The 57,671-nt window shown below is 61.1% G+C and carries 50 protein-coding genes (1 of these 50 running past the window's edge); 35 read left to right on the top strand and 15 right to left on the bottom strand.

Annotated elements, in window-relative coordinates:
- From nuoG to dnaE, 18 genes are all read left to right on the top strand, one after another.
- Positions 1 to 554, top strand: partial view of an NADH-quinone oxidoreductase subunit NuoG gene (gene nuoG / locus HK439_RS21715; protein WP_190293586.1) — the 3' portion only. The gene continues 1,543 nt to the left of window position 1, outside the view; only the last 554 of its 2,097 coding nucleotides appear in the window; its start codon lies beyond the left edge, outside the window; it ends in the stop codon at positions 552 to 554.
- 16 nt (positions 555 to 570) lie between these two features.
- Positions 571 to 1,620: an NADH-quinone oxidoreductase subunit NuoH gene (gene nuoH / locus HK439_RS21710; protein ID WP_190293585.1), complete on the top strand. Its 1,050-nt coding sequence runs from the start codon at positions 571 to 573 to the stop codon at positions 1,618 to 1,620.
- Position 1,621: 1 nt separating this feature from the next.
- The gene (locus HK439_RS21705) at positions 1,622 to 1,858 is read left to right on the top strand and encodes a hypothetical protein (RefSeq protein ID WP_190293584.1); all 237 of its coding nucleotides are present in this window, start codon (positions 1,622 to 1,624) and stop codon (positions 1,856 to 1,858) included.
- A gap of 23 nt (positions 1,859 to 1,881) precedes the next feature.
- A complete protein-coding gene (nuoI, locus tag HK439_RS21700) occupies positions 1,882 to 2,370 on the top strand; it encodes an NADH-quinone oxidoreductase subunit NuoI (RefSeq protein ID WP_190293583.1) in 489 nt (162 codons plus the stop codon).
- 94 nt (positions 2,371 to 2,464) lie between these two features.
- Positions 2,465 to 3,079 carry an NADH-quinone oxidoreductase subunit J gene (locus HK439_RS21695; RefSeq protein ID WP_190293582.1) on the top strand — a complete coding sequence of 205 codons (615 nt, stop codon included), beginning with the start codon at positions 2,465 to 2,467 and terminating at the stop codon, positions 3,077 to 3,079.
- 100 nt (positions 3,080 to 3,179) lie between these two features.
- A complete protein-coding gene (nuoK, locus tag HK439_RS21690; RefSeq protein WP_190293581.1) occupies positions 3,180 to 3,488 on the top strand; it encodes an NADH-quinone oxidoreductase subunit NuoK in 309 nt (102 codons plus the stop codon).
- Positions 3,489 to 3,494: 6 nt separating this feature from the next.
- On the top strand, positions 3,495 to 5,483 hold the full coding sequence (nuoL, locus tag HK439_RS21685) for an NADH-quinone oxidoreductase subunit L (protein ID WP_190293580.1): 1,989 nt from the start codon (positions 3,495 to 3,497) through the stop codon (positions 5,481 to 5,483).
- Positions 5,483 to 7,003: an NADH-quinone oxidoreductase subunit M gene (locus tag HK439_RS21680; RefSeq protein ID WP_190293579.1), complete on the top strand. Its 1,521-nt coding sequence runs from the start codon at positions 5,483 to 5,485 to the stop codon at positions 7,001 to 7,003. The genes nuoL and HK439_RS21680 overlap by 1 nt, the downstream gene beginning before the upstream one ends.
- A gap of 24 nt (positions 7,004 to 7,027) precedes the next feature.
- On the top strand, positions 7,028 to 8,470 hold the full coding sequence (gene nuoN / locus HK439_RS21675) for an NADH-quinone oxidoreductase subunit NuoN (protein ID WP_190293578.1): 1,443 nt from the start codon (positions 7,028 to 7,030) through the stop codon (positions 8,468 to 8,470).
- Between the two features lie 17 nt (positions 8,471 to 8,487).
- Positions 8,488 to 9,258: a biotin--[acetyl-CoA-carboxylase] ligase gene (locus tag HK439_RS21670; protein WP_190293577.1), complete on the top strand. Its 771-nt coding sequence runs from the start codon at positions 8,488 to 8,490 to the stop codon at positions 9,256 to 9,258.
- A 63-nt stretch (positions 9,259 to 9,321) separates the two neighbouring features.
- Positions 9,322 to 10,989, top strand: a complete 1,668-nt coding sequence (locus HK439_RS21665) for a ribonuclease J (RefSeq protein ID WP_190293576.1) — start codon at positions 9,322 to 9,324, stop codon at positions 10,987 to 10,989.
- Positions 10,990 to 11,037: 48 nt separating this feature from the next.
- A complete protein-coding gene (mce, locus tag HK439_RS21660; protein WP_190293575.1) occupies positions 11,038 to 11,442 on the top strand; it encodes a methylmalonyl-CoA epimerase in 405 nt (134 codons plus the stop codon).
- 267 nt (positions 11,443 to 11,709) lie between these two features.
- Positions 11,710 to 12,114, top strand: a complete 405-nt coding sequence (locus HK439_RS21655) for a hypothetical protein (protein WP_190293574.1) — start codon at positions 11,710 to 11,712, stop codon at positions 12,112 to 12,114.
- Between the two features lie 180 nt (positions 12,115 to 12,294).
- Positions 12,295 to 12,546 carry a DUF1467 family protein gene (locus HK439_RS21650; protein WP_190293573.1) on the top strand — a complete coding sequence of 84 codons (252 nt, stop codon included), beginning with the start codon at positions 12,295 to 12,297 and terminating at the stop codon, positions 12,544 to 12,546.
- 534 nt (positions 12,547 to 13,080) lie between these two features.
- Positions 13,081 to 14,412, top strand: a complete 1,332-nt coding sequence (gene proS / locus HK439_RS21645; protein ID WP_190293572.1) for a proline--tRNA ligase — start codon at positions 13,081 to 13,083, stop codon at positions 14,410 to 14,412.
- Between the two features lie 73 nt (positions 14,413 to 14,485).
- A complete protein-coding gene (locus HK439_RS21640) occupies positions 14,486 to 15,790 on the top strand; it encodes a lipoprotein-releasing ABC transporter permease subunit (protein ID WP_235988055.1) in 1,305 nt (434 codons plus the stop codon).
- Complete coding sequence (locus tag HK439_RS21635; protein ID WP_190293571.1) at positions 15,790 to 16,506, top strand: ABC transporter ATP-binding protein; 717 nt, start codon at positions 15,790 to 15,792, stop codon at positions 16,504 to 16,506. Before HK439_RS21640 ends, HK439_RS21635 begins: the two co-directional genes overlap by 1 nt.
- A 473-nt stretch (positions 16,507 to 16,979) precedes the next feature.
- A complete protein-coding gene (gene dnaE, locus HK439_RS21630; protein WP_190293570.1) occupies positions 16,980 to 20,462 on the top strand; it encodes a DNA polymerase III subunit alpha in 3,483 nt (1,160 codons plus the stop codon).
- A 28-nt stretch (positions 20,463 to 20,490) separates the two neighbouring features.
- Here the strand turns inward: dnaE and HK439_RS21625 are convergent, their stop codons facing one another.
- A complete protein-coding gene (locus HK439_RS21625; protein ID WP_190293569.1) occupies positions 20,491 to 20,892 on the bottom strand; it encodes a VOC family protein in 402 nt (133 codons plus the stop codon).
- Between the two features lie 352 nt (positions 20,893 to 21,244).
- Here HK439_RS21625 and rpsB point away from each other — a divergent pair, with 352 nt between their 5' ends.
- The 14 genes from rpsB to lpxB all read left to right on the top strand — a co-directional run bounded on the left by rpsB (position 21,245) and on the right by lpxB (position 35,893).
- Complete coding sequence (rpsB, locus tag HK439_RS21620; RefSeq protein WP_190293568.1) at positions 21,245 to 22,084, top strand: 30S ribosomal protein S2; 840 nt, start codon at positions 21,245 to 21,247, stop codon at positions 22,082 to 22,084.
- Between the two features lie 148 nt (positions 22,085 to 22,232).
- Entirely contained in the window at positions 22,233 to 23,150 is a 918-nt protein-coding gene (gene tsf, locus HK439_RS21615; RefSeq protein WP_190293567.1) for a translation elongation factor Ts, read from the top strand.
- 68 nt (positions 23,151 to 23,218) lie between these two features.
- Positions 23,219 to 23,938, top strand: a complete 720-nt coding sequence (gene pyrH, locus HK439_RS21610) for a UMP kinase (RefSeq protein ID WP_190293566.1) — start codon at positions 23,219 to 23,221, stop codon at positions 23,936 to 23,938.
- A gap of 112 nt (positions 23,939 to 24,050) precedes the next feature.
- Positions 24,051 to 24,614, top strand: a complete 564-nt coding sequence (frr, locus tag HK439_RS21605; protein ID WP_190293565.1) for a ribosome recycling factor — start codon at positions 24,051 to 24,053, stop codon at positions 24,612 to 24,614.
- Between the two features lie 43 nt (positions 24,615 to 24,657).
- A complete protein-coding gene (locus HK439_RS21600; protein WP_190293564.1) occupies positions 24,658 to 25,425 on the top strand; it encodes an isoprenyl transferase in 768 nt (255 codons plus the stop codon).
- A gap of 1 nt (position 25,426) precedes the next feature.
- On the top strand, positions 25,427 to 26,284 hold the full coding sequence (locus HK439_RS21595; RefSeq protein WP_268956956.1) for a phosphatidate cytidylyltransferase: 858 nt from the start codon (positions 25,427 to 25,429) through the stop codon (positions 26,282 to 26,284).
- 48 nt (positions 26,285 to 26,332) lie between these two features.
- Complete coding sequence (locus HK439_RS21590) at positions 26,333 to 27,523, top strand: 1-deoxy-D-xylulose-5-phosphate reductoisomerase (protein WP_190293562.1); 1,191 nt, start codon at positions 26,333 to 26,335, stop codon at positions 27,521 to 27,523.
- A 128-nt stretch (positions 27,524 to 27,651) separates the two neighbouring features.
- A complete protein-coding gene (gene rseP, locus HK439_RS21585) occupies positions 27,652 to 28,788 on the top strand; it encodes an RIP metalloprotease RseP (protein WP_190293561.1) in 1,137 nt (378 codons plus the stop codon).
- Positions 28,789 to 28,958: 170 nt separating this feature from the next.
- Positions 28,959 to 31,337 (top strand): outer membrane protein assembly factor BamA, encoded by a 2,379-nt coding sequence (gene bamA, locus HK439_RS21580; protein WP_190293560.1) that lies wholly within the window; start codon positions 28,959 to 28,961, stop codon positions 31,335 to 31,337.
- An 86-nt stretch (positions 31,338 to 31,423) separates the two neighbouring features.
- Positions 31,424 to 32,461, top strand: a complete 1,038-nt coding sequence (gene lpxD / locus HK439_RS21575) for a UDP-3-O-(3-hydroxymyristoyl)glucosamine N-acyltransferase (protein WP_190293559.1) — start codon at positions 31,424 to 31,426, stop codon at positions 32,459 to 32,461.
- A gap of 58 nt (positions 32,462 to 32,519) precedes the next feature.
- A complete protein-coding gene (gene fabZ, locus HK439_RS21570; protein ID WP_190293558.1) occupies positions 32,520 to 32,984 on the top strand; it encodes a 3-hydroxyacyl-ACP dehydratase FabZ in 465 nt (154 codons plus the stop codon).
- Positions 32,985 to 32,990: 6 nt separating this feature from the next.
- A complete protein-coding gene (gene lpxA, locus HK439_RS21565) occupies positions 32,991 to 33,788 on the top strand; it encodes an acyl-ACP--UDP-N-acetylglucosamine O-acyltransferase (protein WP_190293557.1) in 798 nt (265 codons plus the stop codon).
- A gap of 7 nt (positions 33,789 to 33,795) precedes the next feature.
- Positions 33,796 to 34,674 carry an LpxI family protein gene (locus HK439_RS21560; protein WP_190293556.1) on the top strand — a complete coding sequence of 293 codons (879 nt, stop codon included), beginning with the start codon at positions 33,796 to 33,798 and terminating at the stop codon, positions 34,672 to 34,674.
- 13 nt (positions 34,675 to 34,687) lie between these two features.
- Positions 34,688 to 35,893 carry a lipid-A-disaccharide synthase gene (gene lpxB, locus HK439_RS21555; RefSeq protein WP_190293555.1) on the top strand — a complete coding sequence of 402 codons (1,206 nt, stop codon included), beginning with the start codon at positions 34,688 to 34,690 and terminating at the stop codon, positions 35,891 to 35,893.
- A gap of 87 nt (positions 35,894 to 35,980) precedes the next feature.
- Here lpxB and gltA read toward each other — a convergent pair whose 3' ends face one another.
- Both gltA and gltX read right to left on the bottom strand, forming a co-directional pair.
- Positions 35,981 to 37,270 carry a citrate synthase gene (gene gltA, locus HK439_RS21550; protein ID WP_190293554.1) on the bottom strand — a complete coding sequence of 430 codons (1,290 nt, stop codon included), beginning with the start codon at positions 37,268 to 37,270 and terminating at the stop codon, positions 35,981 to 35,983.
- 230 nt (positions 37,271 to 37,500) lie between these two features.
- On the bottom strand, positions 37,501 to 38,925 hold the full coding sequence (gene gltX / locus HK439_RS21545; RefSeq protein WP_190293553.1) for a glutamate--tRNA ligase: 1,425 nt from the start codon (positions 38,923 to 38,925) through the stop codon (positions 37,501 to 37,503).
- A gap of 153 nt (positions 38,926 to 39,078) precedes the next feature.
- On the opposite strand from gltX, the gene HK439_RS21540 reads away from it, so the two are divergent.
- Positions 39,079 to 41,445: a ComEC/Rec2 family competence protein gene (locus HK439_RS21540; protein ID WP_190293552.1), complete on the top strand. Its 2,367-nt coding sequence runs from the start codon at positions 39,079 to 39,081 to the stop codon at positions 41,443 to 41,445.
- Positions 41,446 to 41,458: 13 nt separating this feature from the next.
- On the opposite strand, the gene lexA is transcribed toward HK439_RS21540, so the two are convergent.
- Positions 41,459 to 42,184: a transcriptional repressor LexA gene (lexA, locus tag HK439_RS21535; protein ID WP_190293551.1), complete on the bottom strand. Its 726-nt coding sequence runs from the start codon at positions 42,182 to 42,184 to the stop codon at positions 41,459 to 41,461.
- Positions 42,185 to 42,516: 332 nt separating this feature from the next.
- Between lexA and HK439_RS21530 the strand changes: the two genes are divergently transcribed.
- Positions 42,517 to 43,647: a M20/M25/M40 family metallo-hydrolase gene (locus tag HK439_RS21530; protein WP_190293550.1), complete on the top strand. Its 1,131-nt coding sequence runs from the start codon at positions 42,517 to 42,519 to the stop codon at positions 43,645 to 43,647.
- 52 nt (positions 43,648 to 43,699) lie between these two features.
- Here HK439_RS21530 and HK439_RS21525 read toward each other — a convergent pair whose 3' ends face one another.
- From HK439_RS21525 to HK439_RS21490, 8 genes are all read right to left on the bottom strand, one after another.
- On the bottom strand, positions 43,700 to 44,734 hold the full coding sequence (locus HK439_RS21525; protein WP_190293549.1) for a histone deacetylase family protein: 1,035 nt from the start codon (positions 44,732 to 44,734) through the stop codon (positions 43,700 to 43,702).
- A 12-nt stretch (positions 44,735 to 44,746) separates the two neighbouring features.
- A complete protein-coding gene (locus HK439_RS21520; protein ID WP_190293548.1) occupies positions 44,747 to 45,727 on the bottom strand; it encodes an NAD(P)-dependent oxidoreductase in 981 nt (326 codons plus the stop codon).
- Positions 45,714 to 47,009 (bottom strand): ArgE/DapE family deacylase, encoded by a 1,296-nt coding sequence (locus tag HK439_RS21515; RefSeq protein ID WP_190293547.1) that lies wholly within the window; start codon positions 47,007 to 47,009, stop codon positions 45,714 to 45,716. The genes HK439_RS21520 and HK439_RS21515 overlap by 14 nt, the downstream gene beginning before the upstream one ends.
- A 24-nt stretch (positions 47,010 to 47,033) precedes the next feature.
- Positions 47,034 to 48,662, bottom strand: a complete 1,629-nt coding sequence (locus tag HK439_RS21510; RefSeq protein ID WP_190293546.1) for an ABC transporter ATP-binding protein — start codon at positions 48,660 to 48,662, stop codon at positions 47,034 to 47,036.
- A gap of 3 nt (positions 48,663 to 48,665) precedes the next feature.
- On the bottom strand, positions 48,666 to 49,505 hold the full coding sequence (locus HK439_RS21505) for an ABC transporter permease (protein WP_190293545.1): 840 nt from the start codon (positions 49,503 to 49,505) through the stop codon (positions 48,666 to 48,668).
- Complete coding sequence (locus HK439_RS21500; RefSeq protein WP_190293544.1) at positions 49,505 to 50,473, bottom strand: ABC transporter permease; 969 nt, start codon at positions 50,471 to 50,473, stop codon at positions 49,505 to 49,507. Before HK439_RS21500 ends, HK439_RS21505 begins: the two co-directional genes overlap by 1 nt.
- A 72-nt stretch (positions 50,474 to 50,545) precedes the next feature.
- Positions 50,546 to 52,096 carry an ABC transporter substrate-binding protein gene (locus tag HK439_RS21495; RefSeq protein ID WP_190293543.1) on the bottom strand — a complete coding sequence of 517 codons (1,551 nt, stop codon included), beginning with the start codon at positions 52,094 to 52,096 and terminating at the stop codon, positions 50,546 to 50,548.
- A 90-nt stretch (positions 52,097 to 52,186) separates the two neighbouring features.
- A complete protein-coding gene (locus tag HK439_RS21490) occupies positions 52,187 to 52,960 on the bottom strand; it encodes a class II aldolase/adducin family protein (RefSeq protein WP_190293542.1) in 774 nt (257 codons plus the stop codon).
- Between the two features lie 398 nt (positions 52,961 to 53,358).
- Between HK439_RS21490 and HK439_RS21485 the strand changes: the two genes are divergently transcribed.
- Positions 53,359 to 54,021, top strand: coding sequence for a GntR family transcriptional regulator (locus HK439_RS21485; RefSeq protein ID WP_235988054.1), 663 nt, complete (start codon positions 53,359 to 53,361; stop codon positions 54,019 to 54,021).
- Here HK439_RS21485 and HK439_RS21480 read toward each other — a convergent pair.
- From HK439_RS21480 to HK439_RS21470, 3 genes are read right to left on the bottom strand one after another with little or no spacing between them, the layout of a single operon-like run.
- Positions 53,964 to 54,968 carry an FAD:protein FMN transferase gene (locus HK439_RS21480; protein WP_190293540.1) on the bottom strand — a complete coding sequence of 335 codons (1,005 nt, stop codon included), beginning with the start codon at positions 54,966 to 54,968 and terminating at the stop codon, positions 53,964 to 53,966. The genes HK439_RS21485 and HK439_RS21480 overlap by 58 nt on opposite strands.
- Positions 54,949 to 57,156, bottom strand: a complete 2,208-nt coding sequence (locus tag HK439_RS21475; protein WP_190293539.1) for a PepSY domain-containing protein — start codon at positions 57,154 to 57,156, stop codon at positions 54,949 to 54,951. The genes HK439_RS21480 and HK439_RS21475 overlap by 20 nt, the downstream gene beginning before the upstream one ends.
- A gap of 10 nt (positions 57,157 to 57,166) precedes the next feature.
- A complete protein-coding gene (locus HK439_RS21470) occupies positions 57,167 to 57,637 on the bottom strand; it encodes a DUF2271 domain-containing protein (protein ID WP_190293538.1) in 471 nt (156 codons plus the stop codon).
- Positions 57,638 to 57,671 lie beyond the last annotated feature (34 nt).

Below are 57,671 nucleotides of genomic sequence, written 5' to 3'. Positions count from 1 at the left end.
CCATGCAGGATGCGGCATCGAAGGGCAACCTCGACGTTCTCTTCCTGCTGGGTGCGGACGAAATGGACATGTCCGCCTTCGGCGATGCGTTCGTGGTCTATATCGGCACGCACGGCGACCGCGGCGCGCACCGTGCCGACGTGATCCTGCCGGGGGCCGCCTACACGGAAAAATCGGGCCTTTACGTCAACACGGAAGGCCGGGTGCAACTGGGCGACCGGGCCGGCTTCCCTCCGGGCGAAGCCCGCGAGGACTGGGCGATCCTGCGTGCGCTGTCTGCCGTTCTCGGCAAGACGCTGCCGTTCGACACGCTCGGCGCGCTGCGCGGGCTTCTCGGCGAAGCCTATCCGCACATGCTTGAGATCGACAGCATCAAGGCGGGCGAGCCGCAAGAGATCGCGGCCCTTGCCAAGGGCGCCGGCAAGATGGAAGCCGCCGGCTTTGCCAATGCGGTGACCGAATTTTACCTGACAAACCCGATCGCTCGGGCCTCGGCGGTGATGGCGGAATGTTCCGCGCTCGCCAAGGCTCGGACGGCGGAAGCAGCGGAATAAGGGGCAGGGGACAGACATGTCGGATTTCATGACGACCTACGGCATTCCGTTTCTCTGGATGGTGTTCCAGAGCGTGCTGCTGCTTGTCGTGCTTTTGGTGATCGTCGCCTATGTCCTTTACGCGGACCGCAAGATCTGGGCGGCCGTCCAGATCCGCCGCGGCCCGAACGTGGTCGGGCCCTGGGGGCTTTTCCAGAGTTTCGCCGACCTTTTGAAGTTCGTCCTGAAGGAGCCGGTCATTCCGTCGGGCTCCAACAAGATCCTGTTCCTGCTGGCGCCGCTGATTTCCGTGATGCTGGCGCTGGCCGCCTGGGCGGTGATTCCCGTCGCGGACGGCTGGGTGATCGCCAACATCAACGTCGGCGTCCTGTTCGTCTTTGCGGTCTCCTCGCTCGAGGTCTACGGCATCATCATGGGCGGTTGGGCGTCCAACTCGAAATATCCGTTCCTGTCGGCCCTGCGCTCTGCCGCGCAGATGGTGTCCTACGAGGTCTCCATCGGCTTCGTGATCGTGACCGTTCTGCTGTGCGCGGGTTCCTTGAACCTGTCGGAGATCGTCCTGTCGCAGAAGACCGGTCTTGCCACCATGCTCGGCGTGCCGTGGCTGTCGTTCCTGAACTGGTACTGGCTGCCGCTATTCCCGATGTTCGTCGTGTTCTTCATCTCGGCCCTCGCCGAGACGAACCGCCCGCCGTTCGATCTGGCGGAAGCGGAATCGGAACTCGTTGCGGGCTTCATGGTCGAATACGGCTCGACTCCGTACATGATGTTCATGCTCGGCGAATATGTCGCCATCTGCCTGATGTGCGCGCTGATGACCATCTTCTTCATGGGTGGATGGCTGCCGCCGTTCGATTTCGCACCGTTTACATGGGTGCCGGGCGTCGTCTGGTTCATTTTGAAGTGCCTGCTGGGCTTCTTCATGTTCGCCATGGTGAAGGCCATGGTGCCGCGCTATCGCTACGACCAGCTCATGCGCCTCGGCTGGAAGGTGTTCCTGCCGCTGTCGCTGTTCATGGTGGTTCTGGTGGCGGGCGTGCTGCAGGTCATGGGATGGGCACCGTAAGGTGAGTGTTTCGGTCGCCGGACTGATCGGAGCCGCCATTGGTCTTTACCTCGGCTGGCTCGACTGGAAGATCCTGAAAGGGGTGATCCAGGCGGCTGAAATGAAAAACAGGCAAGGGGGCGGCGACGGCGGGTTCGCCGCGAAATACAAGACGCCCCTGAGCTGGATCGTATTTTTGGTTCCGGTGATCGGATTTCCGGTGATCGGGTACTGGGCCGGTGTCGGACTTACCGGCTGAGACACAAGGGAAGGCAACAGGCGATGGGACTTGATCAGGCCGCCAAATCGCTGTTCTTGAAGGAATTCGTATCGGCGTTCATTCTCGCCATGCGCTATTTCTTCAAGCCGAAGCCGACGGTGAACTACCCCTTCGAAAAGGGGCCGGTGAGCCCGCGCTTCCGCGGTGAACATGCTCTGCGCCGTTATCCGAACGGTGAGGAACGCTGTATTGCCTGCAAGCTGTGCGAGGCAATCTGCCCGGCGCAGGCAATCACGATCGAGGCCGGGCCGCGCCGCAACGACGGCACGCGCCGGACCACCCGCTACGACATCGACATGGTGAAATGCATCTATTGCGGCTTCTGCCAGGAAGCCTGCCCGGTGGATGCCATCGTCGAAGGGCCGAACTTCGAATTCGCCACGGAAACCCGCGAGGAGCTCTACTACTCGAAAGAGAAGCTGCTCGCGAACGGAGACCGTTGGGAACGGGAACTCGCCCGCAACATCGATATGGATGCTCCTTACCGGTAGGGGCAAAACGCAATCAGAGGCTCTTCCGGCAATCCGGCCGGTGGGGTCTTAAAGAAGGGGCCGGGTTCCGGCCAGAGGACAGGCAGGTCTAGAAATGATCCTGAACGCGCTCTTTTTCTATTTGTTCGCCGGGGTGACGGTGGCATCCGCCTTCATGGTGATTGCCTCGCGCAATCCGGTGAGTTCGGTGCTGTTCCTCATCCTTGCGTTCTGTAACTCCGCCGGGCTGTTCGTGATGCTGGGAGCGGAATATCTGGCCATGCTGCTGGTCGTCGTCTACGTCGGCGCGGTCGCGGTGCTGTTCCTGTTCGTGGTCATGATGCTCGACGTGGACTTCGTCGAATTGCGCCAGGGCTTCCTGCAGTACCTGCCGATCGGCGCTCTGGTCGGACTGGTTCTGTTGATCGAACTGGTGCTCGGCCTCGGCGCCTGGGTGATTTCTCCGGAAATCGCCGGCCACGGCGCGGAGCCGATGCCGGTGCTCAGCGATGTCTCGAACATCCAGGCCATCGGCGATGTGCTCTACACGAAATACGTCTTCTTCTTCCAAGTGGCCGGACTGGTGCTGCTGGTGGCCATGATCGGCGCCATCGTGCTGACGCTGCGCCACAAGGAAAACGTCAAACGCCAGGATATCTCGAAGCAGGTTGCCCGTAACAAGGAAATCGCTATCGAGATCCACAAGGTGGAGACTGGCAAGGGTATCTAACGCGCTTTTTAAGCGCTCATTCGATGATCCGGACGGCGGTGAAACACTCCGCGCCGCAGTCCGGTTGAGATTAAACGAGGGGGAGCACGGCGAGGCGCCCATGGAAATCGGTCTGTCGCATTATCTCACGGTCGCGGCGATCCTGTTCACGATCGGGATCTTCGGAATCTTCCTGAACCGGAAGAACGTGATTGTCATCTTGATGTCCATCGAGCTGCTGCTCCTGGCCGTCAACATCAACTTTGTCGCCTTCTCGACCTTTCTCGGCGACATGATGGGGCAGATCTTCACCATGCTGGTTCTCACGGTCGCCGCCGCGGAAGCCGCCATCGGGCTGGCCATCCTGGTGGTGTTCCACCGCAACCGCGGCTCGATTGCCGTGGAAGACATCAACGTGATGAAAGGCTAGGGGCGAATGTACTCTGCAATTGTCTTCCTGCCCCTGATCGGGTTCCTGATTGCCGGACTGTTCGGCCGGGCGATCGGCGCCAAGGCAAGCGAATACATCACCAGCGGTCTGGTGATCATCGCGGCCATCCTGTCCTGGGTTGCCTTCTTCTCCGTCGGTTACGGCGAAACCGCGCTTTACCAGATCCAGATCATGCGCTGGATCACCGCGGGCGCGCTGGACGTGTCGTGGTCGATCCGGGTCGATACGCTGACCGTGGTCATGCTGGTGGTGGTGAATTCGGTCTCCGCCCTGGTGCACGTCTATTCCATCGGCTACATGCACCATGATCCGCACCGCCCGCGGTTCTTCGCCTATCTGTCCCTGTTCACCTTCGCCATGCTGTCACTGGTGACCTCCGACAACCTGCTGCAGATGTTCTTCGGCTGGGAAGGCGTGGGTCTTGCCTCCTACCTGCTGATCGGTTTCTGGTACCAGAAGCCTTCGGCGAACGCGGCCGCGATCAAGGCGTTCGTTGTCAACCGCGTCGGCGACTTCGGCTTCGCGCTCGGCATCTTCGGCGTTTTCTTCCTGTTCGACAGCATCGACATGTCGACCATCTTCGCCAATGCGCCTGCCCTGGCGGGAGAACACGCCGAGGTGATGACCTTCCTCGGCCATCAGCTCGACCCGCACGGGGCGCTGACCGTGGTCTGCCTGCTGCTGTTCATGGGGGCGATGGGCAAGTCGGCCCAGTTCCTGCTGCATACCTGGCTGCCGGACGCCATGGAAGGCCCGACGCCGGTTTCCGCGCTCATTCACGCCGCGACCATGGTGACGGCTGGCGTGTTCATGGTGGCGCGCCTGTCGCCGCTGTTCGAGCTGTCGCACACGGCGCTCACCGTCGTGACCTTCTTCGGTGCCACCACCGCCTTCTTCGCGGCAACGGTCGGCCTCGTCCAGAACGACATCAAGCGGGTGATCGCCTATTCGACCTGTTCCCAGCTCGGCTACATGTTCGTCGCCCTCGGCGTCGGCGCCTACGGGGTGGGCATCTTCCACCTGTTCACCCATGCCTTCTTCAAGGCACTCCTGTTCCTGTGCGCCGGTTCGGTGATCCACGCCGTTTCCGACGAGCAGGACATGCGCAAGATGGGTGGCCTGAGGAAACACATTCCGTTCACCTACTGGACGATGATGATCGGCACGCTCGCCCTGACCGGGGTCGGCCTGCCGCTCACCTCCATCGGCTTTGCCGGGTTCATCTCCAAGGACGCGATCATCGAGGCGGCCTACGCCGGCCACAATTCCTTCGCGATCTACGGTTTCTGGCTGACGGTCATAGCCGCTGCGCTGACCTCGTTCTATTCCTGGCGTCTGACCTTCATGACCTTCCACGGCAAGCCGCGCGCGCCGGTCGATGTCATGAGCCATGTCCATGAATCGCCCTGGGTGATGCTGGTGCCGCTGTTGCTCTTGTCCGTCGGAGCCGCCCTGGCCGGCATGGTGTTCAAGGGCGTGTTCATCGGCGAGGCGTTCGAGGAATTCTGGAAAGGCGCCATTTTCCTCGGTCCGGACAACCACATCATGCATGCCATGCACGAGGTGCCGGGCTGGGTGAAGGTTTCGCCCTTCGTCATGATGCTCGGCGGGTTCCTGGTGGCCTACCAGTTCTACGTCCGCTCGCCGGAATCGCCGAAGCGGCTGGCGGAACGTCATTCCGGTCTTTACCAGTTCCTGCTCAACAAGTGGTACTTCGACGAGCTCTATGACTTCCTGTTCGTGAGGCCCGCCATGTGGGTCGGCCGGAAGCTGTGGAAGAAGGGCGACGGGACGATCATCGACGGCTTCGGTCCCGATGGCGTTGCCGCCCGCGTCCAGAACGTGACCACCTGGGTGGTCAAGCTGCAGACCGGATATCTCTACCACTATGCCTTTGCGATGCTGATCGGGGTGGCTGCGCTCATCACCTGGTCGATGTTCACCGGTGCGGGTACCGGTGGGGGAGCTCACTGATGAACGACTGGCCAATTCTTACGACCACGACTTTTCTGCCTCTGGCAGGTGTCCTGGCGATTCTCCTGGTGCCGGGAGACGACGAGGGCGGCAAGAAGAACATCCGGGGCGTGGCGCTTGTCACGACGCTGTTCACGTTTGCCCTGTCGCTGTTCATCTGGGGTAGCTTCGACTACCAGAACCCCGGTTTCCAGATGGTGGAAACCAGCGACTGGCTCGGCGGTACGATCACCTACAAGATGGGTGTCGACGGCATTTCGATGCTGTTCGTGATCCTGACCACGTTCCTGATGCCGTTCTGCATTCTCGCCTCCTGGGAGAGCATTCAGAAGCGGGTGAAGGAATACATGATCGCCTTCCTCATTCTGGAAACCCTGATGATCGGCGTGTTCTGCTCGCTGGATCTGGTGGTGTTCTACGTCTTCTTCGAAGCGGGCCTTATCCCGATGTTCCTGATCATCGGGGTCTGGGGCGGCGCGCGGCGCGTCTACGCATCCTACAAGTTCTTCCTCTATACGCTGCTCGGCTCGGTTCTGATGCTGATCGCCATCATGGCGATGTACTGGCAGGCAGGCACGACGGATATCGTCGCGCTGTTGAACCATCCGTTCCCGGTGGAGATGCAGGGTTGGCTGTGGTTCGCCTTCTTCGCAAGCTTCGCGGTGAAGATGCCGATGTGGCCGGTGCATACCTGGTTGCCGGATGCGCACGTGGAAGCGCCGACGGCCGGCTCGGTCATTCTGGCCGGTATTCTGCTGAAGCTCGGCGGCTACGGGTTCCTGCGGTTCTCGCTACCGATGTTCCCGGTCGCGTCCGATATGTTCGCGCCGTTCATCTTCACCCTGTCCGTGGTCGCGATCATCTACACCTCGCTGGTGGCGCTCGCCCAGGAAGACATCAAGAAGCTGATTGCCTATTCGTCCGTGGCCCACATGGGCTACGTCACCATGGGCATCTTCACCATGACGCCCCAGGGCGTGCAGGGCGGCATCTTCCAGATGCTGTCGCACGGCATTGTCTCCGGCGCGCTCTTCCTCTGTGTCGGCGTGATCTACGACCGGATGCACACCCGCGAGATTTCCGCCTACGGCGGACTGGTCAACAGGATGCCGAAATACGCGGTCGTGTTCCTGATCTTCACCATGGCCAATGTGGGCCTGCCGGGAACCTCCGGCTTCGTTGGTGAAATCCTGACGCTGATGGGTGCGTTCCAGGTGAACACCTGGGTGGCGTTCTTTGCGACCACAGGCGTGATCCTGTCGGCGGCCTATGCCCTCTATCTCTATCGCCGCGTCGTCTTCGGCGCGCTGGAGAAGGAGAGCCTGAAATCGATCCTCGATCTGTCCTTGCGGGAAAAGGCCATCCTGTTCCCGATGATCGCGCTGACGATCTTCTTCGGTTTCTATCCGATGGCGATCCTCGACGTGACCCAGGGCGCGGTCGACAACCTGATCAACTCCTATCACGCAGCGCTTGAGGCGGCTGGCCAAGTCCAGCAAGCCGTAGCGGTCGTGCACTAACGTTCCGAAGGCGAGAGACGAGACATGTCGGAAATGACCCATTTGCCAGATCTCCTGCCGGTTCTGCCGGAGATCTTCCTGGCTGTCGGCGTGATGGTCTTGTTGATGATCGGTGCCTTCGGCGGGCCGAGGATCAGTTTCCTGGTCAACGGCATGTCCATGGGGCTGATCGCGGCGACCGCGCTGTTCGTGCTGCCGTTCGGAGCGAAAATGGGCGAAACCTTCGGCGGCGCCTTCGTGCTCGACGATTTCGCCTATTTCATGAAGCTTCTGGTGCTGATCGGCTCGTTCTTCGCCATCGCCATGTCCTGGGCCTATGCGAAATCGCAGTCGTTCGACCGGTTCGAATATCCGATCCTGATTGTGCTGGCGACGCTCGGCATGCTGCTGATGCTGTCCGCCAACGACATGATCTCGCTCTATCTGGGTCTGGAACTGCAGAGCCTTTCGCTCTACGTGGTTGCGGCGATCAACCGGGATTCGGTGCGGTCCACGGAAGCGGGCCTGAAATACTTCGTTCTCGGCGCGCTGTCCTCCGGCATGCTGCTTTACGGCATGTCGCTGACCTACGGCTTCACAGGCCATACCGGCTTTGCTGAGATTTCCGAAGTGCTTGCCCACCAGGGCGCGTCGCTTGGCCTGATCTTCGGCCTGGTGTTCATCCTGGCCGGTCTTGCCTTCAAGATCTCCGCCGTGCCGTTCCACATGTGGACGCCGGATGTCTATGAAGGGGCGCCGACACCGGTGACCGCCTTCCTGGCGGCCGCGCCGAAGGTTGCCGCCATGGGCATGCTGGTGCGGATCGTCATCGACGCCTTCCAGCCGGTCACGACCGACTGGCAGCAGGTGATCGTGTTCGTGTCGATCGCCTCCATGGCGCTCGGCGCCTTTGCGGCCATCGGCCAGACCAACATCAAGCGCCTGATGGCCTATTCGTCCATCGGCCACATGGGCTATGCCCTGGTCGGGCTTGCGGCCGGTACGCAGACCGGCGTCGTCGGCGTGATCTTCTATATGACCGCTTATCTCGCCATGACCCTCGGCGTGTTCGCCTGCATCCTGTCCATGCGCCGCAAGGACGGCATGGTGGAGGACATCTATGAACTCGCCGGCCTGTCGCGCACCAATCTGCCGATGGCGATCCTGCTTGCGGTCCTGATGTGGTCGCTGGCCGGGATCCCGCCCTTCGTCGGGTTCTTCGGCAAGTGGTTCGTGTTCTCCGCAGCTGTGGAAGCAGGTCTTTATCCGCTGGCGGTCATCGGTGTCCTGATGTCGGTTGTCGGCGCCTACTATTACCTGCGTGTCATCAAGGTAATGTTCTTCGACGAACCGGCGGAAGCCTTTGAGGCCATGCCGATGGAATTGCGCTTCGTTCTCGGCCTGTCCGGGCTGTTCGTGATCTTCTTCGCGATCCTGCCCGGTCCGATCGTCCAGGCCGCGACGGTGGCTGCGGGATCGCTCTTCTGACCGGCGGTTCCTCTCGCATGAATACCGGCAACCCGGCGCGATCCGCGCCGGGTCTTCGCTTTGAGCATCACGACACGGTCGGTTCGACCAATACGCTCGCATTCGAGCGGGCCCGGTCCGGCGACCAAGGACACCTCTGGATAACGGCCGGGGAACAGTTACAGGGCAGGGGGCGGCTCGGTCGGGACTGGGCATCGCCGCGCGGCAATCTGTTCGCCAGTCACCTGCTGATCGATCCTGGGCCTGCGGAACGTCTGGGCGAACTGCCGCTCCTGGCGGCCGTTGCTCTGGCAGAAGCCGTGGACAAGGCGACCGGCGCGCACCATCTGGCAAAACTCAAATGGCCGAACGATCTCCTGATCGAGGGGGCGAAACTCTCCGGGATCCTGCTTGAAGCGGAAACCCTGTCGGACAAGCGCCTGGCGGTGGTGCTCGGTTTCGGGGTGAACTGCGTCTCGCATCCGGACCTCTCGCTCTATCCCAGTGTCGACCTGACCGCGCTCGGATACCGGGTCACGGCCGAGGGGCTTCTTGATCATCTGAGCGTCCGACTTGCGGAATGGCTTGAAAACTGGCAGAAGGCGGACGGTTTTTTACCGGTGCGCGAGGCGTGGCTTGCAAGGGCTGCCCATCTCGGTCAGAAGATAACCGTGCGCAACGCGTCCGATGAAATTTCGGGAACCTTCCTGGACCTCAATACCCGGGGTCATCTGGTCCTCAGACTTGATAGCGGTGAACTAAGGACCATCTTCGCCGGGGACGTCTTTTTGCCGGGCTTGAAGCCCTGATCTCACCTCCCTGAAATTCGGGGCTCGTCCGGCATTTCAACAAACCGCTGTTTGGAGTTTTGAGTGGCAGCAGCCAACGACATCGTCTTTTTGCCGCTCGGCGGCGTGGGCGAAATTGGAATGAACCTCGGCCTTTACGGCTATGGCCCGGAAGACAACCGATCCTGGCTTATCGTCGATTGCGGCGTGTCCTTTGCCGGACCGGAACTGCCGGGGATCGATCTCGTTCTTCCCGACATCAAGTTCCTCGAAGAGGAAGTCAACAACATCGTCGGCATGGTCATCACCCATGCGCACGAAGATCACTACGGCGGGATCATCCATCTGTGGCCGTTCCTGAAGGTGCCGGTCTATGCGACCGCCTTCACCGCCGGACTTCTGGAAGCCAAGTATGAAAGCGAGCCGGGATCGGAAAAGGTTCCGGTCACCGTCGTCAAGCAGGGCGAGCGCCACCAGATCGGTCCGTTCGATGTGGAATTCGTCGCCATGGCGCATTCCATCCCCGAACCGTGTGCCCTGGCAATCCGTACCCCCGCCGGGCTCGTCCTTCACACCGGCGACTGGAAGATCGATCTGACGCCGGGCGTCGGCCGTGCGATCGATCTGGACCGTCTGGGCGAATTGGGCCGGGAAGGCGTGATGGCGCTCGTCTGCGACAGCACCAATGCGATCCGCGACGGCGAAAGCCCCAGCGAGGCGGATGTCGCCGTCGAGCTGAAGAAAATCATCAAGTCGGCCAAGCACCGGGTGGCGGTGACGACCTTTGCCTCCAACGTGGCCCGGATCCGGGCGATCGCGGAGGCGGCGGCCGCCGCCGGCAGGGATGTGGTCGTCGTCGGCCGGTCCATGCTTCGGGTGATCGATGTCGCCGGCGAACTCGGCTATCTGGACGGTCTGCCGAGCTTTCATGACGAGGAAGCCTTCGGCTATCTGCCCCGCGACAAGACGGTTCTGCTTTGCACCGGTTCGCAAGGGGAGGCACGGGCCGCCCTTTCCAGGATAGCCGCCGGCGATCACCGCAACATCGCCCTGTCCAAGGGCGACATGGCGATCTTCTCCTCGCGGACGATTCCGGGCAACGAAAAGGCCGTCGGCGAGGTGATGAACAACTTCGCCAAGACCGGCGTTGAGATCGTGACCGACCGGGACGGCTTGGTGCATGTGTCCGGTCATCCGCGGCGCGGCGAACTGGAGCAGCTCTACAAATTGCTGAAGCCGAAAGTCGTGGTTCCCGTCCACGGGGAACCGTTGCATCTTGCCGCGCACGCAGAATTCGCGGCAGCGCAGAAGGTGCCGGAAGTCGTGCGTGGCAAGAATGGTGACATCATTCGGCTCGTGTCCGGTTCCGCCGGGATCATCGACGAGGCGCCGTCCGGCATCCTGGTCAAGGACGGCAACATTCTCGACGATCCGGAAGTGACCGGTGTCAAGGAACGGCGCAAGCTGTCCTATGCGGGCGCGCTCGTCGTCTCCCTGGTGGTCGACCGGGCGGGCGATCTTCTGGACGATCCGGAAATCGCGCCGATTGGGCTTCCGGACACGGACGATGAAGGCGAGCCGATGGAGGATATCATCTCCAAGGCGGTGGTCGGTGCCATCCGGAGCATTCCGAAGGCCCGGCGCAAGGACAAGGACCTGGTCGGAGAGGCCGCCCGTAGGGCAGCCCGGTCCGCCGTTCTTGAGGTTTGGGGCAAGAAGACGCTGTGCAAGGTGCTGGTCACCCGTATTTGACGTCTGTCCGGGCTTTGACGTCTGGCGAGCAGTTTGGGAGTGAGGTTCATGATCGGTCGGTTAAATCACGTGGCGATTGCGGTTTCCGATATCGAGGCGGCGGCGGCGGTCTACCGCGATACCCTTGGCGCGGATGTGTCTGAAAAGGTCGCGCAGCCGGACCACGGGGTCTCGACGGTTTTCATCAACCTGCCCAACACCAAGATCGAACTGCTGGAGCCGCTCGGTGAGAATTCGCCGATTGCCAAATTCCTGAAAAAGAATCCGTCCGGCGGCATTCATCACGTCTGTTACGAGGTCGATGACATCATCGCGGCACGCGACAAGCTGCTCGCCGATGGTGCGCGCGTCCTCGGCGACGGCGAGCCGAAGATCGGCGCCCATGGCAAACCGGTGCTGTTCCTGCATCCGAAGGACTTCCTGGGCACGTTGACCGAGCTGGAAGAAGCCTAAACGGTCTGCCGTTCGGAGTTGTCCCTGAAAGGGTCATACTGTTTTCAGGTTGTGGCCCCAATTCGGGCCACGGAACCGATTATGCAGTTGGGTCAGACCGTTATTACGCGAAACCCTTTGCATGATCGGACCCCATGCTGACCGCTCATCTTCCCGCCGGCTATTGCCTGACAAAACTGATGAAGGACCGGCCGCCTCTGCTGCTGCCGGTCGCCCTGTTTTTCTCTATCCTGCCGGACTTCGACCTGATCTGGTTTTTCTTGGTCGATGGCCGCCAAATTCACCATCACCGGTATTGGGTTCATATCCCGGCCTTCTGGGCCGTCGTCGGGAGCGAGCCTTGCCGCCTTCTGGGGCACGCGGCTTCGTCCTTACGTCATCATCGCCATTGCCGCGAGTTTTCTGCATCTGGTTCTGGACAGCCTGGTCGGCGGCATCCTGTGGCTTTCTCCATGGGACAACACGCTTTACCAGCTCGTGACGATTCGACCGACCCAACCGCACTGGCTGTTCAGTTTCGTCCTGCACTGGACCTTCCTGGCGGAACTGGTGATCTGGGGGCTGGCCCTTGCTCTGTACCGCAGAGAGGGCCGGGCCTCTGCATTTCCTGTAATGTCGGAGACGGTCGCCGCGCCGGCAGTCCAGACCGTGAAATCGCCGCCTTTCGAATAAATTCTGCGGCGACAGGCCTTCTGGGGTGCGACAAAGACCAGCAGCTGTTCATGTGGAAAGGAATTGGTCAAAAGGCGGCTGCGTATGTTAGGAGTGCGGCGTCGCTGGAAACGGCAGTCTCGGTATCGAGGCAATTTCCGGCAAACCGTTCCCGCAGCTGACGAGGCATAAGCGAGCACAATGAGCCTGACCTATGGCATCGCCGTCTATTTCATGATGTGGTGGATCCTGTTGTTTGCGTTTCTGCCCTTCGGATTTCACCGGACCCAGGAGGAAGCGGGGGAGGTCGTGCCGGGCTCGGATCCGGGCGCTCCGGAAAAGCCGAGGTTCCTGCGGGTGATCATTTTGACCACCATCGTGACGTCGACCCTGTTTGCCGGTTTCTATCTGCTGAAAACATCCGGCTTCAGCCTGTACGACCTACCGTTCTGATGAGAGCCGCCCGCTGAGCCGATCTGCCGGAAGCAGACTGAGGCGGAAGGTCGCGCTGCAATTTTAGGTGAAAACGCTTATACGGATTCTGGTGGTTCAACAGGCAGAAAAAAAGGCAGAGCCAAGCTCTGCCTTGAAAAAGTTCCGCGTCTAAATATCCCTCTTGCCTCACTGCATTCATTCGAATTTCAGTGGGTCGGCTGCGACCGAAACGGGCGCCGGAGGGATCTTCCTCCCAAGACTCAGACCGCGATGCCTATATAAGGGGGTAGGTACGATTGCCGACCGCCCTTTTTCTTATGCGGTCAGACACTATAGGATCGGATGACGGTTGTCACCTATTTGTGTCGTAAAGCATATTTTTTTTGCTTGCACAGGAGTTTAGCAGGCGTAGGACCTGTCATTTCTGCCGTTTTTAAGGGCATTTCGGAAGAGAAAGTCACGGGCTGTCCCGCTTTGCACTTGTCATTCGACTGCGCATGCGGTTTGACTGCGATCCGAATTCTGTAACCCCTCGACCCCAGAGTGAAACTCATGCGTCTGTCCCGCTTCTTTCTGCCCATTTTGAAGGAAACGCCCAAGGAGGCGGAAATCGTCTCTCACCGCCTGATGCTGCGCGCCGGCATGATCCGTCAGCAATCGGCCGGGATCTATTCCTGGTTGCCGCTGGGGCACCGGGTGTTGCGCAAGATCGAGCGGATCGTGGAGGAGGAGCAGGCGCGCGCCGGGGCGATCCAGCTTCTGATGCCGACCATCCAGTCCGCCGACCTGTGGCGGGAGAGCGGACGGTACGACGCCTATGGCAAGGAGATGCTGCGCATCACCGACAGGCACGAGCGCGATATGCTCTACGGGCCGACGAACGAGGAGATGATCACCGACATCTTCCGGGCCTATGTCCGCTCCTACAAGGACCTGCCGCTGAACCTCTATCACATCCAGTGGAAGTTCCGGGACGAGGTCCGGCCGCGATTCGGGATCATGCGCGGCCGCGAGTTCCTGATGAAGGATGCCTATTCCTTCGATCTCGATCAGGAGCGGGCGGTGGAGGCCTATAACCGTATGTTCGTCGCCTACCTGCGCACCTACAAGCGCATGGGCCTGACCGCCATCCCGATGCGGGCGGAAACGGGCCCGATCGGCGGCGACCTGAGCCACGAATTCATCGTTCTGGCCGACACGGGCGAGAGCGAGGTCTACTGCCATGCGGATTATCTGGACAAGGCCATTCCCGGCGACGACGTCGATTTCGACAGCGACCTGAGCCCGATCGTGGCGGACTGGACGTCCCATTATGCGGCGACGGAAGACGTTGTCGACAAGGGCGAATTCGAAGCCTCCGTGCCGGAGGACAAGCGGATCGTGGCCCGCGGCATCGAAGTCGGCCAGACCTTCTATTTCGGCACCAAGTATTCCGATCCGATGGGCGCCAAGGTCGCGACCGCAGACGGCACCGAAGTCCCGGTTCACATGGGCTCTTACGGCATCGGCGTGTCGCGTCTGCTCGGGGCTATCATCGAGGCCAGCCATGACGACGACGGCATCATCTGGCCGGCGTCCGTGGCGCCGTTCCATGTCGGCCTGGTCAATCTGAAGGCCGGAGACGAACTGACGGACACGGCCTGCGAGGATCTCTACGGCAAACTGGAACGGGCCGGCATCGAGGTGCTTTACGACGATACGGACGCCCGTGCCGGGTCGAAATTCGCCACCATGGACCTGATCGGCCTGCCGTATCAGGTGGTCGGCGGGCCGCGTGGCCTTAAAGATGGCGTGTTTGAGGTTAAAAACCGGGCCACCGGCGAAAAGGAAATGCTGTCCCCAGAAGCAACGCTGAACAAGCTCGTTGCGGCATTGACGGCGTAAGTCTGCTCGCCGATCCTCCAAAGGGGTGATTCCGGGAGTGGAATCTGGGGGCCTGACGGCAAGTGGACGTGTGATGACAGCACAAGGAACAGCAGAGGCCGCTGACAACAGGGAGGCGGTCTCCGGCACAAAGCCGTTTTCGGCTTTCGAATGGATGATCGCCGGACGCTACCTGCGTTCCAGGCGGCGCGAGACGTTCATTTCCGTGATTGCAGGGTTCTCCTTCGCCGGCATCATGCTCGGCGTGGCGACCCTCATCATCGTGATGGCGGTGATGAACGGCTTCCGCAGCGAATTGCTCGGCAAGATCCTGGGCATTAACGGCCACATGCTGCTCCAGCCGATCGACCAGCCGCTGACCGATTACGATGAGGTGGCGAAACGGATCGAGAATGTTCCCGATGTGATCAGCGCCATTCCCTTCGTGGAAGGCCAGGCGCTGATTTCCGGCCCGGCCGGCAATCTGGGCGGACTGGTCCGCGGCCTCCATGAAGCGGACATGCGCAAGGTGCCCCTGGTTGCGAGCAACATCCTCCACGGCACGCTCGACGATTTCGATTCCGGCAAGGGGGTCGCCATCGGATCGCGCATGGCCCAGCAGCTTGGCGTGACCGTCGGCGACAATGTCACGATCATTTCGCCCAGAGGCAACGTCACGCCGATGGGGGTGACGCCCAGGGTCAAGGCCTATCCGGTGACGGCGATTTTCGAGATCGGCATGAGCGAATATGATTCCACCTTCGTGTTCATGCCGATCACCGAGGCGCAGGGCTTCTTCCGCATGGACGGCAAGGCGACGGGCATCGAAATCTATGTGCTCGATCCGGACCGGGTCGGCGAAATGAAGCCCGCGATCGAGGACGCCGCCAACCGTCCGGCCTATACCTCCGACTGGCGCCAGCGCAACGTCACCTTCTTTTCCGCCCTGGAGGTGGAGCGGAACGTGATGTTCATCATCCTGACGCTGATCGTGCTGGTTGCGGCGCTCAATATCATCTCCGGACTGATCATGCTGGTGAAGGACAAGGGCAGGGACATTGCGATCCTGCGCACCATGGGCGCGACCCGTGGATCCGTCATGCGGATCTTTCTGATCACCGGCGCCAGCATCGGCTTTGTCGGCACCTTCGCCGGTTTTCTGCTTGGCCTGATCGTCTGCCTCAATATCGAGAGCATTCGCCAGTTCATCTCCTGGGTGACACGCACCCAGATCTTCGATCCGACGCTTTATTTCCTCTCGCGCCTGCCGGCCGATATCGACAGCGGCGAGACTGTCATGGTGCTGGTGATGGCACTGGTGCTGTCCCTGCTGGCGACGCTTTATCCGGCCTGGCGCGCAGCGCGTCTCGATCCCGTGGAAGCGCTGAGGTACGAGTGATGGATATGCGTACGGACCCGGGAAGACAGGCCCAAAGCAGACCGGCGGCCCTGGAACTGAAACAGATCGAACGGTGCTTTCAGGAAGGCGATAACGAGCTGCGGATCCTGAGCGGCGCTGAACTGCGGCTTGGCGTCGGCGAAATGGTCGCACTCGTCGCCCCGTCCGGCACGGGTAAATCGACCCTTCTGCACATTGCGGGCCTTCTGGAACATCCCGACAGCGGCGATGTCATTATCGGCGGGCGGAACTGCTCCGAACTCGACGACGATCAGCGCACGGCGATCCGCCGCAACGACGTCGGGTTCGTCTATCAGTTCCATCATCTCCTGCCCGAATTTACCGCTCTTGAAAATATCATGATGCCGCAGATGATCCGGGGCCTCAGGAAGGACGTCGCTGCCGAACGGGCCCAGGAGCTTCTGGAATACATGCGCATGGGGGACAGGGCGACGCACCGTCCGTCCGAACTCTCCGGAGGCGAACAGCAACGTGTCGCGGTGGCACGCGCGGTTGCCAATGCGCCGCGCATTCTGCTTCTGGACGAACCGACGGGCAATCTCGATCCGCACACGGCCCATTACGTCTTTGACGCGCTGCAGGCGCTCGTCCGTGCTTCCGGTGTCGCCACCCTGTTTGCGACCCACAACATGGAACTGGCAAGCCGGATGGACCGGGCGATCACCCTGCAGGACGGCAGGATCGTTCCCCTTTGATCCGCCGGCTCCGATAACGGGAACCAAGCCGGAACATCGATTTTGCAAAGCTTGATGACTGAGGTCAAAATACGAGAACAAAAAGGGCTTGCAATAAGAACAAATATGGAACATAGTCACCCCATCGAGTTGAGTTTCCTGCGTTGGAGGACGACATGATTTACGTGGCCCGCGATTTTGTAGCGCTCGGTTCTCTCGTCAGTTTCTGTGCGACCCTGTATGTCTGGGGTGATGTTCTCCTGAAGCTCCAATAAGGGGCTTTACTATTTTCGGGCGTGTCTGCGGATTTGAAGTCGCGTCATGAACACGTCCCGTGCCGGCGAGCCCACGCAGGCGAGATGGTGTCGCCCGTATTTGCGAATAATCGTGCCAATAGCTGCGAAGGCTGGTGATTATCCGCGTTGCCGTCTCGACAGCCGGTCATTGAACCGTTTCACTTAACCGCGATTCCAGAATGAGCCGTGGTGTGCGTGATGACGAGCCCTGATTCCCCTGAGCAGAAACCCTCTGAAGAGGCCGGCGGCGTCGGGTACGTGCATCTGCGGGTTCATTCGGCCCTGTCTCTTCTGGAAGGGGCGTTGCCGATCAAGAAGCTGCTCGATCTGGCAAAGGCGGATGAGCAGCCGGCGCTGGCCATCACCGATACGGGCAATCTTTTCGGCGCGCAGGAGTTTTCCGCCAAGGCCTGGGGTGCGGGCATCCAGCCGATCATCGGCTGCCAGCTTTCCATCGATTTCAAGGACGGGGCGGAAGCGGGAAGGCGCGGCGAGCCGCCGCTTTCCAATGTGATCCTGCTGGCCATGAACGAGACCGGCTACGGCAACCTGATGGAACTGAGTTCGCGCGCGTTCCTCGATACCGAGACCGGCCTTATTCCGCATGTGACGGGCGAGTACCTGGAGGAAAAGTCCGATGGGCTGATCCTGCTGACAGGCGGGAGCCTCGGGCCGATCGGCAAGATGCTGACCTCGGGCCAGAAGGATCTGGCCAGGGTCCGGCTTGTGCGTCTCGCGGAAGCCTTCAAGGGGCGCTGCTATGTGGAACTCCAGCGTCACGGCACGGAAGAGGAGAGGCGCACCGAACCTGCCTTTATCGACCTTGCCTACGAACTCGGTCTGCCGCTCGTGGCGACCAATGAGGCCTTCTTCCCGAAGCGCGAGGACTATGAAGCCCATGATGCGCTGATCTGTATCGCGGAAGGCCGGGTCATCATCGAGGAAGACCGGCGCCGGCTGACGCCGGAACATTATTTCAAGTCACGTGCGGAAATGACCGAGCTCTTTTCCGACCTGCCGGAGGCGCTCGCCTCGACCGTGGAGATCGCGCAACGCTGCAGCTACCGCCCGGTCCGCCGGGATCCGATCCTGCCGCGGTTTGCCGGTGCGGACGCCGATCCGGAGGAAGCGGAAAAGGCGGAGGCGGAAGAACTCAGGCGTCAGGCGAGGGAAGGCCTGACCGCGCGCCTGGAAGCCCACGGACTGGCGCCCGAACTGGAAGAAAAGGACTACTGGGAACGGCTGGACTATGAGCTCGGCATCATCGAGCGGATGAAGTTCCCGGGATACTTCCTGATCGTTGCGGACTTCATCAAATGGGCCAAGGCGCACGACATACCGGTCGGTCCGGGGCGTGGTTCGGGCGCGGGCTCGCTCGTTGCCTGGTCGCTGACCATCACCGACCTGGACCCGATGCGGTTTTCGCTGCTGTTCGAACGCTTCCTCAATCCGGAACGCGTGTCGATGCCGGACTTCGATATCGATTTCTGCCAGAGCCGGCGTGAAGAGGTGATCCGCTACGTTCAGGAGAAATACGGCCGCAAGCAGGTGGCCCAGATCATCACCTTCGGTTCGCTGCAGGCGCGCGCCGTCCTGCGCGATGTCGGCCGGGTGCTGCAAATGCCTTATGGCCAGGTGGACCGGTTGTGCAAGCTGGTGCCGGCCAATCCGGCCAACCCGGTGACACTGGCCCAGGCGATCGAAGACGAACCGCGCCTGCGCGAGGCTGCGCGGGAAGAGGAGATTGTCGACAAGCTTCTGATCATGGCCCAGAAGCTGGAAGGGCTTTACCGGCACGCGTCCACCCATGCCGCAGGCGTGGTGATCGGCGACCGGCCGCTGGAACAGCTCGTCCCGCTCTACCGCGATCCGCGCTCCGACATGCCCGTCGCCCAGTTCAACATGAAGATGGTCGAGGACGCCGGGCTGGTGAAGTTCGACTTCCTCGGACTGAAGACGCTGACGGTGATCGATACTGCGGTGAAGCTGATCGAGCGGCGCGGTGTCGAGGTCGATGTCGCCGCGCTGCCGATCGACGACGAGAAGACCTACCAGCTTCTGGCCAAGGGCGAGACCTTCGGCGTGTTCCAGCTGGAAAGTCAGGGCATGCGCCGGGCCATCGCCGGCATGAAGCCGGACCGCTTCGAGGACATCATCGCGCTCGTGGCGCTCTATCGCCCGGGGCCGATGGAAAACATTCCGGTCTATAACGCGGTGAAGCACGGCGAGCAGGAGCCCGACTGCCTGCATCCGCTGCTGGAACCGATCCTGATGGAGACGAACGGCATTATCGTCTACCAGGAGCAGGTGATGCAGATCGCCCAGGTGCTGTCCGGTTATTCGCTCGGCGAAGCAGACCTTCTGCGCCGCGCCATGGGCAAGAAGATTGCCGCGGAGATGGAAATCCAGCGGGCCCGCTTCGTCGACGGCGCCGTGGAACGGGGGATCAGCAAGGGACAGGCCGGAACGATCTTCGACCTGGTGGCGAAATTCGCCAATTACGGCTTCAACAAGTCCCACGCGGCCGCTTACGCGCTCGTCTCCTATCATACCGCCTGGTTGAAGGCGAACTATCCGGTCGAGTTCATGGCGGCGTCCATGACGCTCGATCTGGGAAACACCGACAAGCTCGGCGACTTCCGACAGGAAGCGCGGCGCATGGGGATCGAGATCGTGCCGCCGACGATCAACCGTTCCATGGTCCATTTCGACGTGGAGGACGGCAAGATCATCTACGCCATGGGCGCCATCAAGGGCGTGGGCGAACAGGCGGTGGAACACATCGTCGAGGTTCGCGGCGACGCGCCGTTTACGAGCCTGGGCGATTTCGCCCGGCGGATCTCGCCGAAATTCCTCAACAAGCGAACCCTTGAAAATCTGGTTGCCGCCGGTGCGTTCGACGAACTGGAGCCCAACCGGGCGCGGGTGCTGGAGGGGCTCGACCGGATCATGGGCCTCGCGCAGCGCACCGAGGAGAACAAGAGCCTGGGGCAGGATGAGCTTTTCGGCGGAAGCGACGGTGAGGAACCGCTGCAACTGCCCGACGCCGCTCCCTGGACCGGCGAGGAAAAACTCCAGCGCGAACATTCCGCCATCGGGTTCTACCTGTCGGCCCATCCGCTCGACGATTTCGGCCCGCTCATGGAAAAGATGCGGGTGCAGCCCTGGGCAAGATTCGCCGAAGCGGTGAAGAAGGGCGCTTCTGCGGGGCGTCTGGCTGGAACGGTTTTGTCGAAACAGGAACGTAAGACCCGCACAGGCAGCCGGATGGGAATCGTCCGCCTGTCGGACGCCACGGGCCAGTACGAAGGCCTGCTGTTCAAGGAAAAGCTGGAACAGTTCCGTGATCAGCTTGAGCCGGGACGGTCTGTCGTTCTGCTGGTCGGCGCGGACATGCGCGACGACGAGCCCTCCATCCGGATCGAGCAGGTGGACCCGATCGAGAAGGTGGTCACCAGGCTGCAGAAGAGCATGCGGGTCTTTCTTCGGGACGAGCGGCCGGTGGAAAGTCTGCGCCGACATCTGCAGGTGCGCGGCGAGGGGGAAGTCACCGTCGTTGTGCTTCTTGATAACGGCGCGCGCGAAGTCGAGGTAAAGCTGCCGGGGAGGTTCCGTCTGTCGCCGGAAATCGCCGGCGCGCTCAAAGCCGTCCCCGGGGTGACCGACGTGCAGATGGCGTGATGGACTGCGGATCTATCTGAAGGCGGTGCTATTGGCCGGCCGGCCAGATGATTTCCACCCGGTTTCCGCCGGGTTCGGCGAACATCATGTGCATGCGCGGTCCGCCGGCAAGCGGTTCCGGTTCGAATTCCATGACAATACCGGGCCAGGCGCGTACCTTGTCCGCCATCTCGAACAGATCTTCTTTCGTGGCGACCTCGAGGGCGACATGATGCAGGCCGATGTTGGTCCTGCGGTTGAAATCCGTCATGGGCCGGGACTGGTCGACCTGCCAGAGGGTGAAGCGGCAATGTCCGTCCGATACGGTTGTGCGCGGATAGCTGTCGTCCCGGCCCAGCAGCGTCCATCCAAGCAGGTCGGTGAAAAACGCCGTCGTCTGTTCAAGGTCCCGGACAGTCAGGCCGAGATGGTTTATGCCTTTGGTGGTCAAGTGCAGCTCCCTTGCAGGACGAGGTGGCGAGGTTCGGCTGCTGTGGTAGACCAGCGGTCAGGCGGGGGCAATGATGTCCGACCGGATCGTGCGGGAATGGAATATCGGCACGGGCTGTCCATCTGCGGCAGCTGGGGGCGCTTCTTGACAGCGAACGAAGCGCGAAAAACTGCTCCCTAGGCCTTGAATTCACGAAGCGGTCCAACTATAAGGCGCCCATTCCACACGCAAGGGGCGGAAACCGAGCTTATCGGCCTTCCATCCGGTGATCGTCTGGAGCTTCTCTTTGGAAGCACCTTCGGTCCAAATCCTCTTGCGGAGGTTAAACCGGAAAATCAGGAGTTTAAGGGCCATGGCATTGCCCGATATCAATATGCGTCAGCTCTTGGAAGCTGGCGTTCACTTCGGCCACCAGAAGCACCGCTGGAACCCGCGCATGGGCCAGTACATCTTCGGTGTCCGTAATGACGTTCACATCATCGATCTGGCTCAGACCGTTCCGCTTCTGCATCAGGCCCTGAAGGCCGTCAGCGATACGGTTGCCGGTGGTGGCCGCGTTCTGATCGTCGGCACCAAGCGCCAGGCACAGGACGCCGTTGCGACCGCTGCGCGCAACTCCGCGCAGTACTTCGTCAACGCCCGCTGGCTCGGCGGCATGCTGACCAACTGGAAGACCATCTCCCAGTCGATCCAGCGCCTGCGCAAGCTGGAAGAAACGCTCAATTCCGACGCCGCCAACGCGCTGACGAAGAAAGAGCGCCTGTTCATGGACCGCGAGCGCGAGAAGCTCGAGCGCAACCTCGGCGGTATCAAGGACATGGGCGGTATTCCGGACCTGATCTTCGTGATCGATACGAACCGTGAAGCGATCGCCATCCAGGAAGCCCGCCGTCTGGGCATTCCGGTTGCTGCTATCCTCGATTCGAATTCCAATCCGGAAGGCATCACCTATCCGGTGCCGGGCAACGACGACGCCGGCCGCGCCATCACGCTTTACTGCGATCTGATTGCACGCTCCGCCATCGACGGCATTTCCCGCGCCCAGGGCGCTTCCGGCATGGATGTCGGTGCTGCGGAAGAAGCTCCGGTCGAAGAAGCTCTGGCCGAAACCGAGGCCGAAGAAACTGCTGCCGCTGAAGAACCCGCCGCTGCCGAAGAGGCGCCGGCCGAAGAAGCAGCCGCTCAGGCTTAAGTCAGTTTTTCTGCCGCCCCTCAAAGGGTGGCAGAAATCTGTTGAATTCGCAGAGGGGGCTGCAATTCGTTGCAGTCCCGTCATAAAGGCGCGGGTGATCTACCGTTACACCGTGCCGTATCAATAACCCCCATCCCCGAGGCAATCGATGAGCATTACCGCTGCGATGGTAAAAGAGCTCCGCGAGAAATCCGGCGCTGGCATGATGGACTGCAAGACCGCCCTGACCGAGTCGGGTGGCGATATGGAAGCTGCCGTTGACTGGCTGCGCACCAAGGGCCTGGCAAAGGCTGCCAAGAAGGCAGGCCGTGTTGCCGCTGAAGGTCTGGTCGGCGTTGCTGCTGAAGGCACCAAGGCTGCCGTCATCGAACTGAACTCCGAAACGGACTTTGTTGCCCGTAACGAAGGGTTCCAGGACCTGGTCAAGAACGTGGCCGGTGTCGCCGTGAATACCGACGGCTCGTTGGACGCTGTCAATTCCGCTACGGTCGGCGGCAAGTCTGTCGCCGATGCGATCACCGATGCGATTGCGACCATCGGCGAGAACATGACCCTTCGTCGGACCGCCATGCTGTCCGTTTCCGAAGGTGTCGTCTCCACCTACGTTCACGGTGCCGTTTCCGACGGTCTCGGCAAGATCGGTGTTCTAGTCGCCCTGGAATCCTCCGGCGATAAGGACAAGCTGAACGGTCTCGGCCGTCAGATCGCGATGCACATTGCCGCAACCAGCCCGCTGGCCCTGAACACGGACGAACTCGACCCGGCAGTCGTCGAGCGCGAGCGTAGCGTGTTCTCCGAGCAGGCCCGCGAATCCGGCAAGCCGGAAAACATCATCGAAAAGATGGTGGAAGGCCGCCTGCGCAAGTTCTATGAAGAAGTCACGCTGGTTAAACAGGCCTTCGTGATCGATCCGGACAAGACGGTCGAGCAGGCTGTCGAGGCGCTGGCCAAGGATCTTGGAACGCCGGTCAAGCTCACCGGTTTCGTCCGCTTCGCCATCGGCGAGGGGATCGAGAAGGAAGAGCAAGACTTCGCCGCAGAGGTGGCAGCAGCCACCGGGCAGTAAGTTCGAAAGGCGCCGGCATTGACCGGCGCTTTTTTTTGAGAGGCCACAACAAGAAATAGGGTTCCACCATGACCAATCCGCTCCGCTGGAAACGCGTGCTTCTGAAGCTGTCAGGGGAGGCGCTAATGGGGAACCAGTCCTTCGGTATCGATCCTGCCATCGTGCAGCGGATTGCGAAGGAAATCGCCGATGCCGTGGAACTCGGTGCGCAGGTAGGGGTCGTCGTCGGCGGGGGCAACATCTTTCGCGGCGTGGCCGTGGCCGCAAAGGGCGGCAACCGGGTCACCGGCGACCACATGGGCATGCTGGCGACCATCATGAACAGCCTGACGCTCGCCGACGCCCTGCGCCGGCTGAAGGTTCAGGCCCGCGTCCTTTCCGCCGTGCCGGTTCCCTCCATCTGCGAGACGTTTACCCAGCGTGTCGCCGAACGCTACATGGAAGACGGTGACGTGATCGTCTTCGCCGGCGGTACCGGCAACCCGTTCTTCACCACCGATTCCGGCGCGGCCCTGCGGGCCGCCGAGATGAAATGCGATGCTTTTCTGAAAGGCACGCAGGTCGATGGCGTCTATTCCGAAGATCCAAAGGTCAATCCGGATGCTGTGCGTTACGACACCCTCGGCTACGAGGAAGTCATCCAGCGCGATCTGAAGGTCATGGACACCACGGCGATTGCCCTGGCACGTGACAATTCCATTCCTGTTATCGTCTTTTCCATTCACACACCGGGTGCCCTGGTCAGCGTTTTGCAGGAAACCGGCACTTACACGGTCGTCGGCGGCTGAGAGTTTTCCGTTTTAGCCGGGGCCTGCCCCTTGTGTTTCGTCGCGAGTGTGCCATCTTGGCGCCGGCTGAGAGTCTATTAAAACGAACAAATTAGAATGAAGTGAGGACAATATGCCCGTAGAAGGTATTGATCTGGACGACCTGAAGCGCCGCATGCAAGGCGCTTTGTCGGTCCTGAAAACCGAATTTGCAGGGCTGCGCACGGGCCGCGCCTCCTCAAGCATGCTGGAACCGATCACCGTTGAGGCCTATGGGCAGTCCATGCCGATCAACCAGGTTGCCACGGTCAGCGTGCCCGAACCGCGCATGGTTGCGGTTCAGGTCTGGGACAAGGGGATGGTTGCTGCGGTCGAGAAGGCGATCCGCGAATCGAACCTCGGTCTCAATCCTGTCGTCGACGGCCAGTTGCTGCGCCTGCCGATTCCGGAACTCAACCAGGAACGGCGCCAGGAACTGATCAAGGTCGCCCACAAATATGCGGAACAGGCCAAGGTCGCCATCAGGCACGTGCGCCGCGACGGCATGGATACGGCCAAGAAGCTGGAAAAGGACGGCGATATCAGCCAGGACGATAGCCGGGTCGCGTCTGACGAGGTCCAGAAGCTGACCGACAGCATGATCGGCGAAGTCGATGCCATGCTGGAGAAAAAAGAGCAGGAAATCTCCCAGGTCTGAATCTCCAAGGTCTGATGAGCTTCGGCTGAAAGCAGGGTCCCTCATGACGGTCAGTCCCGATCGAAAATCCGAGGATACGGCGCCCGATCCGGCAGCCGGTGCATTGCCTCGGCATGTCGCCCTGATCATGGACGGGAACGGCCGTTGGGCGACGGCCAGGGGGCTGCCGCGTACCGAGGGACACCGTCACGGACTGGAAGCGTTGCGCCGGACGATCCGGCACGCGGTCAAGACCGGTATCCGTTATTTGACGATCTATAGCTTCTCTTCTGAAAACTGGAGCCGTCCGCAGCCGGAAGTCAGTTTCCTGATGGGACTTCTGCGCCGTTTCGTTCAGCGTGACCTGACGGAGATTCACAATGCGAATGTCCGGATCAAGGTAATCGGCGACCGGCTGACCCTGGAACCGGGTATCCGCGCGCTGCTGGTCGAGGCGGAAGAGCTGACCAGGAACAACACGGGCATGACCCTTGTCGTAGCCTTCAATTACGGCTCCCGTGACGAAATCGCCCGTTCGGTCCGCCAACTCGCAGAAGAGGTCGCCGCAGGCCGCCTTGCTCCTGAAGACATCGACGAGGATGCGATCGCGAGCCGGCTCGATACAGCGGGTATTCCCGACCCGGATCTCATCATCCGGACCAGCGGCGAACTCCGGCTGTCGAATTTCCTGATGTGGCAGGCCGCCTATTCGGAGTTCCATTTTTCGCCTGTCCATTGGCCCGATTTCGACGAGGCGGCCTTCGATCTGGCCCTGTCCGATTTCATGGGCCGCGAACGCCGGTTCGGCGGCCTGACCGCAAAAGCGCTTTAGGATGTCCGGCCTTGAGGGGGGAACGGCGGACAAGGGCCCGAAAAACATGTCCGATCTGAGATTGCGGGTCCTATCAGCGGCCGTGATGGGGCCTATTGTTCTTGGCCTTGCCTGGTTGGGCGGTCCCGCTTTCGGCATACTGGCGCTCGTGGCTGCCCTCCTTTTTCTGCACGAATGGTTCGCGATGACCGGCACCGGTCTTTCTACGCCTCACGGGGTTGCCGGATATCTGGTGCTCGTCGGGCTCGCGATTGCCTATCACTTTGGTTATCCCGGAGTTTCCCTGGCGTGTCCGATCATTGGCGCCCTGGCCGTTTACGGTCTGAGCGGATTTAACCGGGCAGGGCGATGGGCTGCGGAAGGCCTCATTTACGGTGGTCTGGCCCTTTATGCGCTGCTCGTCATCCGGGGCGGGGAGCAGGGCCTGGTCTTCCTGTTTTTCCTGCTTGTTCTGGTCTGGACGACAGATATTGCGGCCTATTTCACCGGCAGGAGCCTCGGGGGACCGAAACTCTGGAGAAAGATTTCGCCGAACAAGACCTGGTCGGGCGCCATCGGCGGATTGGTGTGCGCGGTTTTGCTCGGATTGGGCACGGCAGCGATTGCCGGAAAGGACGATCTTTTCAACTGGGCGCTGCTCGCCGCCGTCTTGTCGGTCGTCTCGCAATTGGGAGATCTCCTGGAATCGGGCGTCAAACGGCGTTTCAACGTCAAGGATTCCAGCCATCTCATTCCCGGGCATGGCGGAATCATGGATCGCGTCGACGGGCTGGTTGCTGCGGCAATTGCAGCGGTCGCACTCGGATTTTTGTTCGGCGGAAGCGTTGCGGATCCGATTTCGGGCCTTGCGCTCGGCTAAAAGGACAGTTTCATGGACGCGTCGTCGTCTTCACCGGCGGATATGGGAATGCAAGGCACAACGGACCCGATGCGCCTGATCGTGCTTGGCGCGACCGGATCGATCGGGAAAAGCACGCTTGATCTCGTCGCGCGCAATCCCGAGCGGTTCAAGGTGACGGCGCTCGTTGCCAACAACAACGTGGATGAACTGGCCCGCCTGGCACGACTGGTGAATGCCGAATCCGCCGTTCTGGCCAACGAAGCCCATGGGGCGGCTTTGGCGGACGCCCTGTCGGGAAGCGGCGTTGCCGTTTCGGCCGGAAGCGAGGCCGTTCTGGAAGCGGTCGACCGGCCGGCCGATATGGTCGTTGCCGGCATCGTCGGGGCGGCCGGGCTGGTTCCGACCCTTGCCGCCATCAAGCCGGGTCGGGCGATCGCACTTGCCAACAAGGAGTGCCTGGTTTCCGCCGGCGACCTTTTCATGAAAAAGGTGCGTCAGTCGGGGGCGACCCTTCTTCCGGTCGACAGCGAACACAATGCCATTTTCCAGGTGTTCGAACCGGAAAACCGGAGCGAAGTGGAAAAGATCATCCTGACGGCGTCCGGCGGGCCGTTCCGGACGACGCGTCTGGAGGACATGACGGCGATCACGCCGGAACAGGCGCTCAAGCATCCCAACTGGGACATGGGTCAAAGGATAACCATCGACAGCGCCACCTTGATGAACAAGGGCTTCGAAGTGATCGAGGCATTCCATCTCTTCCCCGTCGGTCATGATCAGCTGGGGGTTCTCGTTCACCCCCAGTCCGTCGTTCACGGGCTGGTGCAATATGCCGACGGTTCTCTTCTGGCGCAGATGGGGTCGCCGGATATGCGCACGCCGATCGCCCATTGCCTTGCCTGGCCCGGGCGGATGGCCGTGCCGCTCAAGCGGCTTGATCTGGCGGAAATCGGCTCGCTCACCTTCGAGAAACCGGATCCGGTGCGGTTTCCGGCACTCGGACTTGCTCTTTCATCGCTCAAGCGCGGCGGCGGGGCGACCTGCGTCTTGAATGCCGCGGATGAAATCGCCGTCAGCGCGTTTCTGGAAAGACGGCTGCGCTTTCCCGATATTTCGGCGGCGGTGGAGGCGACGATCGACCGGCTGGAAGCTGCCGGCCGGCTCGCTCAGCCCGACAGCGCGGACGCGGTCATGGCATTGGATGCGGAAGCACGTGTCATTTGTGCCAATTGGATTGGAGAACGCGGCGGACAATAAAGCCGTTCTCCGCAAGGAAATGATTTTGGGAAAAATCAACTTCCGACCATTAACGTGCCGTATTCTCGTAATCTGCTAGTCTGTAAATAAACGTACCGAGCGAACGCGCATCAAAACAGGAACACTCAATGGAACTTCTTTCCTCGGCCTATGGACTCGTGGCTGGCTATATCGTGCCGTTTCTGTTTGTTCTGACCATCGTCGTCTTCTTTCATGAACTCGGTCATTTCCTGGTCGCCCGCTGGTGCGGGGTGAAGGTGGACGCCTTTTCCGTCGGATTCGGTCGGGAACTTTTCGGAAGAACCGACAAGAAGGGAACCAGGTGGCGTTTGTCGCTGATCCCCCTCGGCGGCTATGTGAAATTCGCAGGCGACGAAAATGCGGCCAGCGTTCCGGACCGCGAATGGATCGCCGCCATGCCGCCGGAAGAACGCGCCGGAGCCTTTATCGCCAAACCGGTCTGGCAGCGGGCTGCTGTCGTGGCGGCCGGGCCGATTGCGAACTTCATCCTGTCCATCGCGATTTTCGCTATAATTTTCATGCTCTTCGGACGAATTGTTGCATCACCTGTTGTGGATACGGTTCAGCCCGACAGTGCTGCCGCTGCCGGCGGCCTGAAGCCGGGCGATCTGATCGTTTCCGTAGATGGCGACAAGATCTCGACGTTCTCGGACCTTCAGCGGATCGTGTCCGCGAGCGCGAATGTGCCTCTGGTACTGGAAGTCAAGCGGGGGGACGAGGACGTGACCCTGACCGTGACGCCGCAGTACCGTGAATTGAAGGACCGTTTCGGCAACGTACAGCGGATCGGGCTATTGGGTGTGTCGCGCAGTCTGCAGGAAGACGATCTGATTCACGAAAAATTCGGACCGGTTTCGGCCGTCGTCGAAGGGTCCAAGGAAACCTATTACATCGCGTCCCGGACGCTCGATTATATCTGGGGCGTCATTTCGGGACGGGAGGCGGCGGATCAGCTCGGCGGACCGATCCGTGTGGCCCAGGTGTCCGGCCAGGTTGCCACCCAGGGGATCGTTCCCCTGTTTTCCCTGGCTGCGGTGCTGTCGGTCAGTATCGGCCTCCTGAACCTCATGCCGGTGCCGATGCTGGATGGCGGTCATCTGGTTTATTATGCCGTCGAAGCTGTACGGGGGAAGCCGCTCAGTGAGCGCGTTCAGGATATCGGGTTCCGGATCGGGATCGCCATCGTTCTGCTTCTGATGGTTTTCGCCACCTGGAACGACGTGCTTCATCTTACCCGTCTGTAGCGGCGGGCTGTCCGTGGCATCCACGCAACGCATTCAATTGAAATCTGTTTTGCCTGTCAGCGCCTGTTGCGTAATTGGCAAAAGACTGTAAAACGATTTCGGTTCTAGAGATTCTGGGGTGACCTGTGGCTTTTCGCACAGGGCAAAAACGATAAAGGCATAGCGCACTTATGCAGCGATTGCAGAAATTCACTCGCGCCGTATTGCTGGCGGCAGCCGTATTTTGCACCGGCGCCGTTCTTCCCAATGCATACGGGCCGCTTTCGGTCACAGCCGCAGAAGCGGCAGTTGCGCGCAATATCGTGGTGCGTGGCAATACGCGAATCGAGACCGAGACGGTCCTGAGCTATATGACCATATCCGTCGGGCGATCCTATGGTCCTGCGGATATCGACGAATCACTCAAGGCCCTGTTCGCGACCGGCCTCTTTGCAGATGTGAACATCGTTCCCCAGGGCGGTACTCTTGTCGTCAACGTGAAGGAGAACCCGATCATCAACCGGGTGTCCTTCGAGGGGAACAAGAAACTCAACGACGATGCGCTGAAGACGGCTGTCCGTTCCTCCGAGCGTACGATGCTGACCCGGGCAAAGGTCCAGGCCGACGTCCAGAACATTCTGGAAGCCTATCGTCGCTCCGGCCGTTATCGCGCCTCCGTCAATCCGGAAATCATCGATCGCGGCAACAACCGGGTCGATCTTGTTTTTGAAATCAACGAAGGCAAGAAGACCGGTGTCGAGCGCATTACCTTCATCGGCAACCATGCGTTCAGCGACGGGAAGCTGCGCGACGTGATCCGTACCCGCGAGAGCGGGCTGCTCAGCTGGCTTCGTTCCACGGACACCTACGATCCGGACCGGCTTGCGCAGGACCAGGAACTGCTGCGCCAGTTCTATCACAAGAAGGGCTACGCGGATTTCTATATCGTTTCTGCGACCGCGGACCTCGATCGTGAAAACAACGTCTTCCACGTGACCTTCACCGTGGATGAAGGCGAGAAATACAAGATTTCCGATGTCGAGATCGTTTCCTCGCTTTCCTCGGTAGATCCGGAAGCGCTGCGGTCGAAGCTGCGGACCCATTCGGGCGATACCTATAATTCGCTTCGCGTCGAGCAGAGCGTCGAGGATCTGACACTCAAGATTTCCGAAGACGGGTATGCGTTCGCCCAGGTCCGTCCCCGCGGCTCCCGCGACTACGAAAACAAGACCATTGCGCTCACCTACTACATCGAGGAAGGGCCGCGCGCCTACGTCGAGCGGATCAACATCATCGGCAACGATCGTACCCGCGAATATGTCATTCGCCGGGAATTCGATATCGTGGAAGGCGATGCCTTTAACCGCGCGCTCATCGACAAGGCAGAGCGGCGCCTGAACAACCTCGGGTTCTTCGAGAAGGTTTCGATCACGACGTCTCCCGGTAGTGCGCCGGACCGTGTGGTGGTCAATGTCAACGTCCAGGAGAAACCCACCGGCGAAGTTTCCTTCGGTATCGGTTACTCGACAAGCGACGGTGTCATTGGCGATGTCTCGATTTCGGAAAAGAACTTCCTGGGCCGCGGGCAGTATGTGAAGCTCGGTGCCGGTGTCGGTGCGGATACGCAGACCTACCAGTTCGCCTTCAAGGAGCCGTTCTTCCTCGGCCGGCGGATCGGGCTTGATCTCGACCTCTACAAGCGGGTCTACGACAACAACAACTACCGGTCTTATGACGAACGGACCACGGGCGGCGGTTTCGGGTTCTCCTTGCCGCTTCGCGAAGACGAGCTGACGCTGCGCCTGTTCTACAAGATCTACCAGACCGAACTCAAAGACCCCAGCGGCGTGGCAACAGGCATCTCCACCTGCGCAGGCAGCGGTCTGTCGATCGCGATCTGTGACTCGCTTGGAACAAACCTGACGTCTCTCGCCGGTTATCAGTTCGTCTACACCACGCTGGACAACAACCTCGACCCGACCGACGGTATCTATGCCGCTGCCGGACAGGAATTCGCCGGTCTCGGTGGGGATTCCTTCTACGTCAAGAGCACCGCTGAAGCGAAATACTTCAAGGAGATCCTGCCGGATCAGGGTGTCGTCGGCGCGCTCAAGGTCACCGGTGGCCATGTGACGGCCCTTGGCAGCAACCGCCTGCGGGTTCCGGAACAGTTCATGGTGGGCGGAAACCTTATTCGCGGCTTCGAAAACCAGGGTATCGGCCCGCGCGATGCCTCGACCGGTGACGCGATCGGCGGTCAGCTTTACTTCGCCGCCACGGCAGAGGCATCGTTCCCGTTCCCGGGCGTTCCCCAGGAATTCGGCCTGAGCACCGCGGTCTTCTCTGATATCGGCTCGCTTTGGGATGCAGATTCCGGACTGGTCAACCTTGTGAACAACAACGGTTCGTCCGTGAATTCGAATGATTTCGATCTTCGGGCGTCCGTCGGTTTCGGTCTGAGATGGCGGTCGCCGTTCGGTCCGCTGAAAGCGGATCTGGCCTGGCCGCTTGCGAAGAGCTCGGTGGACAGGACGCAGGTATTCCGCCTGAGCGGCGGGACCCGCTTCTAACGAACTGCTCGATGAACCCTTTACGGCCGCCGCTTTGCCGGCGGCCGTTTGCTATTGGTGCCTGACGCCCAGGGGAGCCAAAACCCATGTCCGATCCAGTCTTTTTTCCGCCGGTGGAGCCGGTTTCGCTCCAGATGATCTCCGAGTGGGCCGAGGCGGAGCTTCTTCGGGGCGAGCCTGAGCGACTGATCGCCGGTGTCGGACCGATCGAGGATGCCGATGAGGGCGTGCTCGTTTTTTTCGATAATACGGCTTATCTCGACAAGCTGAGCGAGACCCGGGCTGCTGCCTGCATCATTGCCCGCAAGCACGTGGACAAGGTGCCGGAAGGGGTCGCGGTTCTCGTGTCGAACGATGCCTATCGCTCCTGGGCGAAGGTGCTGGCGAGACTGTATCCGGATGCCATGGTGCCGAAGCCTTCCGGTTTTGAGGGGATCTCCGAACGGGCAATCATCGATCCGTCCGCGGAGCTGGAAGAAGGTGTTGCGGTCGGACCCGGAGTGGTGATCGGCGCCGGCGCCCAGATCGGTTCGGGAACGGCAATCCTTCCCAATGCGGTCATCGGGGCGGGCTGCGCCATCGGCCGGGATTGCGTCATCGGCGCCAATTCGACGCTTCAGCATGCCATTCTGGGCGACCGCGTCTATCTGCATCCCGGCGTTTGCATCGGTCAGGACGGTTTCGGCTATGCGATGGGGGCCGGGGGGCATTTGAAGGTTCCCCAGGTCGGCCGTGTGGTTATCCAGGACAATGTCGAGATCGGAGCGAATACCACGATCGACCGGGGCGCCAACCGGGATACAATTGTGGGTGAGGGGACCAAGATCGATAACCAGGTGCAGATCGGTCATAACGTCATTATCGGCCGCCATTGTGTTCTGGTTTCCCAGGTTGGCCTTTCGGGAAGCTGTACGCTGGAGGATTTTGTCGCGATCGGCGGGCAGACCGGCGTTCGCGGACATGTGCGGATCGGGATGGGCGCCCAGATCGCGGCCGTCAGTGTTGTTGGCGAGGACGTGCCGGCCGGCGGGCGCTACGGCGGCACGCCGGCAAAGCCGGTGAAACAATGGTTCCGGGAAATGGCGGCGCTGCGCAAGCTTGCAGAGCGGGGCGGCGGGTCTTAAAGGGTTGTCAAGATAAAGAACGAAACTGGGCGTTTTCTGCCGCGCAAGGGGCTTAGGAATGGAACAGACTGAGAAGACGGAACTCGGTAGTGCCGACATCATGCGGATCATGGAGATGCTGCCGCATCGCTATCCGTTTCTGCTGGTCGACAAGATCATCGAGATCGACGGCGACAACAGTGCCATCGGCATCAAGAACGTCACGATCAACGAGCCGCATTTTACCGGGCATTTTCCCGGGCAGCCGGTGATGCCGGGTGTGTTGCTGATCGAGGCCATGGCACAGACCGCCGGCGCAATCTGCGTGGATTCCCGCGGAGACGGCAGCCCGCCGCAGCTTGTGTATTTCATGACCATAGACAACGCGAAGTTCCGCAAGCCTGTCATCCCGGGCGACCAGGTTCACTTTCACGTGCAGAAGATCAAGCAACGCTCCAACATCTGGAAGTTCCAGGCGGTTGCCAAGGTCGACGGCGCGAAGGTTGCCGAGGCGGAAATCAGCGCAATGCTCGTGGACGCGTGAGGACGGATGGCTGAGATACATCCAACGGCGATCGTGGAAGACGGCGCCAAGCTGGGCGACGGTGTCAGGATCGGACCCTATTGCATTGTCGGGGCCCACGTTGAGCTGGGCGAAAACGTATGCCTGGAAAGCCACGTGGTTGTTGCCGGTCATACGAAGGTCGGTTCGGGCACGCACATCTTTCCGTTCGCCAGCATCGGACACAAGCCGCAGGATTTGAAGTACGCGGGCGAGGAAACCTATCTGGAGATCGGGTCCAACAATCAGATCCGGGAACATGTGACCATGAATCCGGGCACCGCGGGCGGCGGCAGCCTGACCAGGGTGGGCGACAACTGCCTGTTCATGATGGGCTCCCATGTCGGCCATGACTGCATGGTCGGCAATTACGCCATCCTGGCGAACAACGCGACGCTTGCCGGTCACGTCGAACTGGCCGATTACGTCATCCTCGGCGGATTGAGCGCTGTCCGCCAGTGGAGCCGGATCGGCACCGGGGCGATTGTCGGCGGCATGACCGGTGTCGAATTCGACGTTATTCCTTTCGGCTCGGTCATCGGCGACAGGGCGCGCCTGGCGGGCCTGAACCTGATCGGACTGAAGCGGAAGAATTTCCCGCGCGAACAGATCCATGCTCTCAGAGCCGCTTACAAGGCCCTTTTCGAAAGCGAGGAAGGCACGCTCAGGGAACGAGCCCAGGCGGTCGCACAGGAAAACCCCGACGAGCCGCTGGTGAAGACCGTCACCGATTTCATTCTGGAAAAGGAAGACCGCCGGTTCTGCACACCGCGCAGCGGAGACTGACCCGCCTATGGCGTCGCGGTCCAAAGCATATGATCTGTCTGGCGCCCGCGTTGGCCTAGTCGCGGGCAATGGCGCCTTGCCGCATCAGGTGGCCGATGTTCTGGCGAAAAAGGGAATGGACCCGGTGATCGTGGCCATCAGGGGCGAAGCCGATCCCGAGACCCTTTCGCGGTCCATCGCCGAACTGGGCTGGGGCGAGATCGGCCGTCTGCTCAAGACCCTGAAGCGGAACGGATGTTCCCGGCTGCTGTTGATCGGCGGGATTTCGAAGCGCCCGGATTTTGCCTCCGTGTTCGGGGACGCCGGAACCCTCAGACTGTTGCCGAAAATTGCCCGGGCGCTGATGGGCGGCGACGACAGCCTGCTTTCCAAGGTGATCGGTCTGTTTGAAGCGGAAGGATTTGAGGTGGTCGGCATGACGGATATTGCGCCTGAGCTTCTGGCCGGAACCGGCATTCTCGGCAAGGTTACGCCATCCAAAACTGCCCTGGGGGACATGGATCTGGCCCTCAAGGCAACCGACCGGCTTGGCGAACTGGATATCGGCCAGGCGGCGGTCGCCGTCGGCGGACGGGTGGTGGCGCTCGAAGGGGCCGAAGGCACCGATGCCATGCTGGAGCGCTGTGCGGCTTTGCGCGCGAATGGCCGGATCCGGTCCAAGGGAACTGCCGGCGTTCTGGTCAAGGCGGCCAAGCCGAGCCAGGACCTCCGGGTGGATTTGCCGACCGTCGGCCCGAGAACAATCGAACTGGCGCTGGCAGCCGGTCTTGAAGGCATTGCCGTCGAAGCCGGCCGCGCGCTGATTGCCGATCAGGCAGCGACGATCAGGAAGGCGGACGAAGCCGGTCTTTTCATCTACGGCATCGATCGTCCCGAAAAGGGCTGAGGAGCAGGTCTTCATGTCGACAGTATCCGACCGCCCGAGAACCATCTGCATTGTCGTGGGCGAGGAATCCGGCGATTTGCTCGGGTCGGAACTCATTCTTGCCCTGAAGGGCCGCCTTGGCGATGGCGTCACCTATTGCGGCGTCGGCGGCGAGCGGATGAAGGCGGCCGGTTTCAAGAGCTTTTTCGACATGTCGGACATCGCCGTCATGGGGTTGACCGCGGTTCTGGCCCGTCTGCCGCTCATCGTCAAACGGGTCTATCAGACGGTTGCCGGTGTCGTCGCCGCCAGACCGGACGTCCTGATCATCATCGACAGTCCGGATTTTACCCATAACGTGGCCAAACGGGTCCGCAAGCGGGCGCCTGAGATTCCGATCGTCGGTTATGTCTCGCCCTCGGTCTGGGCCTGGCGGCCGGGACGAGCGCCCAAGATGAGTGTCTATGTGGACGAGTTGCTCGCCCTGTTGCCTTTTGAGCCGGAGGTTCACGAGCGGCTCGGCGGGCCGCGAACCCATTATGTCGGACATCCGATCATCGAACGGGTGGACCGGTTCAGGCCGAAGGAAGGCGAACGGACACCGGTTTCTTCGGAAAAGAAGGTGCTGCTCGTTCTGCCGGGTAGCCGCGGCAGTGAAGTCGACCGGCTTCTGGCGGATTTCGGAATCACGGTTGCCCGCCTCCACAAACGGTTTGACGAACTGGAAGTTCTGCTGCCGGCGGTTCCGCACATGGTGGAACGGATCAGGTGCGATGTCGCGGACTGGCCGGTCAAACCGGAAATCGTCCTTGGCGAGGAGGCCAAGCATGCGGCCTTTCGCAGGGCCCATGCGGCCCTGGCGGCTTCGGGAACGGTTTCCCTCGAATTGGCGCTTGCCGGCGTGCCGATGGAGATCTGCTACAAGCTGGACTGGTTTTACCGGCGGCTGAAGGATCTGAACAAGATCATCCGGATCGTCAGCGCAACATCCATGGTTCTGCCGAACATTATCCTGGGGCGAAACGTGGTCCCGGAATTCCTGGACGATGAGGTCAATGCGGACCGGCTCGAGCCTTTGGTGGCGGATCTTCTGACCGACAGCGAGGCCAGGCGGGAGCAGATCGAGGCGTTCGGCGATCTGGACCATCTGATGCGTCTGCCGGATGACAGGTGCCAGAGCGCGGCGGCAGCCGATGTCGTCATGGAGTGTCTGGAAAAATCCGACCATTCGCACCGGTAGCATCAGCGCTTTCCCGCTTTATCAGCGGAACCTGAAATAAAAAAGGGCGCCGCGGGGCGCCCTTTTTCGGACCGTGTGCGTCTGTGCTTAGCGCTGGTCGATCGGCACGTAATCGCGCTGGGTTGCCCCGGTATAGAGCTGGCGCGGACGGCCGATGCGCTGGGACGGATCTTCCACCATTTCCTTCCACTGGGCGATCCAGCCGACCGTGCGGGCCAGAGCGAACAGCACGGTGAACATGGTGGTCGGGAAACCGAGCGCACGCAGGGTGATACCCGAATAGAAGTCGATGTTCGGATAGAGCTTCTTCTCGATGAAATATTCGTCGTGAAGGGCGATCTTTTCCAGTTCCATCGCCACGTCGAGCAGCGGATCGTCCTTGATGCCGAGTTCGCCGAGAACTTCGTGGGTGGTCTTCTGCATGATCCGGGCACGCGGGTCGTAGTTCTTGTAGACCCGGTGACCGAAGCCCATCAGACGGAACGGATCGTTCTTGTCCTTGGCGCGCTCGACGTATTCGGGAATACGGTCCACGGAGCCGATTTCCATCAGCATGTTGAGGGCTGCTTCGTTCGCACCGCCGTGGGCCGGACCCCAGAGACAGGCGATGCCGGCCGCGATACAGGCAAACGGGTTTGCGCCCGACGACCCCGCCAGACGCACCGTCGAGGTCGACGCGTTCTGCTCATGGTCGGCATGCAAAATGAAAATCCGGTCCATGGCGCGCGCCAGAACCGGATTGACCTTGTATTCCTCGCACGGCACCGCAAAGCACATGTGCAGGAAATTGGCGGAATAATCGAGGTCGTTGCGCGGATAAACGAACGGCTGGCCGACGTGGTACTTGTAGGCCATGGCCGCGATCGTCGGCATTTTCGCGATCATGCGCAGGGAGGCGACCATGCGCTGGTGGGGATCGGAAATGTCGGTGGAGTCGTGATAAAAGGCGGCAAGCGCGCCGACCGTGCCGCACATGACGGACATCGGGTGAGCATCCCGGCGGTAGCCGGAGAAAAACCGGCTCATCTGCTCATGGATCATCGTGTGATAGGTCACCCGCTGGACGAAATCGTCCTTTTGCGCCTTGGTCGGCAGTTCGCCGTAGAGCAGCAGGTAGCAGGATTCCAGGAAATCGCCGTGGTTCGCGAGCTGGTCGATCGGGTAGCCGCGATAAAGCAACGTTCCTTCGTCACCATCGATGTAGGTGATCTTGGATTCGCACGAGGCTGTTGACGTGAAACCCGGATCGTACGTGAACATGCCCGTTTCTTTGTAGAGCGAGGAAATGTTCACCACAGACGGGCCAATGGATCCGTCAAGAACGTCGAAGGCGTAGTCGTTGCCGCCCACGTTAAGCTTGGCGTTGTTTTCAGCCATTCAGGAAACCCCCTTTGTTGAGAACCCTAAGTCCCGTCTGTTGCGCGGTTTCTTGCCTGTTTTCAAGGCATTGGAAAGGCCGCCGGACGGCACCGGAGGAATGGTCGCGTTCTGCGTATCCCATTTGTCGCACTGCCGCAAGCGGCGCTGTCCTAGCGCTTTGGTCAAATGATCTGAAAAGTGTCACCTTTCGATTGATCCGTTTGAATTTAACCAATTGATATTACGTTCTAAATTGCCTGATCCCTGATCCGGTTCAGGGATTCTTCCCGCCCCAGGGCAACAAGCACATCGTAGATTCCAGGAGACGTTCCGCGCCCGGTGAGTGCAGCGCGCAATGGCTGCGCCACCTTGCCGAGTTTCAGCTCCTTTTCCTCCGCGAACGCCTTGACGGAGACCTCGAGGGCTTCTGCTTCCCAGGTAGGCACTGCGGACAGCGTTTCATGCAGACCTGAAAGCAGCGCACGAGCCTCGTCGTTAAGGATGTTTGCGGCCTTTTCATCGCAGTCGAGCGGCCGCTGGCGCCACAGATACGAGGCGCTTTCCGTCAGCTCGACCAGCGTCTTCGCGCGTTCCTTCAGGCCCGGCAGAGCGGCAAGCGCGGTCGCTTCATGGTCCGCTTCTGCGAGCCAGGCAAGAACGTCCTGACCGCCGTCGATGTGTTCCAGGCAGGTCTTCCAGTGCTGCAGCAGCTCCGCATCCGCCGTGGCCCGCATGTAATGGCCATTGAGGTTTTCGAGCTTCTTGAAATCGAAGCGCGCCGGCGACTTGCCGACGGCTTCCATGCCGAACCATTTGATCATGTCATCCGTGGACATGATTTCCTCGTCTCCGTGGCTCCAGCCGAGGCGGGCAAGGTAATTGCGCATGGCTTCGGGCAGATAGCCCATTGCCCGATAGGCTTCCGCGCCGAGGGCTCCGTGGCGCTTGGAAAGCTTGGCGCCGTCGGGACCGTGAATGAGCGGGATATGGGCCATGACCGGAACGTCCCAGCCCATGGCCTGGAAGATCAGGGTCTGGCGGGCGGCATTGGTCAGGTGATCGTCTCCGCGGATGATATGGGTGATGCCCATGTCATGGTCGTCGACGACGACGGCCAGCATGTAGGTCGGCGTGCCGTCGGAGCGCATCAGGACGAGATCGTCGAGATCCTTGTTGGGGAACGTGACCCGGCCCTGGACCAGGTCATCGACCACGGTTTCGCCTTCCAGCGGCGCCTTCAGGCGGATGGCCGGGGCGACGCCTTCGGGGGCTTCGGACGGGTCACGGTCGCGCCAGGTGCCGTCATAGCGCGGCGGACGGCCTTCAGCGCGGGCCTTTTCGCGCATTGCGGCAAGGTCTTCCTGCGTCGCATAGCAGCGGTAGGCCTTGCCTTGCGCCAGCATCTGTTCGACCACTTCCTTGTGGCGGTCGACCCGGGAGGCCTGCGAGATCGGTTCGCCGTCCCAGTCGAGACCGAGCCAGGTCAGGCCGTCCAGGATCGCATCGACCGCTTCCTGGGTGGACCGAGCCCGGTCGGTGTCTTCAATCCGCAGCAGCATCTTGCCGCCGTGGTGCCTGGAAAACAGCCAGTTGAAGAGTGCGGTGCGGGCGCCGCCGATATGCAGGTAACCGGTCGGGGAAGGGGCGAAACGGGTGACGACGTCTTGGGCCATGGTGTTCTTTGAAGGTCTCTGCCAGAATGGAGGAAAAGGTCGGCTTAAAGCCGAGTTGGGCGGGTCTTAGCATAGCCGGACGGAAGGCAAAACCGTTCCGTAAGATCCGTTGCACAAAGACTGCTTTTACGTGTTGCGTCAAAGGAGCGGTTCTTGAGTGGGGGAGCGGGTGATCATCCGCTGAAAGATGACAAGGTCTACCCGAGGCCAGTTCCCGCGCAAGCTCATTCTAATAGTCACCCATTCGAACGATTCCGCTGGCCTATGCGGCTCTTCCGATTTCGAATAGGGCAGGCCGAAGACGGTTATTCGGATTATTCACGTCTTAGGGATGATCGCGCCGAATGGAACCGGAGATTTGCAGAACAGCGACTGCTTTGGTCCGGGTTCGCATTTGCTGCTGGCATAGCTCTTTATGTGCTCCTTCCCGAGGAGCCGGATTTCTACGCTGTTTCTGCTCTTTTTGCAGCCGGCTCGATCTTTGTCCTGAAGACGTATCGGCAGTCATGGCTGTTGCCGGTCAGTGCTATTGTCCTTGCCCTGGTGGCAGGTATCTTTTTTGCCGACTTGCGCACGATACTGATGGATGCCCCGCGCCTGGCGGACGCGAGGACATTCACGATTACCGGACGGGTGACAAATCGCGAAGTCACGCAGCGAGGACCGCGTCTGACAATCGACGTCAGGGATGTCGCGGATTTACCGCGCGGTCTGACAAGGGACACCTTTCCGCGACGCATCAGGTTAAGCGTGCCCAAAACATCGATCTCCCGAACAGGAGATGCCGTCACGGTCCGCGCGCGCCTCTTTCCGCCATCGGGGCCGGTTCGTCCGGGAGGCTACGATTTTTCCTTTCGCGCCTATTTCGAGCAGATCGGGGCGACCGGTTTTTCCTATGGCGCGCCGGAGCCGGCGGATCTAGGGGCGCCGTCAATCCTTCTGAAGGCAAAGCGACAACTCGCCGATTTGAGACAGAGGATTTCCGACAGGATATACGGGCTCCTGGGAGCAGGCGATCGTTCTGCGCTGGCTGCCGCCCTGCTGGTCGGAAACCGAAGCGGTCTGTCCGCAGAAAGCGAAGAGGCGCTGAGGCAGGCTGGACTGGCGCATATCCTGGCGATATCCGGCCTGCACATGGCTCTTTTCGCCGGCGGAACCTATACGGTGTTTTTAATGCTCCTGTCCTTCAGCCAGACCGCGGCACTCCATTATCCGACCCACCGAATTGCCGCAGTGGCAGCGCTTCTGGCCGCGGTCTGCTATCTCGCGCTTTCCGGGGCTTCGGTCGCGACCCAACGCTCTTTCATCATGGTTTTTCTGGTGTTTCTGGGTGTTCTGACCGGCCGGCGCGGTCTGACATTGCGCAGTGTGGCTCTCGCCGGTCTGATCCTTCTGTTGCTGGCGCCGGAACGGCTCTTTTATCCCGGGTTCCAGATGTCGTTTGCCGCCGTGATCTGCCTTGTGGCGGTCTATGATGCCCGGCGCCAGGGGAAGTCCGACCGTTTGTCGAAAGAGCGCAAGGGAGGTCCCTTTGCGAGGGGGCTTCAGTTCGTTTCCCGCTGGGTGTTCGGCCTGTTTCTCACTGCGCTGATTGCAGGGACGGCGACCGGATTGATCGGAACCTATCATTTCGGCCGCATCGCGCCCTATGGACTCATCGGTAACATGCTTGGCATGCCGGTGTTCTCGCTGATCGTCATGCCCATGGGGGGTCTGGCCCTGATCCTCATGCCTTTGGGATTGGCGAGCCTGCCGTTGCAGATCATGGCGTTCGGCATCGATCTGCTGTTGGCAATCGCGGACTGGACTGCCGGATTCGGATCCCATGGCGGCGCGGTGCCGGTACCGGGCGCCTTGACCACATTCCTGGCAACCGCAACGCTTTTTATTCTGGTCCTTGTTCCGGGAAAATTGAAACTCGTCAGTGCGTTGCCGTTTTCGGCAGCCGTCATCGCCGCTGCACTGTCGCGCCCGCCGGATATTCAGATCGCGGACAAAGGTCAATTGATCGCAACACGGGATGAAGGCGGTGTGATGCGTTTCCATGCCGGCCGCGCCGGCTTTGTAACGGAGAACTGGCTTCAGGTGGAAGGCCTGCCGGGGACGGCATTCGAGGGGCACAGGATGGCTGCGGGGCAATTTGCCTGCGACGGGACAGGCTGCCTCTATCGGGCTTATCCCGACAGAGCGCCCGCCTCCTATCTGCCGTTGTTCGGGTTATCCGGTGCCAGCGAACTAGACCCAAATATTGGCAGAACCGATCCGCTTTTGCTGGCTGTGCCCAAAACAGCGGACGCGCTGGATCTGGATTGCCGTCTTGCGGATGTCATTGTCACGTCGCTCACCGTTTCCGATGACTGCAGCGCCGGGCTGGTGATCGACCGCCGCAGACGACAGGAACTGGGCGCGCTCTCCATTTGGCTGGTTTCGCCGCAAGAGCCGGTGCCGAAGTCAGATCATGCCCGGATCGAGTATTGGCAGGCGGCGAAAACCACGCCGCCCCGCCCTTGGCATCGATAGAGCAGGAGAACCGTCAATACTGGCGGAACAAGGCCACCAGGCGTCCCTGGACACGGACGCGTCCGGGACCAAAAATCCGGGTCTCGTAAGCGGGGTTGGCCGCTTCGAGCGCGATCGAGTCGCCCTTCTTGCGCAGCCGCTTCAAGGTGGCTTCCTCGTCATCCACCAGGGCGACGACGATATCGCCGCTGTCGGCGGTGTCGGTCCGGCGGATCAGGACCGTGTCGCCATCCAGAATGCCGGCTTCGATCATGGAATCACCACGTACTTCCAGCGCGTAGTGTTCGCCCTTGCCGATCAGCTCAGCGGGGACGCTGATTGAGTGACTGTGGGTCTGGATCGCCTCGATCGGCACACCGGCGGCAATCCGGCCCATGACCGGCACTTCGATGCCCGCGGCTTCTTCGTGAACGGCCGGCGCGGGGGCGGCAGCGGGGGGCGTCGATGGTTTGCCCAGCGAGCCTTCGATAACCTCCGGAGAAAAACTGCCGCGGGGGCGGGGGGCACCGAGACCGGGTGCGATCGATTCGGGCAGGCGAATGACTTCCATCGCGCGGGCGCGATTGGGCAGACGCCGGATGAAGCCGCGCTCCTCGAGAGCGGTGATCAGCCGGTGGATGCCGGATTTCGACCTCAGATCGAGCGCGTCCTTCATTTCGTCGAAGGACGGCGGCACGCCGGTTTCCTTCAGCCTTTCGTGGATGAACATCAGAAGTTCATATTGCTTGCGCGTCAACATCAGTCGGTCTCCCGTGCGAACCGGCGCCGGTACAAATCATGAACGTACCATACCTGTTCTCATTGTGTTCTGCAAGCATTAAGGACCGGTTAGCGCTGGAACCGGCCGCGGTTGTCGGTATGAATGGCCGAATGCGCACCGGGGAGGCGGGCCGTCACAGCTGGTGCCTATGTGTGTGTTTATTAGCTCGATTCGGGTGACCAAATCGACGGGCATCTGATGGACCAAGGCGCTGTCATGCTTTAACAATTGATCCAGGAGTTTTGCGGAAGCCCTCCTGGGAAATCGCTTGGTTTCCGACCCTTTTGCCCAGCTGTTTCGGAGATTTGACCTTGTCCCTTGATCGTCTCGATTTCGATACGCACCGGATTCTGGCCGGGCTCAGGCCCTGGGTCGAATGCGAAAGCCCGACCTATGATGCGGCGGCTGTCGACCGGATGATGGACCTGGCAACCTATGACCTGGTTGCTGCCGGCGCGTCCATCGAGCGGATTCCGGGCCGCATGGGATTCGGCGGTTCCGTCCGGGCGACTTTTCCGCACAAGGATGCCGGCAAGCCCGGCATTCTGATTTCCGGCCATCTCGACACGGTTCATCCGATCGGCACGCTCGATGTGCTGCCCTGGCGGATTACGGAGGGCAAGTGTTACGGACCCGGTATCATGGACATGAAGAGCGGCAACTATCTGGCGATCGAAGCGCTCAGGAAACTGGCTCAGGCGGGCATCGAGACGTCCCTGCCGGTGACGATCCTGTTCACGCCGGACGAGGAGGTCGGGACACCGTCCACCCGGGATCTGATCGAGGCGGAGGCGCGAAAGAACAAATACGTGCTGGTGCCGGAACCGGCCAGTGCCGACGGCGGCGCGGTCACCGGGCGCTATGCCATTGCCCGCTTCAACATGAAGACCCAAGGCAAACCGAGCCATGCCAGCTGGGCGCTGGAGGACGGCCGGTCGGCCATTGCCGCCATGGCGAAGAAGATCCTGGAGATCGAGGCCATGACCACGCCCGACTGTACCTACAGCGTCGGCGTCGTCCATGGCGGCAAATGGGTCAATTGCGTATCTTCCCACTGTGAGGCGGAAGTGCTCAGCATGGCGAAGCGCCAGGCCGATCTGGATGCCGGCGTGGAGCGCATGCTTGCCTTGAACGGCGAGGAAAACGGCGTCGTCTTCGAGGTCACGCGTGGCGTGACCCGGCCGGTCTGGGAACCGGGCGAGGGCACCATGAGGATGTACGAGCTCGCCCGGGATATCTCGAAGGAAATCGGCTTCGACCTGACCCACGGCAGTGCCGGGGGCGGTTCCGACGGCAATTTCACCGGCGCCATGGGCATTCCGACGCTCGATTCCATCGGCGTGCGCGGCCGCGGCCTGCATACACTGGACGAACACATCTTCATCGACAGTCTGGTGGAGCGGGCAAAGCTCATGGCCGGCCTGCTGATGCGATTGTCCTAGACTGAACCGGATTAGGGCAGGCTTTAGGCCTGCCTATCCTGACCGAACCGGGTCAATCCGTCTTTGACAGTTCGTCCCGGCTGGCGGTCAGAAAGATTTCCGCGTTGTTCGACAGGGACGGGCCGAGGTAGCCGCCTTCCTGGATGAGGGCGGTCGGCAGGCCCATGCGGACGATTTCCCGCGCCATGGTCTCGAACCCGGTTCCGGTCATGCCGACCTCTGACAGCGGATCGTCCCGGGCCATGTCGAAGCCCAGCGAAATCACCAGGGCTTCGGTGCCGAAATCCTGAATGGCTTGGACGCCTTCCCGGAACCGGTGGAGGATTGCCGCCTCCGTGGCGCCGGGTTGAAGCGTCAGGTTCAGTGTCGCGCCCTTGCCCGGACCTTCACCGGTCTCGTCGGCATAGCCGAGGTAATAGGTCGGATAAATATCCGGATCCACATGCAGGGAGCACAGGAACACGTCGCCGCGCTCGTAGAAGATGTCGAGCGTGCCGTTTCCAGTATGGGTGTCGATATCGAAGACTGCGACCTTGCCGTATTCCTGGCGCAGCACCTGGGCGGCGACGGCGGCGTTGTTGAAGAAGCAAAAGCCGTTGGCGCCGTTCGACATGGCATGGTGCCCGGGCGGGCGGCACAAGCCGTAGACCATCCTGTCGCCGGTAACGACCCTATGGGCCGTCTCGACGGCCGTTTGCGCCGACCAGTAGATCGCCTCCCAGGTGTTTTCGGTCAGCGGCACGGAGGTGTCGGTCGCATACCAGCCGAGCTGGCCGTAAATCGAGGATGATCTACGGCCGGCGCGCCGGCCGGGATGATAGGTCGGAATGGGCTCCGCGTCTCCGGCCGCTTCGCGCCAGCGGACATAGGCGTCTTTCCAGAAATCGACGTAGTCGGGATCGTGCACGGCCTTGATCGGTTCTTCGCCGTGGTCCAGCGGCGGTTCGATTTCAAAACCGTTTTTCAGGAGCATGTCGCGGATCAGAACCGCGCGTTCCGGCTGTTCCGGATGTGGAATATAGGCACCCCGGCGGAAATAGCGTTCCGGATTGTGCTTGAGCTGACGTTCGTCGAAGATCGCTTTCATGGGGTGACTGCCTCAATACCCTCTGGTCCGGTCGACCGTGTTTCGTGGCTTCCTGCCGGCGGCCACGTCACAGGCGGCCTGGACGACCTGCTCCGCCATCAGGCGACGGGAGGAATCGCTGGCCTGATGCGGCGTGATCAGAATGCGCTCGTCGGTCCACCACGGGTGGTCTGTGGGCAGGGGCTCGGTGTGAAAGACGTCCAGCGACGCGCCGCCGATCTGACCGCTGTCGAGCGCAGCATCGAGATCCGCATCGACGAGATGTTCGCCGCGTCCGAGCTGGATCAGGCGTGCGCCGCGGGGCATGGCGGCAAAGAGATCCGCGTTCAGGATGCCTTCGGTTGACGGGGTCAGCGGGAGCACGTTGATCAGGGCCTGTGACTGAGCCGCGGTCCGCATCACGGCACCGTCGCCGGCCTCGAAGCGAATTCCCGGATGCTGCTCGCCTTCAGGGGCATTGCGAACCGCCGCGACGACCGGAAAGCCCATCGCGTTGATCGCGCGGGCGATGACCTTTCCCATCAGGCCGTAGCCGAGCAGGCCGACCGTGTAGTCGCGCGGTGAGGGCGCGACGTCGAAATTCTGGTGTTCCCAGCGGCGGTCCGCCTGGTTCTTCAGATAGAAACCCATGTTCCGCTGGTGCCAGATGACATGCCAGGCGGCGAAGCCGGCCATGAGGTCGGCCTGGTTGTCATCCTGAACCCGTGAGACATAAACATCCGGGGGAAGGCTCGGACAGGCGATAATGCTGTCGACCCCGGCAGCGATCGAGCAGGCCAGTTTCAGATTGGGGTAGGGCACAAAGGCATCAGATGCCGGATACCAGGTCAAGGCGAAGCGGATATCCTCCGGGTTGTCGATGTCTTTCGGGCTGCGCAGGCGGATCCGGTCTGAATAAGCCTCGAAATACCGGCTGTAGAACGCTTCCAGATCATAGCGTTCGCCGAGGTAGACGCCCTCGACGATCGTAGCCCTCACGTCAGCGTGCTTCATCGCCGATCCGCTCCAGTCCGCACCAGTCTGCTATGAACAACGCAATCGCGCCGGTGACACGTTTGATAGAGGACAGGCTGACCCGTTCGTCGAAGCCGTGGATGTTTTCGGTGATGGGGCCGTAAACGAGGCAGGGCATGTCGGCATAGATGACGAAGACCCGGGCGTCGAGATAGCCGGGCGTGACGAAGCTCTCCAGTGTGTTGCCGGTCGCATGCCTGTGGGCTTCGGCAAGTGCTTTCTCCGCATCGGTGTTTTCTTCCAGGACATAGCCGCGGGCGAAGAAGCCGTTCCAGGTCACCTGCGGCGGCCGGTTGCCGAGGAAACTGTCATTGCCGAGATCGGCGGCGAGATACTCCTCGATCTGTTTGGCGCGGTCGGCGGGGTCGTCTCCGGGATAGATGGCAATGCGGCAATGGAGCTTGCACCAGGCGGCGACTGTGGAGGCCCAGTCGCCGCCCTCGATCTTGCCGACATTGAAGTTGATCGGGTGATCCAGGTCCTCAAAATAGGGATAGTTGACCTTTTCCGCATTCCAGTCCTCGGTCATGCGTTTCAGGCTTTCGATGACCCGGTAACTCGCTTCGATCGCGTTGGCGCCGGTGCCGGCCTCGCGCACATGGACGGGGTGGCCGGCAACGAGGATTTCAAACCAGAGCACGCCGCAATTGGCGCGCACCAGCATTTCGTCTTCCGGTTCGGGGATGATCGCGGCATCGGCGGTATAGCCTTCCACCAGACAGGCAAGCGCGCCGTTGCCCGTGCACTCTTCTTCCACGACGCTCTGGATATGAACCTTCGCCGCCGGCTGGAAACCGAGACGCCTGAGGGCGTCGAGTGCGAAGATATTGGCGGCGATGCCTGCCTTCATGTCGCCGCCTCCCCGGCCGTAGAGCCAGTCGCCGACGCATTTCGGCTCAAAGGGCGGCGAAACCTCCCACATATCGTGCGGGCCTTCCGGCACGACATCCATATGACCGTTCAGGATCAGCGACCTGCCCTTGGTTTCCTTCGGCGTGTGGGTGGCAACAACGTTGACCGCATCGGTATAGTCAACCGTCACCGGGGAGAAACCAGGGTGGTCGTGGATCTTGCTGATATCGATGGCAAAGGTTTCCACGTCATAGCCGCGCTCCGCCAGTTCCTTGTGCATGAAGTGCTGGGCCGGCTTTTCCTGACCGCGCAGGGACGGGAAGCGGATTAGCTCCGATGTAAAGGCGATCTGGTCTTCGAAACCGGCATCCACGGACTCCAGTATCGCTTTGCGGAAGGTATCATCCACGTTTCAAGGTTCCTGTCATGTCGTTTAACCGGTAGCGGCCAGTTCCTTTTCGCGGCCTGGAATGGCCTCGATCAGGGACCGGGTATAATCGCTCCGGGGGTGATTGAAGATTTCGTCGGCCGTCCCGAGTTCAACCAGGTTGCCTTTCTGCATCACCGCGATCCGATCGCAGATCTGGGCGGCGACCCTGAGATCGTGGGTGATGAACACAAGAGACAGATTGAGCCGCTGTTTCAGCTCCGCGAGCAGATCCAGAACCTGGGCCTGAATGGAGACGTCGAGCGCGGATACGGCTTCATCCGCGATGATGATCTTCGGCTCCAGGGCCAGCGCCCGTGCAATGCCGATACGCTGGCGCTGGCCGCCTGAGAATTCGTGCGGATAGCGGTCGATGGCCGATGGGTCGAGGCCAACAAGCTCCAGCAGTTCCGCCGCCCGGTCATAGGCCTGTTTGGCGGGAACACCGTGGGCGATCGGGCCTTCGGCGATGATGCGGCCGACCCGGCTGCGCGGATTGAGGGACGCGAACGGGTCCTGAAAGATCATCTGGATCGATTTGCGTGCGGTGCGGAGCCTTTCCCCGGTCAGCGCGGCCATGTCTTCGCCGTTCAAAAGGACTGAGCCTTCGTCGGGATCCTGCAGGCGCACGAGACAGCGGCCGACGCTCGACTTGCCGGACCCGCTCTCGCCGACCACGCCGAGGGTTTCGCCGACACCGAGTTCGAAACTGATCCGGTTGACCGCATGAACAACCCGCTCCGGGCTACCGAAGAGCCCGCCGCCGGAGCGATAGGTCTTGGTCAGTCCGACCACTTCCAGAATGGGCTTGGACTTGTCCAGTTCCTCGGTCTCTCCGGTGTGGAGTTTGGGGATCGCCGCGATCAGCTTGCGCGTATACTCATGCTGCGGATTGTCGAGGACATCGGAGGCATTGCCCTGTTCCACGATCTTGCCGAACTGCATCACGGCCACCCGATCGGCGATTTCCGCCACGACTCCGAAATCGTGGGTGATGAACATCACCGCCATGCCGTGCCGTTCCTGGAGATTGGCAATCAGGTCCAGGATCTGCGCCTGGGTGGTGACATCGAGCGCGGTCGTCGGCTCGTCGGCAATAAGGATTTCCGGTTCAAGCGCCAGAGCCATGGCGATCATCACGCGCTGGCGCTGACCGCCGGAGAGCTGGAAAGGATAGGCCCTGGCGGCCTTCTCAGGATCGGGAATACCCACTTCCGTCAGGAGTTCGATTGCCCGGGTCCGGCGCTGGGCCGGCGTCAGCAGATTATGCGCCTCGAAGACTTCCGCGATCTGGTCGTCGACCCGCATCAGCGGATTGAGCGCCGACATGGGTTCCTGAAAGATCATGGCGAGCTTCCGACCGCGCAGATCGCGCAACTCGTCTTCCGACAGTTTCAGGAGATCCATGTGGTCGAACAGGATCTCGCCCGCGGTCGGATGCACCAGATCCGGCAGAAGGCCCATCATGGCGTTGGCCGACATGGACTTGCCCGAGCCGCTTTCGCCGACGATGCATAGGATTTCGCCCGCGTTCAGTTCCAGGGAAACGCCGTCGACGGCAAAGGGACGATCGGCGCCCTCCGGCAGGGCGATCTGGAGCCCGTTGATGCGCAGAACCGGTTTGGTCTGGGACATGGCCTATTTCCCCTTTCTCGACAGACGCGGGTTCAGGGCGTCGTTCAGACCTTCGCCGATGAGATTGAGCGCAAGCACCGTCACCAGGATGGCAAAGCCGGGGAAGAAGGAGAGCCACCAGGCCTGCCGGATCACCGTACGCGCCGCCCCGATCATGTATCCCCAGGACATGAGGTTCGGGTCACCCAGTCCCAGAAAGGAAAGGGAGGATTCCAGCAGGATGGCTGTTGCCACCATGAGGGAGGCGAGCACGATGATTGGGGATAGCGTGTTGGGCAGGATCTGGCGCCAGATGATGGTGCTGTTCTTCTGCCCGGACAGGATCGCGGCCTCCACATATTCACGCGAGCGCAGGGACAGAACTTCGCCGCGGACCAGACGGGCCACAGGCGGCCAGCTGACGATAGCGATCGCCCCGATGATCGACTGGACACTCGGTTCGAAAATGGCGACCAGAACGATTGCGAGCGCGAAGTTCGGCACGGTCTGGAAGAACTCGGTGAAGCGCATGAGGGCGTCGTCGACAATGCCGCCGAAATATCCGGCCAGGGCACCGATGGGAATGCCGATCAGCAGGGACACCACCGTAGAGACAAGCCCGATCAGCAGAGACACCTGTGCGCCATAGGCGAGGCCCGAAAGTACGTTTCGGCCGAGCGCATCGGTGCCGAGCGGCAGGGCTTCCATGGTCAGCGGCGGCAGGAACGGGCGCTGCACCATCTTCCAGGGCGACTGGGGAAACAGGAGCGGCGCGAGGATCGCAATCAGGATCACCAGGACCAGAATGGCCAGCCCGGCCACGGCGCCGCGATTGCGTTTGAAGCGTTTCCAGAAGTCCCGCATCACGATGCCCTGATTCTGGGATCAACGACCCGGTAGAGGATGTCGGTGATCAGGTTGAAGAGGAGCACCATGGCGGCGGAAACGAAGAAGACGCCGAGCAGGACGTTGTAGTCGCGCTGGGCAAGCGCATCGAACATGAGACGTCCGATCCCGGGCCATGCGAACACCGTTTCCGTCAGCACCGCGCCGCCGACCAGCTGGCCTGCCTGCAGGCCGGCAAGCGTCAGGACGGGCAGCATGGCATTGCGGAAGATGTGCCGCCACTGGATAATCCCCGGCTTCAGGCCCTTGGCGCGCGCGGTCTTGACGAAATCGAGGGTCGAGACTTCCAGCATCGAGGCGCGGGTCATGCGCATGTAGACGGCCATGAAGAACAGGCCTAGCGTCAGGGCCGGCAGGATCAGGTGTTCGCCGATATCGAGCGCACGGGCAAAGCCGGTGTAACCGCCGCCGACGGTCTCGTATCCGAAGCCGGGCAACCAGTTCAGTTCGACGGAAAACAGAAGAACCGCCATCAGTGCCGCCCAGTAGAGCGGCGTGGCGTAAAAGAGCAGGGCAATGGTGGAAATGATGGTGTCGGACCACTTGCCGACACGGGCGGAGGCTAGCACGCCGGCGAGCACTCCGAACACGAGCGAGATCACGAAGGCGGTGATCGTCAGGAGCAGCGTCGCAGGTAATCGGTCCAGGATGAGATCCGCCACGGGCATCTGCTGGCGGTAGGAAAAGCCCAGGTCCAGCTGCACGACGCCGCCCAGATAGATCCCAAGCTGGGTCAGGAGCGGCTTGTCGAGGCCGAACTGCTCCTTGAGCTGGTCAAGGAAGATCTGGTCCGCAGCTCCGGCCTCGCCGGCCATCACGGCGGCCGGGTCGCCGGGCGCGGCGTGGATCAGAAAGAAGTTCAAGGTGACGATGGCGATCAATATGACCGCCGCCTTGACCAATCGCAGGGCGATGAAACGCAGCATCCGACCTCTGGTGTCTTTTTCTTGTTGGAAGACCCCGCGCGGAACCGATCAGGTCCCGCGCGGGACAGCGTCTTACTTTTCGATGTAGGCGTCGCGGAAGCCGTCGTTTACACCGATCGCGGTGGTCACGAGGTCCTTGACGTTACAGCGGTAGATGGTCGGGAAGCCGAGTTCCAGGAGCCATGCGACCGGAACGTCCTTGGTCAGGATCTGCTGTGCCTCGGTGTAGAGCTTCTGGCGCTCTTCCTTGGTGACCGCAACGGCTGCCTTTTCGAAGATCTCGTCGATCTTCGGGTTCTTGTAGCCCTCGACATTGTTCCAGGGCGACCCCTTGGCAATGTTCGACGAGATATAGGTCCGGGCAACGCCCAGCGCCGGATCGCCGTACTGGTAGAGATAGGTGAAGGCGAGATCGTAATCCCATTCACTGATCTTCTGGTTCCAGCCGGCGACGTCGGTCGCAACCATTTCCACGTTGATGCCGACTTCTTCCAGGTTCTGCTTGATGGCTTCGGCCCAGCGCTGCCAGGTTTCGCCGTAGGGCAAGGGCAGCAGACGCACAGGCGTGCCGTCGTAACCCATTTCCTTCAAGAGTTCCTTGGCCTTTTCCGGATTGTAGTCGTAGTGGGTCACGTCATTGGTATAAAACCGGGTGGACGAGGACACCGGGCTCTGGGCGACGGCGCCAAGGCCGTTCCACAGGGCGTTCTTGGCGAACTCCCGGTCCATGGCATACATGACCGCCTGACGGAAACGCACGTCCGCGGTCGGGCCTTCCCGGTTGTTCAGCCACAGCCAGGACAGCGGGCCGATGAATTCCCAGCCCTTGTCGGTGATGCAGCTGTTGTCCAGGTTGGCGAGACGGCTGACATCGAAGTTCTCGACCGAACCGCCCGGCAGGATGTCTACGACACCGGTTTCATAGGCCACGGCGCGCGAAGCCGCATCGGGGATGATGTGCCAGTAGATCTCGTCGAGATGCGGAAGGCCCTTGATGTAGTAGTCCTCGTTCTTCTTCAGGAGGATGTGAGATCCCTTGACCCATTCGACGAACTTGAACGGCCCGGTGCCGATCGGGTGGTTATTGGCCGGATTGGTCTTGTAGTCCGTGCCTTCGTAGATGTGCTTCGGCACGATCGGCATGGTGCCGCCTTCGAAGATGCCGATGAACGGACCGAACGGTTCCTTCAGCTTGAAGACGACCGTGTTTGCATCGGGCGCCGTGATCGATTCCACATGCTCAAGTGACGTGCGCAGGCGGGCATGGGTCTTGCGCAGAAAGACGTCGGCGGAAAAGACCACGTCCGCGGAGGAAAACGGCTCGCCGTCATGCCATTTCACGTTGTCGTAGAGATGGAACGTGTAGGTGAGGCCGTCGTCGGAGATTTCCCAGGACTTCGCCAGCTGCGGCATCGGTTCCAGGTCTTCGTCGTAACGAAGCAGGCTTTCATAGATGTTGCCTGCGACCATCTGGGTCGGGCCGTTCTGCACCAGGCCGAGCATGAGGCTGGGCGGTTCCGGCTGGATGACGACGTCTGCGCGTCCTCCGTCAACCGGTGCGGCGTAGGCCGTGCCGGTGGCCACGATCAGTGTCGCGGCCAAACTGGTCAGTCTTTTCAGCATATTCGATTTCCCCTCGTTGCCGGCGCACGGATATTGTCTCTTATCACGCCGTTTGCTGATGGATGGATTGGGAGGTGGTGGACCTTGTGGTCAGTCCACGAGGTCCGGGTAATGCTTGATCGCGAGACGCTGGAATGCATCCCACTGCGGATCCGGCTTGTTGCCGGAATGCTGCTTGTCCCAGCCTTCATATTGCTGGGCGGTCTTTTCGGCGAGTTCCGCATCGAGTTTCCGCGGTGTCCCGCCTGACGACATGATCGCAAGCTGGGCCTTGCAGGCCCGTTCCAGGTTGAACATCAGCGCGAACGCCTCGCCGACGGTGCGTCCGCAGGTCAGAAGTCCGTGATTGCGCAGGATCATGACATTGCGGTCGCCCAGGTCGGCGACCAGCCGTTCCCGTTCTGCCAGGTCCAGCGCGATGCCTTCATAGTCATGGAATGCCATGCGATTGTAGAACTGCAGGGACCACTGGTTCAGCGGCAGAATGCCTTCTTCCATGGACGAGATGGCGACACCCGCCACCGTGTGCGTGTGGAGCACACAATGGACCTCCGGGCGCGCGGCATGGACCGCGCTGTGGATCGTGAAACCGGCCTTGTTGATCCCGGCGCCATGGGGGTCGCGCAGGATATTGCCATCGATATCCACCGTGGCCAGGCTGCTGGCGGTGACCTCGTCGAACCGAAGTCCGTAAGGATTGATCAGGAAGGCGTTTTCGCCTTCGCCCTCTGGCGCCTTGGCGGAAATATGGGTGAAGATGCTGTCGTCCATCTTGAAATGGGCGATCAGCCGGTAGGCCGCGGCAAGGTCGATGCGCTCCTTCGGCTGGCCGGTGGTCGATGGGATCGCAGAGATCTGTGTCATTGCCTTCTTGCCCCGTTGCCGCGGTTTCGCGACTTCCTGTTCAATTGATGGCCCGGACCTGAGAATCCGGTTCCGTATTTTTACGTGCTACGCAAACATGGCAGAGAGCAAGTGTCAATTGTCGACAATATTCAATTTTTGAGCAAGGATAGAGGTCCATAACCAGCAACTTGGCGCCGATTGCATGCGCATTAGGCAGTCTGATGCTCCTGGATTAGGTCGGGCGAGCGATTTGCCGTAACTGGAAACCGGATCGTTTCGTGGTATCGGGACAAAAAGGAAAGCTCGGATCCAGAGCGCAAAAAGAGGAGCGGCGATCGCACTCGAATGCCGCTTTGCGAAGTACAAGGCCGGTCGCTCTGCAAACGGGTGCGACCGCAACAAGGTGTCCAATGGGGATGTTTTCAGCACTTGAAACGACGGATCTCGTCCAGCAGATCGCCAGGCAGATCATCAATGCGATCACGGATGGACAATTGAAGCCGGGAGAACGGCTGACGGAATTGCGGCTGTCCAAGGAATTCGGGACGAGCCGGGCGCCGGTGCGCGAAGCACTAAGGCTTCTGGAAAGCCAGGGGCTTGTCGTTTCCAGTCCGCGGCGCGGTTTTTTCGTGCGGACCCTGACATCCGACGATCTTCGCGACATCTACGAACTGCGCATCGGGATGGAGATCCATGCAGCCGACCTTGCGCTGCAGCGGATCACCGACCGGGAATTCGGACTGCTAAGGGCCCAGGCGGACAAGCTTTACGAACTCGCCGAGGAAGGGTCGATCGGCGAGCAGATCTTCGCGGACTTTACCTTTCACCGCATGCTGTGCGCCTTCGGCGGGAATGCCCGGCTTCTGAAGGTCTATGACGACCTTGCGGTAGAGATGCGCGCCGGCATCACGCTGATCGGAAAACTGTATGACGATCCGCACAAGATTGCCGAGACCCACGAGCCCATTCTGGAGGCACTCCAGAACAAGGACCGGGTCAAATTAAGAGAAGCCCTCCGCTATCACATCGGTGTGGCCCGGGACGAAGTCGTGAAACTGTTCACGGACATGGGCGCCTGATCCAGGAAGAGAGGTCCAACGCCCAGAGGCACGATCTCGTCCCTGGCACGCCGAAGAAACAGAGCGCTTAATCCGCGTTCCTCAGCCAGGCGCGGGCCGCTTTCCATTCCCAGAACCATCAAGGCGGTGGCCCAGGCATCGGCTTCCGTGCAGGTTCGGGCCACCACCGTGACCGAAGCCGGCGCCTCTTGAAGCGGCCCGCCACGGCGCGGATCCATCGTGTGCGACAGGTGTCTGCCGCCAACCTCGATCCAGTGACGGTAATCGCCCGACGTGGCCACGGCCGCATCCTGCAGGGTGAGGATGGAATAGGGTGTCCGGATCTGCATGTCCGGCTCTTCGACCGCGACCGCCCAGGGGCTGCCATCCGGCTGAAGGCCGAGGGCGCGCAGCTCTCCGTCGATCCCGACGAGCGCATCATGGATACCGAAATCGGTGAGTGTATCGGCCAGGCAATCCACGCCATAGCCTTTGGCAATGCCGGACAGATCAAGAGCGAGCGAAGCGTGTTTGCGCACCTGGCAGGCGGCAGGGTTCAGCTCAAGGGTCTCATGTGCCGGATGGCGTTTCATCTCAAGGGCGGCCCGAATGCGAATGGGATCGGCTTCGGCTGAACCGAAGCCCCAGGCCGTCACCGCATCGCCCATCCCGATATCGAATGCCCCATGGGATTCGCGCCCGATCACAAGCCCAGTTTGGAGGACATCGAAGAGCTTCGCCGGCACCGGTATCCAGGTATCCCTTGGGGCTGCGTTGAGCCGCATGAGGTCGCTGTCCGGTTTCCATGTGGACATTTGCGTGTCCACCTCTTCGACGGCCGCCTGTAGAGCGGCCTTTACCGGAGCGACGTCGAGGTGTTGTGGCGCATGGAACAGCGCCGACCAGCGCGTGCCCATGGTCGGGCCGTTCAGGGCATGTCGGTTCAGGTCAGTAAACGTCTTCGACATAACGTCCCTCCGCTTTCAGGATTGCCGGCGTCAACCCGGCAGGGGCCAGGATGTCGGTCAGGCTTTCGGCCACGCCGCGGGCCATGTCGCGTCCGCCGCAGATCATGATCCTGGCTCCGGCGGCAATCAGTTGCGTTATTTCTGTTGCGTCCCGCCGCAGGGCATCCTGGACGTAGACCGGCGACTTGCCGCGCGAGAAAGCTGTCGCGACCCGGCCGAGCCTGCCGTCCCGCGACCATTCGGTGAGTTCTTCCGAATAGAGAAAGTCGCTTTCCGGATGACGTGCGCCGAAGAAGAGGTGGATCGGGCGTCCGGCCGTGTTGTTCCGGATAAAACCGGCAAGGGGGCCGATGCCGGTCCCGGCGCCGATCAGGATCAACGGCGCCTTGCCACGGCCCGGACGGAAGCCCGGATTGTGGCGGATGAAGGCGTTCACCGTTGCGCCGGGCTCGAGGTCCATCAACTGGCCGGAGCAGAGTCCTCCGGGATGTTTGCGGACAGCGATCTCGACGAAGCCGTCCTTCGCGCCCGAGGCAAGCGAATAGAAACGGGGTAGGGTGGACCCTTCCGGAATAATACCGAGCAGATCGCCGGCAGCGAATTTTGGGAATCCGCGCCCGATCAGTCGGCTCCATAGCGAAGCCCTGGGAATTTCGAACCTCAGGATCGCTGTCGGGGCCTGAACTTCGGCGCCGTAGTCCCGTCGCGACACCAGGGTCAGGCCCGTGGCCGCCGGCTGTTCAGGCTGATGGTTGAGCTCGAGTTCGACGCCGATCGCCGTCCCGAAGGTCCGGCCCCAGCGGGCAAAGTCCTGTGGTGACTGCCGGTCGACGGTTTCCATCGGGATCAATGTCTGCCAGCCTTTTGCCTGCGCGGCGTCCATGACCTGTTCGGCAAAGGCACAGAAGGCGGGAAAGCTGCGGTCGCCAAAGCCGAGCACGGCAAGCGGAGCGTCCGGTGCCCTGTTCATTGCCGACAGCCGCTCCAGGAAACCCTTTGCCGATGCCGGCGCATCGCCGTCGCCGTAGGTCGCGGCAAGGATGACGATCCTGCGGGCTTTCGGATAACGGTCCGGATTGAACGTGGACATGGCAGCGGTGTGAACCGACTGTCCCACGGCCTTAAGCTCTGCCTGGAGCGTGGCGGCAAAGCCCCAGGTGCTGCCGCCTTCGCTGCCCACGAGCACGATAGTTTCCGCCTTGTTTGCCGGCACATTCCCGCGGAGGCGCGGGCGGCCCCTGCGTCCGGCAGCCCAGACTGCAAGACCGGTTCCACCCATGACCGGAAGGCCGAGCGCCATCAGTCCCAGGACAAGGCCGAGCAGGGATGCGCCCTGTCCGGTATGCAGCATGTAGACGGTTTCCGAGACCCTGTCCCAAGCGCTCAGATCTGCCCAGGCCAACAGGTCGCCGCTGCCCTGGTCGATGTATCCGGTTCCCGTATCGGTTTTCAGGGTGAAAACATCGGTGGCGTCGTCCGGATAGGGGAACGTCAGGTCACGCAGGTCTGCGACCGGGGTCTTCACGAGGGTCGGGATCTTCGTTAATGCGATACCGGCCTTGCCGCTTACCTCGGCAGGGAAGGCGGGTTTGCCCGGGCCGCCAGGCAAAAGGTCAAAGGTGTTGGCGGTCATCCACAAAGCGGTTGCCGACGAGATCAGGAGGCCGGCGACGGAGAGCCGCGCAATCTCGACATGCAGCCTGCCGGACAGCGGGCCCTTGAGGGGGGAGAACCACCGGCGCCATCCGCCGGCCCGACGCGCGACCAGAAAGATGCCGGACACGGTCAGGACCAGGAGCGTACCTGCGCCGAGCGCGGAGACGATACGTCCGGTGTCGTCGAGGAACAGCGAACGGTGCAGGTTCGTCAGCCAGCGTTCCGTCTGGTTCGGATCCGCGGCGGCTATTCCGGACCCGGTAGAGGGATCGATCACGGCCGATCCGGGTCGGCCGTTATCGAACCAGTAGGCGGTGATCCGGCCCGATGGCGCACGCCGGATCTGTTCGACGCCGGGGTAGGTGTCCTGGATACGTTGTGCGAGCTCCGCCACCGACAGGCCCGTCTCCACTCGTGGTGCCGACAGGGTTTCCACAGCTGGGAAGAGCGAAAGCGCAGCGCCACTCAGGGCAAGAACGGTCAGGAGTAGTGCTGCCAGGAGACCCGGCCAGCGATGGAGCGCGCGGATCATATCCGTCTCCTCAGAAGTTGTAGCTGAAAGAGTTGATATAGCGGCGGCCGTGTATGGAGGTCCCGGCGCCGGCAGATGTCAGCGGTACGGTGACTTCGTTCGGGCTGTCGCGCATGTTTTCGACGGCGGCGTCGATATGCAGCTCGTAGCCCGCGTCGAACAGGGCATCAGCGAGATCAAGGGTGATCTTTAGCGACCGTCCGGCCCCGACGCTGGCACCGGTAATGCCGTTGATTTCTGCCGGGTTGCCATTGGTGGCGCGGAACCAGTCGGACAAATGCTCATGGTACTTGGATTTGGGGCCGGCCATCCACAGACTGCCGACATAAGCCCCTTTGGCATTTGTCACGTAAAGCGCAAGATACGCGCCGTCACCGCCGTAGTTGTTGAGCGTCGTCGTCAGGGTCACGGGCTTGGCGGCGGCAAGACCCGGCAGCGTCAGGGCGGTCGTCAGCGCGAGGGCTGCAAGAAGCGATTTCATGATCTGGTTGCCTTTCAAATTGAGGGGGCGGGGG

This window comes from Roseibium aggregatum (assembly GCF_014692675.1).
In the GTDB taxonomy this organism is placed as follows: Bacteria; Pseudomonadota; Alphaproteobacteria; order Rhizobiales; family Stappiaceae; genus Roseibium; species Roseibium aggregatum_C.
This window is presented reverse-complemented; position numbering and strand designations above follow the sequence as displayed.

Bases quoted from the DNA above. Each gene is read 5' to 3' on its own strand.
- bamA (WP_190293560.1), top strand. From the start codon at position 28,959: ATGCAGCGATTGCAGAAATTCACTCGCGCCGTATTGCTGGCGGCAGCC.
- HK439_RS21520 (WP_190293548.1), bottom strand. From the start codon at position 45,727: ATGAAGCACGCTGACGTGAGGGCTACGATCGTCGAGGGCGTCTACCTC.
- HK439_RS21670 (WP_190293577.1), top strand. From the start codon at position 8,488: ATGAATACCGGCAACCCGGCGCGATCCGCGCCGGGTCTTCGCTTTGAG.
- HK439_RS21495 (WP_190293543.1), bottom strand. From the start codon at position 52,096: ATGCTGAAAAGACTGACCAGTTTGGCCGCGACACTGATCGTGGCCACC.
- fabZ (WP_190293558.1), top strand. From the start codon at position 32,520: ATGGAACAGACTGAGAAGACGGAACTCGGTAGTGCCGACATCATGCGG.
- HK439_RS21695 (WP_190293582.1), top strand. From the start codon at position 2,465: ATGATCCTGAACGCGCTCTTTTTCTATTTGTTCGCCGGGGTGACGGTG.
- HK439_RS21500 (WP_190293544.1), bottom strand. From the start codon at position 50,473: ATGCTGCGTTTCATCGCCCTGCGATTGGTCAAGGCGGCGGTCATATTG.
- HK439_RS21485 (WP_235988054.1), top strand. From the start codon at position 53,359: ATGTTTTCAGCACTTGAAACGACGGATCTCGTCCAGCAGATCGCCAGG.
- HK439_RS21480 (WP_190293540.1), bottom strand. From the start codon at position 54,968: ATGTCGAAGACGTTTACTGACCTGAACCGACATGCCCTGAACGGCCCG.
- HK439_RS21600 (WP_190293564.1), top strand. From the start codon at position 24,658: ATGACGGTCAGTCCCGATCGAAAATCCGAGGATACGGCGCCCGATCCG.
- HK439_RS21470 (WP_190293538.1), bottom strand. From the start codon at position 57,637: ATGAAATCGCTTCTTGCAGCCCTCGCGCTGACGACCGCCCTGACGCTG.
- proS (WP_190293572.1), top strand. From the start codon at position 13,081: ATGCGTCTGTCCCGCTTCTTTCTGCCCATTTTGAAGGAAACGCCCAAG.
- HK439_RS21635 (WP_190293571.1), top strand. From the start codon at position 15,790: ATGGATATGCGTACGGACCCGGGAAGACAGGCCCAAAGCAGACCGGCG.
- frr (WP_190293565.1), top strand. From the start codon at position 24,051: ATGCCCGTAGAAGGTATTGATCTGGACGACCTGAAGCGCCGCATGCAA.
- rpsB (WP_190293568.1), top strand. From the start codon at position 21,245: ATGGCATTGCCCGATATCAATATGCGTCAGCTCTTGGAAGCTGGCGTT.
- pyrH (WP_190293566.1), top strand. From the start codon at position 23,219: ATGACCAATCCGCTCCGCTGGAAACGCGTGCTTCTGAAGCTGTCAGGG.
- HK439_RS21475 (WP_190293539.1), bottom strand. From the start codon at position 57,156: ATGATCCGCGCGCTCCATCGCTGGCCGGGTCTCCTGGCAGCACTACTC.
- nuoL (WP_190293580.1), top strand. From the start codon at position 3,495: ATGTACTCTGCAATTGTCTTCCTGCCCCTGATCGGGTTCCTGATTGCC.
- HK439_RS21590 (WP_190293562.1), top strand. From the start codon at position 26,333: ATGCAAGGCACAACGGACCCGATGCGCCTGATCGTGCTTGGCGCGACC.
- nuoK (WP_190293581.1), top strand. From the start codon at position 3,180: ATGGAAATCGGTCTGTCGCATTATCTCACGGTCGCGGCGATCCTGTTC.
- HK439_RS21490 (WP_190293542.1), bottom strand. From the start codon at position 52,960: ATGACACAGATCTCTGCGATCCCATCGACCACCGGCCAGCCGAAGGAG.
- HK439_RS21595 (WP_268956956.1), top strand. From the start codon at position 25,427: ATGTCCGGCCTTGAGGGGGGAACGGCGGACAAGGGCCCGAAAAACATG.
- nuoI (WP_190293583.1), top strand. From the start codon at position 1,882: ATGGGACTTGATCAGGCCGCCAAATCGCTGTTCTTGAAGGAATTCGTA.
- dnaE (WP_190293570.1), top strand. From the start codon at position 16,980: ATGACGAGCCCTGATTCCCCTGAGCAGAAACCCTCTGAAGAGGCCGGC.
- nuoN (WP_190293578.1), top strand. From the start codon at position 7,028: ATGTCGGAAATGACCCATTTGCCAGATCTCCTGCCGGTTCTGCCGGAG.
- rseP (WP_190293561.1), top strand. From the start codon at position 27,652: ATGGAACTTCTTTCCTCGGCCTATGGACTCGTGGCTGGCTATATCGTG.
- HK439_RS21655 (WP_190293574.1), top strand. From the start codon at position 11,710: ATGGCCGCCAAATTCACCATCACCGGTATTGGGTTCATATCCCGGCCT.
- HK439_RS21650 (WP_190293573.1), top strand. From the start codon at position 12,295: ATGAGCCTGACCTATGGCATCGCCGTCTATTTCATGATGTGGTGGATC.
- gltX (WP_190293553.1), bottom strand. From the start codon at position 38,925: ATGGCCCAAGACGTCGTCACCCGTTTCGCCCCTTCCCCGACCGGTTAC.
- HK439_RS21510 (WP_190293546.1), bottom strand. From the start codon at position 48,662: ATGTCCCAGACCAAACCGGTTCTGCGCATCAACGGGCTCCAGATCGCC.
- lpxD (WP_190293559.1), top strand. From the start codon at position 31,424: ATGTCCGATCCAGTCTTTTTTCCGCCGGTGGAGCCGGTTTCGCTCCAG.
- lpxA (WP_190293557.1), top strand. From the start codon at position 32,991: ATGGCTGAGATACATCCAACGGCGATCGTGGAAGACGGCGCCAAGCTG.
- gltA (WP_190293554.1), bottom strand. From the start codon at position 37,270: ATGGCTGAAAACAACGCCAAGCTTAACGTGGGCGGCAACGACTACGCC.
- HK439_RS21505 (WP_190293545.1), bottom strand. From the start codon at position 49,505: ATGCGGGACTTCTGGAAACGCTTCAAACGCAATCGCGGCGCCGTGGCC.
- mce (WP_190293575.1), top strand. From the start codon at position 11,038: ATGATCGGTCGGTTAAATCACGTGGCGATTGCGGTTTCCGATATCGAG.
- HK439_RS21560 (WP_190293556.1), top strand. From the start codon at position 33,796: ATGGCGTCGCGGTCCAAAGCATATGATCTGTCTGGCGCCCGCGTTGGC.
- lpxB (WP_190293555.1), top strand. From the start codon at position 34,688: ATGTCGACAGTATCCGACCGCCCGAGAACCATCTGCATTGTCGTGGGC.
- HK439_RS21640 (WP_235988055.1), top strand. From the start codon at position 14,486: ATGACAGCACAAGGAACAGCAGAGGCCGCTGACAACAGGGAGGCGGTC.
- lexA (WP_190293551.1), bottom strand. From the start codon at position 42,184: ATGTTGACGCGCAAGCAATATGAACTTCTGATGTTCATCCACGAAAGG.
- nuoH (WP_190293585.1), top strand. From the start codon at position 571: ATGTCGGATTTCATGACGACCTACGGCATTCCGTTTCTCTGGATGGTG.
- HK439_RS21680 (WP_190293579.1), top strand. From the start codon at position 5,483: ATGAACGACTGGCCAATTCTTACGACCACGACTTTTCTGCCTCTGGCA.
- HK439_RS21525 (WP_190293549.1), bottom strand. From the start codon at position 44,734: ATGAAAGCGATCTTCGACGAACGTCAGCTCAAGCACAATCCGGAACGC.
- tsf (WP_190293567.1), top strand. From the start codon at position 22,233: ATGAGCATTACCGCTGCGATGGTAAAAGAGCTCCGCGAGAAATCCGGC.